Source organism: Paenibacillus ihumii, assembly GCF_001403875.1.
Taxonomy (GTDB): domain Bacteria; phylum Bacillota; class Bacilli; order Paenibacillales; family Paenibacillaceae; genus Fontibacillus; species Fontibacillus ihumii.
Genome location: NZ_LN884299.1, coordinates 1,098,802 through 1,156,472 on the forward strand (window position 1 = coordinate 1,098,802; position 57,671 = coordinate 1,156,472).

The following is a 57,671-nucleotide window of genomic DNA, read 5'->3' on the forward strand; positions in this document are numbered from 1 at the left end:
AACGCGCAAATCGAAATGGCTTTTGGCAATCAGTGTTTCAATGCCGTCACGTTCTTTTTTTTCGTCATCGACAATCAATATGTTGAACATTTTGCTACCTCCTCTTGCTGAACACGGTGATTAATTGGCTCATGAATGACGATTTAAGCTTATTGTATCGTCTTTATTTGGATTCCACCAAGCATAAAGTGCCGGATAATAAAAAATCGATATGAATATAAAATAATTAGCATTTAAGGGTTCGTCTCTGTTTCTTATAATAAAATCAAGCTAACTTGCAAGGGCTTACAATACTGCAGCGAATACGGTCGGGGGGATTTCCATGAGAAAAAGAAGGATCTTCATATTATCGGTACTGCTCGTCGCATTCATCATCGGCGGATGCTCTAATAGTTCAAACGGTTCCAACGACGACACAAAACTGGGCAATAAAACGAATAAAACTATTTCCATGATCGGCTGGTATGAAGAGAACATTATGGAGGACACGATTCAAAAAATCAATGAAAGTCTGGAGGGTGGCTATACGCTGGAGTATACCTTCGTCAACTTGAAGCAATTTAACAATGTTCTGAGTACGCAATTAGCTGCCGGTGAAGGGCCCGATATCGTCATGGACGGCGCATCCTTTCCTGCCCGCATCAAAGCGAATTATTTACTCGAAATTACGAATGAGGATTTCGTAACAAACTTCAATGAAGCCGGATTGGAACTATCGTCAGCCAATGGCAAGGTCTATGGTATTCCTTCTTATGGCTGGTACTCCGGCGTTTGGTACAACAAAGAGATTTTCGAAACCTATAATTTGACTCCTCCAGAAACGTTTGCGGAGCTGCTGGAAGTTTGCCAAACGTTAACCGATCATGGGGTTCAGCCGCTAGGCTTCGGTCTATCGGATAGCGATACGGCATGGCATTCGCTTGTGGGCTATCTGGAAAATGCTTTTTACAACGGCGGCACTCAAACTACGGAATTCGATACGAAATTTGCGGAGGGGGAAGTTACTTTATCCGGCAATCTGGATCCATACGTCAATGAATGGGCGCAGATCATTAAGAAAGGCTTTATCGATGAGAAAATGCTAGGGATTTCTGGCGAGCAAATCTTACCGGACTTCTTGGCGGGGAAGATCGCCATGTTCAACGGCGGTCCTTGGCATTATGAGCAATTAAAGGGCGGGGATATTGAATTCGGCATGTTCTCCCATTTAGGAAATGATAAAGATGAGAAGTGGCTCGTCGGTGGCCCGGCGGCGAACTTCGGGATTAACAAGAACAGCAAAGACCCAGAAGGGGCTAAAAAAGTTCTGGCATTGTTAGCTTCGGAAGAAGTGCAGAAAACTATCGTTGAAAGCAATGTGGGCGGCTTTAGCTATTTTAAAGGCATTGATACTGAAATTCCTGAGGAATACAACGACATTAAGGATGTGTTGGCTGCTGGAAGAGTAGGGGTTCTATGGGATCGCTGGGGCACGAATATGCCGGGCCAGACGATGATTGATGAAGGAATCAAGCAACTGCAGGGCATGGTCGCTGGAATGACGACTACCGAGCAGTTCTTAAAAGCAATGGATGACAAAGCGAATTCAATCAGATACCAAGATTAATGCTTTGGGGGACTATTTTATTCATAAAGAGTCCCTTTTCTAATCCAGAGAGGAACGACAAAGTGAAGAATAAAATTAGCATTAATTCACCCTATATTTTGATGATGGTGCCTTTGCTGGCAATCTACTTGGTATTTTACATCATTCCTCTACTATATACGGCCATTTACAGTTTTACGGATTGGAGCAATTATTCCAGCGTGACGAGCTTTACAGGACTGAACAATTACCAAAAAATTTTCTCAGACTACACGCTATTCATCGGAATCAAGAACTCGTTGATTTATGCGGTTGTTAATGTACTGATGCAAAATGTGATCGCCTTGCCCGTGGCGGTGATTCTCAATTCGAAGCTGAGGTTTCGCAATGGCTTTCGCGCACTGTTTTTCAGTCCGGCCGTATTGAGCACGCTAGTTGTTGGTTTCTTATGGAGTTATATTTTGACCTCCAGCGATTATGGTCTGCTGAATAAGATGATCGGTGTGTTTGGAATCGAACCCGTAAACTGGCTGGGAAATCCGAAGACTGCACTGGCTGCCATCATATTGACCCAGGTCTGGCAGTGGTTTGGCTGGGCGATGGTCATTTATTTAGCCAATCTGCAAAGCATCAGCGAAGATTTGTACGAAGCAAGCATGATTGATGGATGCTCGCGATGGAAGCAGTTTTTGTACATTACGATCCCTCAGCTTGCGCCTGCCATCAAAATCAACCTAGTTACGGGAATGATTTCGGGACTAAAAGTGTTTGACATCGTAGTGTCACTAACCAAAGGCGGGCCTGGCTACTCGACTGAAACGATCCTAACTCTGATGTTCTCCAAATTCTCCGAGGGGAATTACGGATATGCGGCTTCCTTCGGGATTGTATTTCTGATCGTCAGCATTCTGCTAGCTGGAGTGCTGTTGAGACTGTTCAAGGTGTGGGAGGATCGATTGAATTGAAATCAGACAAGACAAACAAAAAAATCATTCATCTTCTCTCGTTTACATTGATGCTCGTACTGGGACTGATCGTGGCGATCCCGCTTTATTATTTGCTGGTAACAACCTTCAAAACGCCTTTAGAGGCGGCGGTTTCTCCATTGTCCCTGCCCAAATCGCTTAGCTTTGGCGCTTATACCGCTGCCTTTCAGAAAATGGAATATCCACGCGCGTTTATGAATACCTTTATCATCACCTTTTTCTCGGTTATCGGAGTCATTTTATGCTCCTCTATGGGCGGGTACGTTCTCAATCGAAAAGGGGACAGCAAGACTGCAAAGTTTATTTTTATCATGATCCTTTCTGGTATTATGTTTCCTTACCAGATGTCGGTTCTGGGCCTTTACAAAGTGATTCAAGGCTTAAATTTGATGAACACCCTAACGGCGGTAGCCTTTATTAATATCGCGGTCAATATACCCTTCGCAACATTTATGTTCCGCTCTTTTATATCTACCATTCCCGGAGAATTGGAAGAAGCGGCGAAAATCGATGGAGCGGGGTTTTACAGAGTGTTTTGGGTCATTACTTTTCCGCTGATGAAGCCGGTCATAGCCACGGTCGCCATCCTCAACTCATTAACGATATGGAATGATTTTATGGGGCCGCTCTATTTTATCCAATCCAGACCAAAAAATGTTATTCTGCAGGAGGTCTATCGCAATGTAGGACAATTCTCCACGGACTGGACGAGCATGTTTCCGATGATGGTATTAGGGGTGCTGCCGCTGCTAGTATTCTATCTTCTGATGCAGAAGTATATTATTGGCGGAGTTATGAACGGCGCTTTGAAAGGGTAGGGCATGAAAACTATTCATAAAATTAAATTAGGAGTGTAGTCAAATGAGGCCGCACAATGTAAAAATCGAAAATCATATTCCGGGTAATTCGCCGGATTTCCGCATTGCATTTTCCGAGACGAACCATATCTCATGGCTCAGTCATCCCGATGACGGACATCAGATGAATTGGGCAGGAAGTATGCAAAAATGGGGCGAGGTTCGCCTTAACCTTGATTTAGACGTGACTATTACGAGAGAAGCTTTAGCTGATCATAAATTAAGAGAAACCTATACGTTTACGAATAATACGGATTTTGATATTTATACGCAAATCGAGGATGTAGGCATTTATGCGACGTTTCCGGATCAGTACGATTCCGCAGACGTATGTATGGCTGAAAGATGCCATGCGCATATATGGTGCGGCGGGGAGGTCAGTTATATTATGGGCCTGCGTATGGGGGGCGACACTCCTCATTTAGGCCTTATGCTAACCAAGGGCTGCATTGAACATTACAGCATTGAAAGAGACTTTAACCAGAGCAGCAACAACCGTGGCAGCATAATACTGCACCCGGCTCCGTTTATTTTACTGCCCGGGCAGTCTTATGTCGTTGAGTGGGAATTGTTCTGGCATAAGGGAAAAGAGGATTTTTATCATCAGCTCAAAACATATCCCCACTATATTCACGTAGAAGCCGAGAAGTATATTCTGTTTGCTGGGGAAGTCAATCGAGTGGAAATTTCCCACTCTTTCTCCCAGGTAAATTCCGTAGAAATTTTATGTCGGGACAGAAGCGTTCCATATACGGTGGAGAATCATTCGCTTATTATAGAGGATTCGTTCTCTACTGTAGGAGAATATAGATATTCCGTTACCGTAAATGGCATCAATACAAGCTACAACATTCTGGTGCTGCCGCCGCTGGATGAGCTGATCCGAGCCAGATGCGAATTTATCGTCAGGAACCAGCAGTGTCATCGCGGGGACAGCCGTTTGGATGGCGCTTATCTGGTTTACGATAACGAGACCAATTCGATGTATTATTCGCATTACCATGACCACAACGGCGGTAGGGAAAGATTCGGGATGGGCGTACTAATTGCCAAGTATTTGCAAAATCAGGATTCTGCGGAAATGGAACAGAGCTTAATGAAATACGTCAAGTATATTGAGAGAGAACTGTTTGATACCGATAGCGGCGAAGTATACAACGATATTGGCAGAAATAACGATATTCATCGGTTATACAATTATCCTTGGTTAGCAGTCCTTTATATGGAGCTGTACAATTTGCACAAGGATCAACGATACCTGGTCCATATGTCGAAAATTTTACATGCCTATTATAGAAATGGCGGAGATCAATTTTATCCCATTGAGCTTCCGATGTACAAAATGATTCAATTGCTCAGAGTGAATGGATTATCGACTGAAGCGGAATCCTTGTTCGCGAGCTTCCAAAGGCATGTTGATTTCATCTATCATTGCGGTACCTCTTATCCGCCAAGTGAAGTGAATTACGAGCAGAGCATCGTTGCTCCGGCAGCAAATTGCCTTATCCAGATGTACCAATTATGCAAGGAAGAAAAATACCTGATCGCCTTCCGGGAGCATTTGCGTATTCTAGAATTGTTCAATGGCCGGCAGCCTGATTACAATTTGTATGAAGTGGCAATCCGGCACTGGGACGGTTACTGGTTCGGCAAAAGAAGACTGCTCGGAGATACGTTCCCGCATTATTGGAGCGGCTTATCGGGGCGGGTGTATCAGGAGTATGCACAGGTTGCGGAGAGTAAGGACGCAGTAACTTATCGCATGATGAGTGAGCAATCACTGCGCGGCGTTCTAAGTCTGTTTCAGCCCGACGGCCGCGCTTCCTGTGCAAGGCTATTTCCGTTAAAGGTAAACGAGATTCCTGGACAATTCGATGACCCATGGGCCAATGATCAGGATTGGGCGCTGTACTTCATGCTGTCATCGGAGATGGCACGATTGTAACAGTACAAGCTTATATAGCAAGGGCAAAGAGCTGATTCGCAGGTATATGCGGTCAGCTCTTGCTTCTATTGGGAGCATGGGAATATTGCTTGCGGAACTGCTGGGGGGAGCAGCCGTTCTTGAGGGTGAAGCGGCTGGAGAAATAGGGCGCGTTCTTAAAGCCGACGTATTTGGCGATTTCCGCAATAGGCCATTCGGTTTTCAGCAGCAATAGCTTGGCCTGCTCCAGCCGGTAATGCTGCAAGTAGTCATTGGGCGTCATGCCGTAGACCTGCTTCATGCACCGGGTAATGTAGTTATAGTGATAATGCAGCGCTGCAGACAAATCCTCGCTCGTCAGCTCCGCCCTGTAGTTGTTCTTGATGAAGGCTTCTGTCTTCTCGGCTACGGCGACAACTGGCGAGACATATTGCTCAAGCTGCCGTAAATCCATCATTCGCAGCAATTCCTCGAACGTCTGCTGCTGCGTCCAGTAGGCGCTGGATTGACGTATGCCAGGCAGCTGCAGCAGCTTCTCAATGAGCTGATGGGTTCGTTCGGGGTAAGGCATGTCCCACATTTTCGGCAGTTGAATGTAATAGGGGGAGGTTAGAAATGTTCGGTAGTGTTCTTCCGACTGGGGAACGGGAGCAAGCTGCTGGTCGGCAGGGAATTCAGCCCAGGCGCATAGCGAATAGAAATGAACCCAATAAAATACCGTCTCATCCTCGCACGGCCTTACGGCATAATGATAACGATTGGGAAGCAGCAGTAAGGATTGTCCAGCGGTCAGCGCCCACTCCCGATCCTCTTCGCCAATAAACAGTGTGCCGGATTTCATCATAATGAGATCGAACTTTCCCATATTTCGCCGATTTGGATGTTCATGGCCAGGAGTATAAACGGTATAGCCGCATTCCAAATAATAAGGCGCTGGCGGGGCGGGGAAATGGACGATTTCCGTTGCTTTTATCACAAGAATCCTCCTTATCTATTGAATGTATTTGAGTATTCTGAGTGTGAAATATTATAAATAATAGGTTGGTTATATTCGTATTATTTACTAATCATATCGGATAGAATCAGAGGTGTCAGTATGATATTTCGAAAATAAGAAGGAGGATTCTTCAGCATGAGCAAATCGGTTCAATTTGAGCATGTCGAAAGAGTGCCGCTTAACCAAGTACAAATTAAGGATGACTTTTGGAGTTATTATATTGATTTGGTGCGCAGTGTTGTAGTCCCTTACCAATGGGAGGCGCTGAATGACCGCCTCGAAGCCGCCGAGCCAAGCGGAGCGATCCGCAACTTCAAGATTGCCGCTGGACTGGAGGAGGGCGAATTTTACGGCATGGTGTTCCAGGACAGCGATGTGGCCAAATGGCTGGAGGCCGTATCCTATTTACTGGAGTCGAAGCCGGATCCCGAGCTGGAGAGCACGGCTGACGAAGTGATCGAGATCATCGCCAAGGCTCAACAGGAGGACGGCTACCTCAATACTTACTATACGCTTAAAGAGCCGGGAAGAAGATGGAGCAATCTGGCGGAATGCCATGAGCTCTATTGCGCGGGCCATATGATTGAGGCGGGGGTGGCTTATTACCGGGCGACAGGAAAAAGAAGGCTGCTCGACGTCGTATCCCGCTTTGCGGATCATATCGACTCCGTATTCGGCACAGAGCCGGGCAAGCTGCGGGGCTATGACGGACATCAGGAAATCAAGCTGGCTCTCGTCAAGCTCTATCACGCGACCGGAACTGAACGTTATTTGCGCCTTGCCCAATATTTTGCAGAGCAGCGCGGGCAGAAGCCTAACTTCCATGAGATGCAGCTGAAGGAACGCGGGGGAGTAACCCATTGGACGGGAATCAATCACGCGATTGATCTGGAATATTCCCAGTCGCACGCACCCGTTAGAGAGCAGGAGAAGGCGATTGGCCACGCCGTACGCGAGGTCTATATGCTGACGGGGCTGGCCGATATCGCTGCTGAGACGAAGGATGAATCGCTTTTGGCTGCCTGCCAGCGATTATGGGAGAACATTGTTTCGCGGCAAATGTACATTACAGGTGCTATCGGCTCGATGCCGCAAGGAGAAGCCTTCTCATTTGATTATGATTTGCCTAACGATACTGCATATGCGGAGACATGCGCTTCGATCGGCCTGATTTTCTTTGCCCGCCGGATGCTGCAAATCTCGCCGAAATCCGAGTATGCGGATGTACTTGAGCGTGCCCTGTATAATACGGTCGTGGCCGGAATGTCGAGGGATGGCAAGCATTTCTTCTACGTGAATCCGCTGGAGGTCGATCCGAAGGCTTGCGGCGGAGCAAACCGCAAATTCGATCATATCAAGCCAGTGCGCCAGGAATGGTTCGGCTGCGCCTGCTGTCCGCCGAACGTAGCTCGTCTGCTCTCCTCGCTGGGGGAGTACATTTATATGGTTCATAGAGATACGATCTATGCGCATTTGTATATTGGCGGGGAGGCTAAGCTCAATGTAGCAGGCAATACAGTACAGGTGAAGCAGACCTCTAGCTACCCTTGGGATGGACGGATTAAGCTGGAGATTAATCCGGAGCAGCCCGCTGAATTTGCGGTTGCATTGCGCATTCCGGGCTGGTGCAGGAAAGCGGATTTGTCTGTCAATAACGAGACGTATCCGCTGAACGGCCAAACGATTCAGAATGGCTACGTCCGCATTGCCAGGGGCTGGCAGCAGGGCGATATTGTGGAGCTGGTATTGGATATGCCTGTGGAGCGCATGCGCAGCCATCCTTTGGTCCGCGGCAATGCGGGTAAAGTGGCGCTGCAGCGCGGGCCGCTAGTTTATTGTCTGGAGCAGGCCGATAACGGTGCTAACCTGCATCAGATTGTACTGCCGGCGAATGCCAAGCTGGAGACGAAATACGAAGCAGATCTGCTAGGCGGTGTCGTGGTCGTTGAGGCGGAAGGCTTGCGGGAGAGTGCCGCAAATTGGCCGGGCGGACTGTACAGCCCGGAGGCTGCCGCGGCGCTCCGGGAAGAGAAAGTGACATTTATACCTTATTACGCCTGGGCGAATCGCGGTGAAGGCGAAATGAGCGTATGGGTTCGGGAAAAGCGGTAACTTCAGGTCCTATCCTCCAGCATGGGAGTCCTTGCAGCAGATTAACTGCGGCAGGGACTCCCTTTTTTAAAACAAGGCGAACATCAAGATAGTGCAACAAATGAACATAATAATACAGGCAAGAAGCAGAAATTGGGTATATGCTTAATGAAAGCGCTTAACACTGACTGTTATGGTGAGATGACAGTTTATTTGTGTTGGCGAAGGCAGACTTGGGGTTGGTGGAAGTCACGCATAATGAAATCACGCATAATGAAGTCGCACATAATGAAGTCTGACAATGAGGTCAGAGAAGTTGAAGTCACGCATATTGAAGAGACATACCAAAAGTCAAACATATTGTAGTCATCATAAGGAAGTCAGACGTGTTGAAATCCAACATGCTGAGATCCAACATGCTGAGATCCAACACATTGAAGTTAGACATTGAAATCAGACATATTGTAATCAATTATAAAGAGGTCAGATATAATTAAAATTCAACATACTAAGATTCAATCCATTGAAGTCGGTTATATTGATATCCAACATAATTGTAGTCCATACATCAACATACTGAAGTCTATTTGAAATGATAAGGACCTGCATATGTCAGTAATAATTTTATTCCGGAGGGGGAGTCTGGATGATTGATGTGCTGATCGTGGATGATGAACCGAAGCTGAGAGAGGGACTGCGCACGTTCATCGAGTGGGAAGCTCTTGGCTACCGGGTGGTGGATACAGCGTCTAACGGAAATGAAGCGCTGGAGAAGTATGCCGTTTGCCGGCCAGGGCTTGTTATCGCCGACATTAGAATGCCGGGCATGGACGGGCTGCAGCTCATTCAGCGCCTTAGGGAGCAGGATCCTCAGCTCCATATATTGATCCTAAGCGGATACGCGGATTTCGAGTATGCCAAGAAAGCAATTGCCCAAAGGGCGGATGGCTATTTGCTAAAGCCCGTCGATGAAGATGAGCTGATGGAATATCTTGTCGGAATCAAGGCGGTGATCGAAGAGGAACAGGCCTCGGAGGAATGGCAGCAGGCCACGAAGGAGTGGACGAGGGAAGCCTTGATCCAGCTGCTGCTGACAGAGACGGAGCATACCTCCGAGGAGCGCCGCCGGCTGAAGGATCGGGCCGAAGAGCTGGGGCTACTATGGAACAGCTATCAGGTGCTGCTGGTTGCCTTGTATGATGAGCTGACGGAATCAGTGCTTTATCAGCTTAGAAGAACGTTAGCCGAGACCTTCGAGCATTGCGGCAGGGGCTGGGTATTCGAGCTGCATGGGCAAGCTGGTGTATTGATGAAGGAGCCGCTCCTTGCCGTGGAGAGGGAAGACATGTACCGTTCGATCCAAGCAGCAATCGGGCCGGGAGTAGAGTTTACCGCAGCGCTGGGCACTAGGGCCAGTTCACTGGATGAAGTCGCCAATTCGTACGGGGCGGCGCGCGAGCTGATTAAGCTGCGTTTTTTTCTTGATGATGGGAAGCTGCTATGCCAGGAAGATGCGCATAGTGAGTATGAAGAGGGATGCTCCGAGGTTCTCCCATCTGAAACTCTAACCGATCAAATTTATTACGCCGTCGATATCGGGAATGCCAAGGCGGTGAAATCGCTGGTCAGGCAGACGTGTCGCAGCTGGATTGCGGAAGGTTGCTCGGAAGCGGAGGTCAAGCGCCGTTTTGTGGAAATTCTGACCTCGGTCATGGGCAAAGGGCTTAAGCAGCATCCCGAGCTTCAGCAGCAAAGCAAGCCTTTCTCCGATATGCTGACAGAGATATATCACATGCGGAGCATCCGGGCGTTATACGACAAGATCGATTATTTTCTGCAGCAGCTCATGAGCAATTTGGGAGAGAAAGACAAGCACCGCGAGGTGAAAATCATGCTCGACCTAATCGAGCGGAATTTCAGCGATAACCTGAAGCTGGAGACGCTATCTGGCGTCCTGAACTATAATAGCGCATACTTAGGCAAGCTGTTCAAAAATGAGACGGGGGAATATTTTAACACCTACCTCGACAAGGTGCGGATCGAAAAAGCAAAAGCGTATCTTGAGGACGGTCTCAAGGTCTATCAGGTGGCGGAGAAGGTCGGCTACACGAACGTCGATTATTTTCACTCCAAATTTAAAAAATATGTAGGCACTTCTCCCTCAGCTTACCGCCGGCATGCGAGCAGTGAGTGATCAGACGCGAAACAGCAAGCCCTTCATTAACTTGCTTCAGCCAAGCAGCGCGCGCTCATAAATGAATGCTTCACATCCGATCTTTCCAGGCATCATCCTGGAAAGATTTTTTTGTCCGGCGTGCCCAGCTAAGCACGCATCTTCTAGCCGGTGAAAGTCCGGTCGCGGGAAGGGCCAAGCCCCCGCGTAGCTAGGATACCTACGTATGGCGAAATCTGTACGTAGAAGCGTATCGACGAAAGTACCTGTCAGAGGCAGGGCGAGCAACATACCAGGCCGTAACATGAAAGTGAATCCTGCCGCGTCGTCAAAAAGGCCTCGCAAGAGGGAAAAGAGGAAGCCGAGTCCCGCGTACATGGACGAAGGCCATGGAAGCTGCCTAGAACTTGGAGCGGCAGAGAAGAATCCTCCGGCGTAGAGGGAACGGCATGGTATGAAAGAGGATGCAGTGAACTGGGGAGGCCCTCCCCTGCACGGTTGCAGAAACCGTAAAGAGGCCTTCTATAAGCCCCAGAGGTGAAGTGAACGGTCTGCAGGAAGGGAGTCCGAGGGGCTCATAGTACCGTGGAACGCAGGACAACACAACCTGCGGGAGGGAAGGAGCCCTGCTTTGTTCAAGTTTCTTGAGGAGGTACGAGTCAGTGAATGCCAAACGGCTAACAACACCAGAGGAAAACGTTCAACAACTCCAAGGGAAACTCGGTCATGCGGCCAAGGAGAACAAGAAGCGAAGATTTCACGCGCTGTACGACAAGGTCTATCGGGTAGACATCTTATGGGAAGCGTGGCGAAGGGTACGAGCCAACGAGGGCTCGGCAGGAGTGGATGGAGAGACGTTGGCAGACATCGAGAAACAGGGAGAAATGCGTTTTGTGCTTGAATGTCAACGGCTACTGAAAGAAGGGAAGTACCATCCACAACCCGTTAGACGCCACTACATCCCGAAGAAAGATGGCAAACTGCGACCGCTGGGGATCCCGACGGTGAGAGACCGCGTCATCCAGATGGCGACCAAACTCGTCATGGAACCCATTTTCGAGGCGGATTTTCAGGACACGTCTTTCGGTTTTCGGCCTAAGCGGAGCGCGAAACAGGCGTTGGAGCGAATCCGGAAAGCATGCAACCGCAAAGGAAATTGGGTGGTCGACGTCGACATCCAAGGCTACTTCGACAACATCAATCAGGAGAAACTGATGAAGCTGATCGAAATGCGGATCAGTGACAGGCGAATCTTGAAGTTGGTGAGGAAGTGGTTAGGTGCGGGAGTGATGGAAGAAGGAAACATCCGACGCTCAGACTTGGGTACACCGCAAGGGGGAGTGATCTCACCACTGCTGGCGAACATCTACCTGAATTACTTTGATCTTCTGTGGGAACGACATGGCGGTAAGCTTGGGGAACTGACGCGTTATGCAGATGATCTGGTGATCATCTGCAAGACGAAGAAGGACGCACAGCGGGCCTATGAACTCATACGAGCGATTATGGAACGCCTGGAATTAACCCTGCACCCCACGAAAACGCGCATCGTTGGACTTTGGACTGGGGAAGAAGGCTTCGATTTTCTGGGCATGCATCATCGAAAGACGAAGGCCGAAACATCCAAAGGCCAAGTGTACTACACAACCCAGCAGTGGTTGTGCCGGAAGGCGGAAGAGCGAATACGGGAAGGGGTAAAAGAGCGATTAGCTCCGCCAGGTATGCGACGCCTGAGTTTCGAAGAGCACGTGGAGTACCTGAATCCAAAGATTCAAGGCTGGCGCAATTACTACTACACAGCTTACAGCCAGAGGAAGATGGCGAAGTTGGATTGGTATATCCGGCAGCGGTTTGCGAAGTGGTATGCTAAGAAACACAAACGCAGACGATGGTTGAGTTCGCTGCGCGAAGTGAAGTCTTTGTCTATTCAATATGGACTTAAAACGCTCTTGTAATCTGCATGCTCATGATGACGAACATCGGAAAGCCGTATGAGGGAAAACCTCACGTACGGTTTGATGAGGAGGGGCTGGGCCCCGCCCAGCCTTTCACTCTAGCATTCCTTCCCTAGCACGTAGTTAACTGTATTTACTGTAATAAAATGATATGGCCTATCGCTGAATGCAGCATGAATTGGATTTCTTGTAATTAGAATTAAGTAAAAGGCCGGTTAAGTTAAAAGGTGGTGTTTTAGATACTTTAAATACAGCTATTTTGCGGAACATCCTTTTTGAACAGTAATTAGATACATGAAATCCATTAACTCAATGGGCAGAACGGAAAGTCTGCTTAGTGGTACGAAGGACTAGACAATTCTCTGAAATAAGCAGTATGAATAACTAGACTATTCCCTGCATCCGAGCGACATAAATGAATGCTGCACATCCCATCTTTCCAGGCATCATCCTGGAAAGATTTTTTTGTCCGTATTTCTTCCCTAGCACGTAGTTAACTGTATTTACTGTAATAAAATGATATGGCCTATCACTGAATGCAGCATGAATTGGATTTCTTGTAATTAGAATTAAATAAAAGGCCGGTTAAGTTAAAAGGTGGTGTTTTAGATACTTTAAATACAGCTATTTTGCGGAACATCTTTTTTGAACAGTAATTAGATACATGAAATCCATTAACTCAATGGGCAGAACGGAAAGTCTGCTTAGTGGTACGAAGGACTAGACAATTCTCTGAAATAAGCAGTATGAATAACTAGACTATTCCCTGCATCCGAGCGACATAAATGAATGCTGCACATCCCATCTTTCCAGGCATCATCCTGGAAAGATTTTTTTGTCCGTATTTCTTCCCTAGCACGTAGTTAACTGTATTTACAGTAATAAAATGATATGGCCTATCGCTGAATGCAGCATGAATTGGATTTCTTGTAATTAGAATTAAGTAAAAGGCCGGTTAAGTTAAAAGGTGGTGTTTTAGATACTTTAAATACAGCTATTTTGCGGAACATCCTTTTTGAACAGTAATTAGATACATGAAATCCATTAACTCAATGGGCAGAACGGAAAGTCTGCTTAGTGGTACGAAGGACTAGACAATTCTCTGAAATAAGCAGTACGAAGGGCTAGACTATTCTCTGAGATATTCATCGCATAGAAGTACGAGCAACCAAGATTATTCTCTACGACTGAGGAACTTGACAATTCCCTGCATAAGCGTACGAAGCTATTCTCTGCATAAGCGTAAGAGGAAACTGGACTATTATCTGCACAAGCATACGAAGAACTAAGATTATTATATGAAAACATGACTAATCTTCCGTGTATGAAGTCTTCACTACGAGCGTTATGATGGCGGTATAGGAGACAGCAGCAAGAAGGCCAAAGCATTTAAAAGCGCTTTCAATGTTGAATTCATACAGAAATGAGGTTGTTCTACGTGGAGCATAATTATCAATTTCCCTTTCAAAATCCCGATTTGCCGCTGGAGGAGCGGGTGAATGATCTGATCTCCAGATTTACAGTCGAAGAAAAGATTCAATTGATGTGCCAATATCAGGCGGAGATCCCCCGGCTTGGCGTACAAAAATACAAGCATGGCACCGAGGGGGCGCACGGCGTGGCCTGGCTGGGCGAAGCGACCGTGTTTCCGCAGAATACGGGCTTGGCCTGTACATGGAATCCCGAGCTGATGCGTGAGATAGGCTCGGTCATCGCGGACGAAGCCAGAGTGTATTACCAGCGTGATCCGGCCATCAACGGCCTGACGATTTGGGCGCCGACGGTCGATATGGAGCGCGATCCCCGCTGGGGACGGACCGAGGAGGCGTACGGGGAAGACCCGTGCTTGACCGGACGCTTGACGACCGAGCTAATTAAAGGAATGCAGGGAGACCATCCTTTCTATTATAAGACGGTAGCTACCTTGAAGCATTTCTACGGGAACAATAATGAGATCGATCGCGGCAGCGCGTCGGTCAGCATCGATCCCCGAAATAAGCGCGAGTATTATTTGAAAGCGTTTGAAGCGCCGTTTCGCGAAGGAGGGGCCGGCTCTATGATGACCGCTTATAACGGCATCAACGGGACGCCGTGCAACTTGAATAACGAAGTCAATGAAATCGTGAAGGGCGAATGGGGCATGAACGGCTTCGTCGTCGGAGATGCCGGAGACGTGCTGGGAACAGTCATGGATCACGGCTATGTCCAGTCCTATGCCGAGGCGGTTGCCGGCTCGGTAAAAGCGGGAATCGACAGCATCACCGATGACCAGGACATTTCATTCCAGGCGCTGCGCGATGCGCTCAAGCAGGGGCTGCTAAGCGAGGCAGACCTGGATCATGCGCTCCGCAACACCTTCCGGGTTCGGTTCCGGCTAGGGGAGTTCGACCCCGCAGAGCGCAATCCTTACAGCCACGTGCCGGAGTCGAAGCTTTGCGCGCCTGAGCATGCGGCTCTGTCGCTAAGGGCTGCACGGGAGTCCGTCGTGCTGCTCAAGAACGAAGGGCTCCTGCCGCTGCCGAAGGAGCAGGGCTCCGTCGCCGTGATCGGACCGCTTGCAAACGAGGCCTATACCGACTGGTACAGCGGCACCCCGGCATACAGAATCACGCCGCTACAGGGCGTGATGGAGCAGTTAGGCACGAACAATGTCCATTTCTCCACGGGGAATAACCGGATTCGTCTCCGTTCCGCCCAGACCGGGAACTACGTTTCCGTGGCTCCTGAAGACGGGGAGCTTAGAACCGAATCCGCGTCCGCCGAGCAAGCTGAAATATTCGAATGCACGGACTGGGGCTGGGACAGCCTTACCCTTCGAGCGATGAGCAACGGCAGGTTTGTCACCGAACGCGATCACGAGCAGGGCGGGGGGCTTGCCGCCGCGGCAGAGGAGGCTCGGGGCTGGTTCGTCAAAGAGGTGTTCAGCTTCGCGGAGGGCGAGAAGGATGCGCTGCTCATGAAATCCTGGGAAGGCAAGCCCATTGTGGAGGATGGGGATCGCCGTCTGGTCGTTGCCGGGGAGGAGCAGACGTTGCGGCCCGGGTTTTATGTCGAGATCGTTCAGGACGGGGTGAAGGAGGCCGCCGATATGGCAAAGTCCGTGGATACGGCCATTGTCTTCGTTGGCAACAGCCCATTCATCAACGGCAAAGAAACGGTGGACCGTCCCGATATTACGCTCCCGCCGGCCCAGCAGGCCCTGATTCAAGCCGTGCATGCCGCCAATCCGAATACGGTCGTGGTTATTGTCGGCAGCTACCCGTTCGCGGTCAATTGGGAGAAGGAGCATATTCCATCTATCCTGTTTACATCCCATGGAGGGCAGGAGCTTGGCCATGCGGTAAGCGACGTGCTGTTCGGGAATTACAATCCGGCAGGTCGCCTCAACATGACCTGGTACAAATCGGCGGCTGAACTGCCGGACATCATGGATTATGACATCATCAAGGGGAAAAGAACTTACCAATATTTCGATGGCGAAGTGCTGTTTCCTTTTGGCCATGGATTGAGCTACACCGAGTTTGCATACAGCGAGCTGATCTTAAGCGCTGCCAAGGTATCCGGAAAGGATACGGTAACTGTATCCGTGAACGTAAGCAACACAGGGCAGCTGAAAGGTGACGAGGTCGTTCAGCTGTATGTCCGCGCGAACCAGTCCCGGGTCGTACGCCCATTGAAGACGTTAAGCGGGTTCCGGCGAATCCATCTGGCAGCAGGGGCGTCGGCTACAGTAACGTTCGAGCTGCGCAGCGCCGATCTGGCTTTCTGGGATGTGACGCGCGATCGCTATTGCGTGGAGAGCGGGTCGTACACGCTGATGATCGGGCGCTCGGCGGAGGATATCGTGCTTCAAACGACGCTTGAGGTCGAGGGGGAGCGGGTTCCGCCGCGAACGGCCGCTGCACCGGTGCGGGCCGTGAATTACGATGATTACGAGGGCGTCTATATCGATGAATGCCGCGAGGGCGGCGAGAGTGTGGCCTGTAAGCGGGAAGCCGGCTGGATCGCCTTCCATGACGTGGAGTTCGGAGCTGAGGCCACGCGGTTCGAAGCGAGAGTATCCGGCTCGACCAAGGGCGGCGCGATCGCAATTATACTGGATGGCGTGGACGGTCCTGCTGCAGCTGTATGCCGGGTGCTGCCGACGGGCGGACCGCAAGCGTGGACGACGGTATCCGTCCCGGTTGAAGAGGTATCTGGCCGCCGGCAGCTATATTTGAAGCTGCAAGGCGAAGTCCGGCTTAGCTGGTTCAGGATCGTTTAGTTAGCTTCGATGGACTCGAACCATTTTTTGCGGAATTCTGAAGGCGAGCAATTCATCGCCTTTCGGAATACCCGGATGAAGTAGCTGATATTGTCATAGCCTACTTCAAGAGCGATATCTGATATTTTGCGCCCGGGCTCCCGCAGCAGCTCGACAGCCTGGCGGATCCGGTAGGAGTTGATGTAGTCCATCGGGGTCTGCCGGGTCATGGATTTGAAGAAGCGGCACAGTTGCCCTTCGCTCATCGGAATGAGAGCGGCTAACTCGGAGAGCCGGATCTGCTGGTCATAGTTCTGCTGAATGTATTCGATAACCCGTTTCAGACGCTCGATTTTAAATGAATCATTGCCGTTGCTGGCCGAACGGTTACAAAGCTGACCGCTGCCCGCCATATCCGAGAGCATAAGATACAGATGCCCTTTGACAGCACCCTCATAACCGGGAGTTCTTGCCTGGCAACTGTTCATCATTGCCGCCAGGTGCTGCAATAAGGATTTGCCATAATCATGCTTCCCGGAAATATGACGGGGGAACGTGGCCTTTCTTTCCTGCATCGGGAGAATTAAATTCTCCTGAACAGCGTCATAATAAGCGCTGGAGAGCATATTCGTTCCAAAAACGAGGGAGAAAAACGAGCAGCCCTGATCCCCATGGGCGTGAGCGGCGTGTATGTCGCCGCCATCGATATATACGGCCTCGCCAGCACGCACGACGAAATAATCGGTATCTACCTGGAACAGCGTCTCTCCTTCCAGGCAGTAGAAGAATTCAGCTTCCTCGTGCCAGTGGCAGTCCACAACATGCTCGCCCGGGCCGAACTGGTACCAATAGGTGCCAAAGGGCAATCTTTCATCGCCATGAATCTTGCTCTCCTTCAGAGAGCGGCGCATCGCTTGATCCATTCAGCTCACCTCATCAATTTTGTGTTATAAATCCATTAAATTATGTTAGAATGGGTTGTTTTTTATCAGTATAATGCAAGTATAGAATGTTTCTCGCAAGATTACAACGATATCAGAAAGGCGGTTCTTGAACGATGAAATTTACAGACGGCAACTGGTTGATTCGTGAAGGATTTACACTGTCTACAGCGGTGCAGGCCCACGATTTTACGATTGCAGATCATAAGCTGACAGCCTATGCTTCAACAAGGCCGATTCAAGGTCGTGCCAATACGATTAACGGTCAACTGCTGACGATTCAATTCCACTCCCCGCTTCCAGGCGTCATCGGCGTGAAGCTGGTGCATTTTGCCGGTACGGTGGATCATGGTCCTCATTTCGAACTCGCAGGCGGCAGCGGCGATCACGTCCAAATTACGGAGAACGACGATTATGCCGAGCTGAAGAGCGGCAATTTAAGCGTTAGAGTAAACAAGGGGCCGCAATGGTCCGTTGATTTCTACCGCGGCTCGGAGCGCATTACGGGCAGCGCGTTCAAGTCCATGGCTCATGTCGAGGAGAACGGCGGCGCGGTATATATGCGTGAAGAACTGGATCTTACGGTAGGCGAATGGGTATACGGGCTTGGAGAGCGCTTTACCTCCTTCGTGAAGAACGGCCAGGTTGTCGATATTTGGAACAAGGATGGCGGCACAAGCTCCGAGCAAGCTTACAAGAACATTCCTTTTTATATTACAAACAAAGGATACGGGGTATTTGTCAATGATCCGGGCGCTGTTTCCTTTGAAGTAGCTTCCGAGAAGGTGAAGAAAGTACAATTCAGCGTTCCTGGGGAATCGCTTGAGTATTTCGTCATCGACGGGCCTGAACCGAAAGAGGTTCTGAACAAATATACTGCGCTGACAGGCAAGCCTTCCCTGCCGCCGGCATGGACGTTCGGTCTGTGGCTGACAACGTCGTTTACAACGAACTATGATGAAGCGACGGTCAACTCTTTTGTTGACGGCATGGCGGAGAGAGATCTGCCGCTGCATGTCTTCCACTTCGACTGCTTCTGGATGCGAGAATTCCACTGGACCGATTTCAAATGGGACGAGCGTACATTCCCGGATCCAGAAGGGATGCTGAAGCGTCTTAAGGGGAAGGGGCTTAAAATTTGCGTATGGATCAATCCATATATCGCTCAGCGCTCCGCCCTGTTTGAAGAGGGCAAGAAGCATGGCTATCTTGTAAAAAGACCTAACGGCGACGTATGGCAGTGGAATCTGTGGCAGCCGGGAATGGCGCTTGTTGACTTCACGAATCCCGATGCGTGCGAATGGTTCGCGGGCTATCTGCGTGATCTCGTAGACATGGGCGTGGACAGCTTCAAGACTGACTTCGGCGAGCGGATTCCAACAGATGTCGTCTACCATGACGGCTCCGATCCAGTGAAAATGCACAACTACTACACTCAACTGTATAATAAAGTCGTGTTTGAAGTGCTGGAGGAGAAGCTTGGCAAAAATGAAGCGGCATTGTTTGCCCGTTCGGCTACAGCGGGCGGTCAGAAGTTCCCGGTTCACTGGGGCGGGGACTGCTACGCGGACTACGAGTCGATGGCTGAGAGCTTGAGAGGCGGATTGTCCCTTGGCGTATCCGGCTTTGGCTTCTGGAGCCACGATATCGGCGGATTCGAGAATACGGCGCCTGTCGACGTGTTCAAGCGCTGGCTTGCATTCGGGCTCCTGTCCAGCCACAGCCGTCTCCATGGAAGCAGCTCTTACCGGGTTCCATGGGCATACGACGAGGAAGCGGTAGACGTAACGCGCTTCTTTACGAAGCTGAAATGCCGTCTGATGCCGTACTTGTTCGACACAGCGGTTGAAGCTACGGAACAGGGCGTGCCGACGATGCGCGCGATGTTCCTCGAATTCCCGGAAGATCCGGCAAGCGAAATGCTCGATCGTCAGTACATGCTGGGCGACTCCGTGCTGGTAGCGCCAGTATTCAGCAAGGAAGGCAATGTAAGCTACTACTTGCCGGAAGGCAAATGGACCCATCTCTTGACGGGCGAAACGATCGAAGGTGGAAAATGGCGCAAGGAGAATTACGATTTCTTCAGCCTGCCGCTCTTCGTGCGTCCGAACTCCATCCTCGTCATGGGCGCGAACGATGTCAAACCGGATTATGACTACGCTCAGGACGCAGACGTCAGATTGTACCAAATCGAAGATGGTGCACAGGTATGCCGCAAAGTTCGCAACGTGAAGGGCGACACCGAACTGGAGATCGCAGTATCGCGCGAAGGCTCCACGCTCCGCATCACGGCGGAAGGCGCTGGCAAGCCGTTTAGCATCAGTCTGCACGGCTTCGGCCAGGCAGCATCGGTGCAGGGCGGCCAACTGAACGCCGATGGCAGCATCGCAGTAGGCGCATTCAGCGGCAAAGCGGAAATTCAAGTTACACTTAAATAAGCAAGTTTGATTGAAGTGGAAATATCCCCTATCGGTTGTAGGGGATATTTTCCGCTTTTATTGGATGTTTTCGTTAGGACACTGGCAGTAGCTTATACCCGTCTTATCCATTTTTTGGCCTTCCAGAAGCTCAAGTAACCATTCATTGGGGATCAAATCAATATCGAGGAGTCATATTCGATATATCATAGGAGGAATCATGTTGATTGCACCATAAGAGGAGTCATGTTCGATACACCACATAGGAGTCGTGTTTGATTAGACCATAGGAGGAATCATGTTCGATAACCACAGGGGAGTCATGTTTGATCACACCACAGTAAGTAAAGTGTGGGAGACTAGCGAAATGTATTTTATACAGCTAGTTAAGCTCGTTTTATAAAAAATACATGTGCTAAATGCAAAACATGCAGTTAGTTTGCCTGAATGGAGCGAATTCGTCGAAATAGCTTAAATCTAAATGTAGGTTTTGCAGTTGGTTCCCTCTAACACGGTCAAAACCGATGAACTAGTTGCATGAATCGGTTCAACCCCCTAAGTTTGGACACTTTCCACATCATACTTAGGAAATCACATTATAGCGCAATTTTCTTTGGGTTAATCAAGCCCGCGGTGACTAAACGCAAGTATTCCTTGGGCGGCCAATCGTAGAGACTGCCGTGGATGCGTTCTGTGTTGTAGTATCGAATAAATCGGTCGACCACTGCAAAAGCCTCTTCGTAGGTTTCAAAACAATTCCGCTGGTAGCATTCTTGCTCTACAATGCTGTGGTACGACTCAATAAAAGCATTCTTGTTTGGCGTTTGGTTGGGGTTCCTTTCATGCTCTAACCCCGCTTGCTCGCAAAAGGCATGGAACGCTTTGCTAATGAACTGCGGCCCATTATCCGTCCGGATCACCAACTTGTGTTCTTGTTCGTGGATTCTACGTTTAAAAAGCGCCTTCTGGATCGTACGCAAAATGTCTTCTGTGCTGCAGACCTTTCCACGGTAATGGGCGACAATGCTCCGGTCAAACACGTCAATGATGCTGGCCAGGTAGAAATGTCGGCGTTTGCCGGCTACGTAACCATACTTAATATCCATTTGCCATAGCTGGTTTGGTCCGCTCACAATACGGTTATTGGCGAGCTTTTTAGGTACGGGGTTTTTCAACTCTCGCTGTGGATGGAGAATCCCCATTTCTTTGCAGAGACGGTAGGTCTTCTTTTTGTTAATAATTAGCCGGTATTTTCGCCGCAACAACGTCGTCAGCTTCCGATAGCCGAAGGCAGCGTTAAGGCCTTGAATCAAGCGTCTGAGGTATCCTTTAATGCGAGCATCTCCTACCTTTTTTCCATCCTTGTCATAGGAGAAGCCTGGAACAGGCCGACCGCTGCTGACTGGCTGCTGGCGTTCAGGATGCTTTAGGCGATAGTAGTAACTTGAACGTGGGACTCCACATAGAAGGAGCACCTTTTGAACGGGATACCCTTGCTGAATCCAATAGATAGCTACTTCCAATCGGGATACTTTTTTTTTACCAGGTCTCGTAGAATGCTGTTCTCGAGCTCTTTTTCGCCTAGTAGCTTCATGGCATCGTTGTATTTCTTCTCTAGTTCCTTGAAATTGGCTGCATCCTGCTTCATTTTTTCTGCATCGTTTTGCTTCTTTTTCATAAGGTCACCCACCTCATCTTGATACTGGCGAACCCACTGGCTTAACGTTCTAGGAGACATTCCATGCTTCCGGGCTACTATCTCCGTCCGATAACCCGAGAGCACCTCTACCACAAGCTCCTTCTTCGTTTCATTGGGGCACCTAAATCGTCTTTTCATGGATTCTAACTCCTCACTCATTTTAGTGTATCTGAGGTGGATTAGAGTGTCCAATTGGATTAGGGGGCTAAATAGGAATTACATCTAGTACCTGATCCTGACCATCTAGATCCAGCCATAAATCCGTAGTTTAATTTACTGGAGAAAAAGACTCCCAGTCCAATTAAAGGGCTGTGAGGTTCTTGTAAGGAGCTGTGAGGTTTTTGCAACATTCGCATGATGGATGGAGCAGTTACATCAGAAGGAACAATTTTGATAGTTTGATCAGCAGTTTTTGTTTCATCTTCATTTTTAACGTTCTTAATTTCATGCCTAGATGCCCCTCTTTTAGTGGTAACCCGGTTTTGTCATAATAGAGACGCGGAAGGGACAAGTCAATCGATGGAAAGTAGAGCAAACAGAATAACAGAATAAGAGTAACAGAGTAACAGAGCAACAAAGCAACAAAGCAACAAAGCAACAAAGCAACAGAGCGACAAAGCCACAGAGCAACAAAGCAACAGAGCCACAGAGCAACAAAGCAACAGAGCAACAAAGCAACAGAGCGACAAAGCCACAAAGCAACAGAGGACAAAACCATAGAGCAACAGACTACAAAATAGCAGAGTAAAAAAGTGCAAAATAACAAATTAACAAAATAACAAATTAACAAAATAACAAATTAACAAAATAGCAAAGTAGCAGAGTAGCAGGGTAAAGGTTAAACACCGGGGGGGCGTTTGATTTGCGAAGGAAAATGGTACGTTTGTTGAATGATCTTAAGCTGAAGCACAAGCTGCTGATTACTTATATCGTGGTCGTTATGCTGCCCGTCTTGATCGTGGGCGGGGCGGTAACGGGTCATTTTCGCCAGCAGGCGATGGAACGCGCGATTGAGCAAACTACGAACGACGTGAAAAAAATCAAGACCCAGCTGGAGAATATGCTTCGTGTGCCCACGGACCTGTCCAACACCTTTATGTTCGACAAAACGCTGGAAAGAATGGCGACTACCCAGTATCCCAGCGTATTTGAGCTGACCAAGGCCTATTTGAGCTACGACGATTTCAAGGAATATGTTCAGCTATACCGCGGGATTTCTGCCATTCGATTCTATTATGACAACCCGACGCTCATTAACAATCTGGAGCTGATTCCGCTGGAGGAGGCGACCCGCTCCGCGCTGTGGTATCAGAGAGCGATGGAAACGAAAAGCATAGGCTGGTTCTATGTTGCGGATGGCGATGATTTTCCAGCCCGGAAACTGAGCCTAGTCCGGCAAATTCCTTTTCCTGAGCATCGTTCCAGCGGGGTGCTGATGATCGTGCTGAACCAGGAGGAATTGAACCGGATGCTGGGCCAGGAACAGTTCGAGACGCTGATTTTCGATGAGCAGGGTTATATCGTGGCAGGCAAAAATCCAAATCTGGTAGGCAAAACGATCCATCAGCTCGATTACGGGATTGATCTGCACCAGCAGCCAAGCGGTGCGCACAAAATGGAAATGCAAGGCGAGCCCTCCTACGTGGTCGTCGAGGATTTGATTCCGGAATCGAGCATGAACGGATTGAAAATCGTTTCCGTCTTTGCGACGAAGGCTATTGTCAAGGACGCCAATCAGGTTAGCCTGCTCGGCCTGCTGTTTATATTGCTCGTGCTGTTGATCGCGCTGTTATTTGTGTATATCGTCTCGTTCCTGATGACGAACCGGCTGCTGCGTCTCAGCCGCCATTTCAATCGGCTGGCGCTTGGCGATCTTGCCGTGGTGTCCTCTGTCGACGGGAATGATGAGATCGGGCAGCTGTCGCGGCAGTTCAATTACATGGTGGAGAGCATTAACCTGCTTATGAACCAGGTCGTTGAGAAGACGGAGCAGAACAATGCGCTGGAGATCGCCCAGAGGGAGATCAAGCTGAAGATGCTGGCCAGCCAGATCAACCCGCATTTTCTGTTCAATTCCCTGGAGTCGATTCGGATGAACGCTCATATGAGGGGGGAGAAGGAGATAGCGAATGTCGTCCGGCTGCTGGGGAAATTGATGCGCAAAAATCTGGAGGTAGGCAGAGATCAAATTATGCTGAAGGAAGAGCTGGAAATGGTTCGTTCCTACCTGGAAATCCAGAAATTCCGCTATGAAGACCGGCTGGAGTACGAGTTAGTTATAGATCGCAAGCTAGAAGGCATTTTCATGCCGCCCCTGATCATTCAGCCGCTTGTGGAGAATGCCGTCGTACATGGCGTGGAGAATAAGGAAGGCGGAGTCCATGTCAAGCTGCTCATTCAGGCCGCGGACGACTATGCGGAAATATCGATTCAGGACGATGGCATGGGCATGACGCTGGAGCGGCTTGAAGAGGTCAGACGATCAATGGCTGGAGCTCATGCCGCGGTGGATAACCGCATTGGCCTAGGCAATGTTCAGCAGAGGCTGGTCATGACCTTCGGCGAGCAGCACGGCTTGAAAATATCAAGCGAATATGGCAAAGGAACAGAGATTACGTTTACGATCCCGCTTCGCCGGGAACAGGTCTAATGGTTTGGCGGATGAATGTCTAATTTCTATATGGTTTTCTCTGAAATCTGTCGGGTATTCCCCGATCTCCTTCTGGTTTATCTTAAATATATAGTCAGAAAGGGGGATTGGACAGATAAATGAAGACGCTCTCAGCGCAAGCCGATACTAGAAATGTAAGCGTAACCCCTGATCCGTCGAAGAAGCGGAAGAAAGGTTTTTGGCGAACAGTAGTACGGCAAAAATATCTTTATATGATGTCCTTGCCATTCGTAATTTGGTTGTTCGTTTTCAACTATTTGCCGATCTGGGGCTGGACGATGGCGTTTCAGAACTATAAGCCGTCCAAGCCGTTTTTCGATCAGAAATGGGTCGGTTTCAAGAACTTCGTGGACCTGTTCCAGGACGAGAGGTTCTATCTTGTACTCAGAAACACGCTGGCGATGAGCGTCATGGGATTGATCGCAGGCTTCATTATCCCCATCGCCTTTGCAATATTCCTGAATGAACTCAGGGGTAAATATTTCAAGAGAACCGTACAGACGGTATCCTATCTGCCCCACTTCGTCTCTTGGGTCGTTGTGGCGGGGATTATTACGAAGATGCTCTCCCGGGACGGCGGGATTGTGAACGAGCTGTTGCTTGCCCTTCATATTATAGATGAACCCATCCAGTTCATGGCGCAGGGCAAATGGTTTTGGGGAATTGTAACCGTTTCCGATGTATGGAAGGAGACCGGCTGGAACGCGATCATTTATTTGGCGGCCATCGCTGGAATCGACGGGGAGCTGTATGAGGCAGCCAAGGTGGATGGCGCGGGCCGCTTCCGGCAAATGTGGAACATTACGCTGCCGGGGATAAGAACGACCATTGCGGTGCTGCTGATTATGTCGATCGGCCATTTAATCGGGATCGGTTTCGAGAAGCAGTTCCAGCTCAGCAACTCGCTCGTAACGGATTACTCTGAGGTACTGGACATGTATGCGCTTAACTACGGGATCAATATTGGCCGCTTCTCATACGGCACTGCTATCAGTATGTTCACCTCCGTCGTCAGCATCATTCTGCTGCTCACGGCGAACGGCATTATGAAGAAAACAACGAAAGAAAGCATCATGTAGGGGAGGGAGCAAGATGGCGACGTCAAAAGCATTTAACGCAACCAAGGCGGATAAAATCTTTGATATTTGCAACATGGTGATCATGGCCATGATCTTGATCGTTACATTGTATCCCTTCCTGAACGTGCTCGCGATTTCGCTCAACGATTCGACGGATACGGTGCGGGGCGGCATCTATATCTGGCCTCGCGAATTTACTTGGGAAAACTACAAGACGATCTTCAGTTATACCGGCCTGATTCAAGGCTTCAAAATATCGATTCTGCGTACGCTTACTGGAACCATTTTAGGGCTTATCAGTTCTTCTATGCTGGCGTATACGCTGAGTCGCCAGGACTTCCAATCCAGAAAATTTATTTCTACATTTCTGGCGTTAACTATGTATGTTTCTGGCGGATTGGTTCCGACATATATGCTTATGCGTCATTTGGAGCTAATCGGTACGTTCTGGATTTATGTTCTTCCGGGAATTGTGAGTGCATTTAACGTCTTCGTTATCCGCTCATTTATTGATGGATTGCCGTATGCCCTGCAGGAGTCAGCGACATTGGATGGGGCAAACGACTTCACGATCTACTATAAGATAATCCTTCCGCTATGTAAGCCTGTTTTGGCTACGATAGCCTTGTTCCTGGCAGTTGGACAATGGAATTCTTGGTTTGATACCTACTTGTATAATGGCAACAAGCCTCATCTTACGACGCTGCAGTTTGAGTTGATGAAAATTCTGCAGAGCACGAACCAGGGGGCTAATATGATCAATGCCAATGATATGGCGAATCAAATGGCACAAGTATCTCCAGAGTCAATCAAGATGGCGATTACGATCGTCGTAACGCTCCCTATATTGTTCGTATATCCGTTTCTGCAGCGCTATTTCGTATCGGGAATGACGCTCGGCGCTGTTAAGGCGTAAATCGGTTACGGATTGAATAGTACAGTTTAGTATGAGTTTAAAATGGCGGAGCTGTACTAAGAATAAATAATATTTTTTCTAAATCCAGGATTGTAAGCACTTACTTTAATCGCGGTATACGCAGGGACAGCCTGTTATACAAATATAGCTGTGATTATGTATGAGGGGGAATGTAGAATGAAGAAGTGGAAAAGTCCCAAGACGATCGTTGCTCTTCTGCTGGCAAGCATGTTGCTGCTTAGCGGCTGCGGAAGCTCAGGCGGTGACACGAAAAATGCAGAGAATACTAATACGGGCAATACGAATCAAGGCGCTGAGGCGGAAGCAGATACGAGCCCGATCACCTTTACGTTTTTCGGGGCGGACGCAAGTCCGAACTGGAATAACATGCAGGATGATATCGGCAAAGTCATCACGGAGAAAACAGGTGTAACGATCGAAGCTGAGTTTGACGTCGGCAGTGGTGGCGGAGAGAATAAAATTGCGTTGATGGCTGCCAGCGGCGACGTACCTGATCTTATATTTGCCAAAGGAAGCTTATCCACTCTTGTAGACGCAGGACTTATTATTGACATGGCTCCGCTAATTGAAGAACATGCTCCAAATATCAAGAAAATTTTCAGCGAGAATATGAACCGCCTAAAATACAGCAACGAAGATCCAGCGATTTATTCTTTGACGACAAATATGGGTGTTGATCAGGAATCTTTTGATGCTATTGGAGGCTTTGAAATCCAGCAGCGCGTATTGAAAGAGCTAGGTTATCCGAAGGTTCGTACCGTCAAAGATTTCGAAAACGTATTGAAGCAATATGTAGAGAAGCATCCGACTACCGACGGACAGCCGACGATTCCACTTACACTTAACGCTGATGATTGGAGAATTATGATTTCCGTAACAAATCCGGCATTTCTGACGACAGGGGCACCGGATGACGGTGAATACTATGTGAATCCGGAAACTTATGAGGCTATTCTGCACTATAAACGTCCGGAAGAAAAGGAGTATTTCCGTTGGCTGAACCATATGTACAACGAGGGATTGCTTGATAAAGATTCTTTCGTACAAAAAGATGACCAGTATAAAGCTAAAATCGCCAGCGGCCGCGTTCTTGGTCTCATTGATCAGGAATGGGGATATCAGGATGCTGAAAATGCGTTAAAAACAGCTGGTAAAGATGAATACACTTATGCACATTTTCCTGTAACATTGACTGAGGATTATGTTGACCACTCCTTCCAACCGGCAGGCGTTGACGGCTATGGCCTCAGCATAACAACCGCTTGTAAAGATCCGGTTCGCGCTATAAAGTTTCTCGATTGGCTAGCCTCCGAGGAAGGTCAAATTCTTAGAAATTGGGGTATTGAGGGCAAACATTATAATGTTGAGAACGGTGTTCGGGTAATTCCGCAAGAAATTCAAGATAGAAAAGTTAATGATGCAACTAACTTTACGAAGGAATCCGGGATAGGCTTGTACTTGGCTATGAGTGCCCGCTATGGCGATGGAGTTAAAGATTCTACTGGAAACTACTATACGACGAATTTCCCTGAGCAAATTGTTGCCGGCTATACTGAAGCAGAGAAAGAAACTTTAAAAGCTTACGGCGCAACGACCTGGAAAGATCTGTTCCCGCAAGAGAGCGAGTTTAAAGCGAAGGAATGGGGCGCATTGTACAACATGCCCGTTCCAACGGACGGCGATTATCAAATCATCTTCCAGAAGACAAAAGATATCGTGTGGAAACGCATTCCGGAGGCTGTACTATCCAAGCCGGATCAATTCGACAAAATCTATGATGATTTCCTCGCTGAACTTGACAGAGCAGGCGCAGAAAAAATGGAAGCCGAGTATACGGAGCTTGTTAAAGCAAGAGTGGCTCTGTTTACAGGCAAGGACATTAAATAATTCAGCGCTTAGTTGAGCTGATTTGATGAAACTGGATAGCTTTAATCAGGAAAAGGCCCGTAATTACTCGGGCCTTTTCTCTAAGTTTGTACATACGGAGGGAGCAAATGGGTAGAGAGCAACATAGAGGATGTGAGGACGTCAAGCTATGGTATAGCCACCCTGCAGCCCGCTGGGAAGAGGCGCTTCCTATCGGAAATGGCAGGCTGGGCGGTATGGTATTTGGGGGACACCGCAGCGAGCTGATTGCGCTTAACGAAGATACACTATGGTCCGGTTTTCCCCGTGACACACAAAATTATGATGCGCTGCGGCATTTAAAGCGGGCGCGCGAGCTGATTTTTGCGGGCGAGTACAGGGAAGCGGAACGGCTGATCGAGGCCAAGATGCTGGGCAAGCGTACGGAATCGTACCAGCCGCTGGGCAATTTGAAATTGGAGCATTTGGGGACAGGCGAGATTACGGATTATTACCGGGAGCTGGATTTGGACACAGGCATTGCGGCCGTGACCTATCGTGCTGACGGGACCAGGTTTACGAGGCGGGCATTCGTCAGCGCGGTCGATCAGGTGCTGGTCGTTCGCCTAGAGGCCGAGGGGCAGGGGGGCATCCGTCTGTCTGTCGCTCTGGACTCTCCGCTTCAGCACAGCGTAGGGACATGCGAGCAAGGGAGCGGTCTTGTCCTGCGAGGCCGGGCTCCGAGCCATATCGCCGACAATTATCGGGGCGATCACCCGCAGTCCATCCTTTATGAAGATGGGTTGGGATTGTCGTATGAAGCGCATGTGCGCGTGCTGCACGAGGGGGGAAACGCAGGCGTGGAGGGCGGCCATCTTGAGATAGCCGGCGCTAGCTCGGTGACGCTGCTGCTGGCGGCAGCAACCGATTTTGCCGGTTACCGGGTCATGCCGGGGACGGATACAGGGATTAGCGCAGCCGAGAAATGCAGACAGCCGCTCGAAGCCGCAGCTCAACACGGCTATGACCGGCTGCTCGGCCGCCATATGGAGGATCACCGGGCATTGTTCCGCCGGGTGGAGCTGGAGCTGGATCCGCAGTTTTCCGCGGAAGGCAGCTCCCTGCCGACAGACGAACGACTCAAGGCCTATCAGGGGGGCACGCCGGATCCGATGCTGGAGGCGCTCTATTTTCAATATGGCCGCTATCTGTTGATGGCTAGCTCGCGGCCCGGCACGCAGCCGGCGCATCTGCAGGGAATATGGAATCCGCATATGCAGCCGCCCTGGAATAGCAATTACACGACGAACATCAATACCGAGATGAATTACTGGCCGGCGGAAATCTGCCATTTAAGCGAGCTGCATGAGCCGCTGTTCCGCATGATTCAGGATTTGAGCGAGACGGGGGCGCGAACGGCGCGGATCCATTACGGCTGCCGGGGCTGGACGGCGCACCATAACGTAGACCTGTGGAGATCCGCTGGGCCGTCGGACGGGGAGCCGAGCTGGGCGTTCTGGCCGATGGGCGGAGTATGGCTAAGCCGGCATTTGTGGGAGCATTATGCCTTTAATCAGGATCGGCAGTTTCTGGCGGAGACGGCTTATCCGTTAATGAAAGGCGCTGCGGAGTTCTGTCTGGATTGGCTTGTGCCTGGACCGGGCGGCGAGCTGGTTACCGCACCGTCAACCTCGCCGGAGAATAAGTTTGTGACGGAGGAAGGGGAGCCCTGCAGCGTCTCAGCGGCCTCCACGATGGATCTGTACCTTATCCGGGAATTATTCGGTCATTGCCTGCAGGCGGCTGAGCTTTTGGACATCGACGGGGAGTTTGCCCATCAGCTCGCGGAGGCCTTGGATCGCATGGCCAAGCCGGCAATAGGGCCGGACGGCCGACTGCAGGAGTGGAGCAGGGATTACCCGGAAGCCGAGCCCGGTCATCGCCATGTGTCGCATCTATACGGGCTGTATCCCGGCAATGCCATCACGCCTTCCCGCACGCCGGACTTTGCTGAGGCAGCCAGAAAGACGCTGGAGAGCCGGATCGCTCAAGGGGGGGGGCATACCGGCTGGAGCTGCGCCTGGCTGATCAACCTGTATGCGCGGCTGAAAGACGGGAATACGGCTCATCGTTTCGTGAATACTCTGCTGTCCCGCTCGACGTATCCCAATTTATTCGACGATCACCCGCCGTTTCAGATCGACGGCAATTTTGGCGGCACAGCGGGCATCGCCGAGATGCTGCTGCAGAGCCATGAAGAGACGATTGAGCTGCTTCCGGCACTGCCGGAGGCATGGAAGAACGGCCGGTTCAGCGGGCTTAAAGCCAGGGGCGGCTTCACGGTTAGCGCGGCTTGGGAGAATGGCCGTCTTCGTTCAGCTGAATTGACCCCCACCTTGACAGGATGGTGCTCCGTTCAGTATGCGGAGCCGCTAAGTGTTCAGTCGTCTGACGGAACCATCGTCAGTACAGGGGAACAGTTCTGGACGGAATCGGGCGAGACGTACTTTATTCAACTGCGGAACTAAGGCGCTAAAATTGTTGCGGCCATTTTGCCGGTTACAACCCTTTAGCTCCCAGCGCGCGGGGTTTGCCGCAAGAACAACCTGTTGACAAAGGTTGAAAGAGATATTAAGATGATGCAATCATGCATGGAATAAGGAGAATCACCGATTAGAATCAAGCACCGCCAAAATCCTTAAATGTAAGAGGAGCATATTCTCTGTGCATTTACGGATTTGGTGGTTTTTTGTTTCCTAGAACTGAAAGGGGAGACCTTATGAGCAGAAAATGGTTAACGTTAGGCTTGGCCCTGGCAGGATTATTGGCAGGATTACTAGCAGGATGCTCCTCCGCTTCCTTGCCGGCACATGAAGAGAATTTATCCAGTCAAACTATGTCTGAGGAAGCGCAAGCGGGCGGGCACGCTGAGAGACAAGACCGTTCTGGAGGGGCTGAACAAGCACAAGCAGGGCAGAGCTCTGAACAAGAAGAGCTTGAAGCTGAACCAGGCTTGGAGAGCGATCAAGCGGAGATGGGGCAGAATTCCGCGCAGGAAGGGGAAGAAGTTCAGCTGGAAGCTGAGGCGGATCAAGCAGGGGATCAGCCGATTGTCGGGATTGCGAAGAAGCGAGAGCTGCCTGAAGGGTTTGTTTATGCAGACGAGGTGCTCGAGCATGCCTTCTATGACATTCGCTATTATAGTGAATACAACTTTGTTGGAGAACAAATCGACGGCTATCATGCGCCGTTTGCTATTTTAAGCGTGCAAGCGGCAAAGGCTCTAAAAAAGGCAGAACAAGCGCTGGAGCCGCTGGGCTATTCCTTGCTCATTTATGATGCCTATCGTCCGCAAAAAGCGGTGGAGCATTTCAAGAAATGGGCGGCAGATGAGCAGGATGTCAAGATGAAGGAGGAGTTCTATCCTGACATTGACAAGAAAAATGTGTTCAAGCTGGGCTACCTGTCGCAGCGGTCAGGGCATTCACGCGGAAGTACTGTAGATTTAACCTTGGCCGATCAAGAAACAGGAGAGCCGCTTGACATGGGCGGTATACATGATTTCCTGGGCGAGATTTCAGCACATGATGCAGCAGGCTTGACAGAAGCGCAGACTAAGAACAGACTGCTGCTCAAAGAAACGATGATGGCTGCCGGTTTCAAACCGTACAACAAGGAATGGTGGCATTATACATTGGAAAATGAGCCGTATCCAAAGAAGTATTTTGATTTTGATGTGGAATAGCGATTGGCAGCTGTTTTTTTGCGTGGATCGTTTAATTTAGAGCAGGCGGGGGCTATATCAGCTGCCGCTTTTTTTGTGCTGCAAAAAGTTTTAACGGCAAAGGGATTGAACCTTGTTATTGCCATGCAGCTTAAATAACCTGCATATAAGTCTTTAAAAACTTCATTCATCATCGGATAAGGCGATGTTACTCTTAGAACGAGCAAACAACAGCTATAGACGCTGAGAGCTTTAGAAACGGGGAATTGGAAGCTATGTAAAAATATAAGGAAGGAGGCCAGTTCAAGCTTAAGCCTGTAAACGAAAAGTTGTCTCTTCAATTCCTGCAAAGGACTGGATTTTTTTGAGAGGATAGGTTGTTGGGGATTGGATTAGTTATAGTTCTATGGAGGTGCAATATGAAAAGAATGCTTATTTACAAGCCGATGTGGAAGCGTTTACTATCGGCTTCTCTTGCCGTACTAATGCTTGCTTCTTGCGCTATACTAACACCAGCATCTGTTTCGGCTTCGCCTGGCAGCGATTATCAGGTTGAAATTATAGAAAGTAAGAGCAATGGCTTTACTCATCCTGGCGTCGGTGTAACTAAATCTATCCTGGAAAACATGAGAACGCAGGTACTAGCGAAGAAGGAGCCGTGGTATTCCTATTACCAAGCTATGACCGTATCCTCCGCGGCTTCAAAGACGGTGGCTTCAAGCCATGCCAGCTCTAGCGATCCTGCGAAGCCGGCATCCTACGCGTTCAATAGCCAGGGCATCAATGCAAGATTTATTCAGGATGGATTGAAAGCGTATACACAAACGCTGATGTATGTTGTTACGGGTGAAGAAGTTTATCGTAAAAATGCAATGGACATCATTCGGATTTGGTCTCAGATGGATCCGGATCAGTATGCGTATTTTAATGATGCTCATATCCATACCGGTATTCCGCTCAATCGAATGGTTACTGCAGCAGAAATTTTAAGATCCACCAGTTACCAAGACGGATCGCTGGCCTGGACGGAAGAGGATACCGCCAATTTTACCAATCATCTAATTAACCCTGTGATTGAAACCTTTCAGCACGATAACAACCATTTTATGAACCAGCATCTTTACCCGCTTCTCGGTGCAATGGCAGGCTATATCTTTACTGATAACAGAGAAAGATACGATGAAGCTGTGGAGTGGGCGACTGTCAATAAAACAGCGCTTAATCAAGGCTTCAACGGCTCGATTCAGCGTTTATTCCGCCTGGTTGAAACCAATGAAGCGACTGGAGAGGCATTGGATTCGCCGAGAGTCCAGCACGTGGAAATGGGACGGGACCAGGCTCATGGCGCAGGTGATTTAACCAATGCAGCGATTTTGGCACGAATGTTCTATGCTCAGGGAACGAAAGTAGATCCGATAGAAGGTACAGTATCCGAGGAAGATCATGCCGTAGGCTACTATGAATTTTTGGATGATCGCGTGCTGAAGGCAGCCGATTATTTTTGGCAGTTTATGCTTGGGTATGACACGCCGTGGACACCTGTGGCGCATTCGATTTTTCCCGATGGAGAGGTTAAAGGCATCTATTATAAAATTTCCGATTTATACAAGGGCAGAACAAATACGGCTCTGTTCTGGGATATGTATTACTACTACAAGTATGTCAGAGATATGAATGTGGCGGAAGAGGCGCCGTATTTTTATGAAGCATTTGTGAAGCGAAGCCCGTCCAATTACTACTATCAGGGTAACTTTACACAGGCTTGGGAAAGCGTGGACGGCGGAGGGGACTTCTGGCTTTACATTCCGCAGGAAGCCGAAGCGGAAGGAACCCAATATCTTCCTAAGGAGCAGCACACAGCATTTGTAGAGCTTGAAGAAAGGTATACCGCTTTTGATCAGACCACACGGGCTGCGGTGGATGAAGGGATTTCGTATGTGGAATTCAATCCTGCATCCGAGGGAAGTAAAATTGCGGTTCATAATCTTGCTTTTGGAAATCGCAGCACTTCAAGCCTTGTCGGGGTGAAGTTTCGCAGCAACGGCCCGGCTGTGCTAGAGCTGAGCACCGGCTTCGATGCTGAGCCGTATCATACGTTAACCTTGCCAGATACACGAAATGAGTGGAGATATATAACTTTTGATATGGGGATCAACCATGTTTCATATGGCCAACTGCATGGAGATTTCAGCTTGGTTTATATGAATGTAAAGGGCGAAGGCACGACCGTGGGAATAGATCACTTCAATGTCAAGGCAGGGGAACAGCTGACTCCGCCCATCTTTAATACTGGGAAGTCGGATTTAACCATTGATGTATTTGTCAGTGCGCCATTGCAGCTGGATTTCTCTGCGACGGATTCCGGTTCGTCGGATGTTTTGACGTATAACATAGCTGAACTTCCGAACGGAGCTTCATTAAATGCAGATACTGGAGAATTTTTGTGGCAGCCGCTGCAATCAGGGAGCTATTCTTTTGTAGTAGAAGCATCAGACGGCGCTACCCTGGAGACCAAGAAGGTAACGATAGCGGTAGCTGTCGATCGGGCTGCTGCAGTCGAGGCGATCCGTTCTCTGTATGATCCGAATACGCTTTATGAGACAGCATCGCTTAACTATTATAATCAGGTATTATCCGAGACGGAAAAGCTGCTGGTGAATGCGACTAATGAACAATTTGTAGAGCAGCTGAAGTCCTTGAAGGCAGCGGCCGAAAATCTTCGACGGCTTACTCCGCTGCTGAAGGATGGCAGCATGGATTACAGCCATATTGTCACCTCGACCTTTGGAGACTCCATCTCCCTCCTTGTAGATGGCAATGATAATTCGTTTCCTGTATACTCGCTGGCGCCAGATCTTTATCATATTATAGATTTTGGCCCTGATTATAAGGTTACAGCAGAGGCTTTTGGATTTGAAGGCAGGATGAATTTTGACGATCGAATGGCTGGGACGACGGTTTATGCCTCTAATGATGGAGTCAACTGGACGAGAATTACACCAGGGCAAACGGAATTTACAAATGAAATGTCGATAATTGAAGTAGCAGAGGAATATCGAAATTCGCAGTTTCGTTTGTTGAAAATCCAGATGATTGATCCGCAGCCAGATGTTTTGCACGGGAAGATTTCCAATATGCTGGAATTAAGCGAGTTTAGAATTTTTGGGCAGCGCCATGAGGCTAGCAACAGGTTAAAGTCTATTTCCATTGGCTCAGACCAAAGTACGAAAGGCAGAATTGTAAAAGGCGATAGCGTCAAGCTAACGTTTGAAGCGAAAGAAGAAGTCAGTGATGTTCGAGTTGTGATTCAGGGGCAGGAAGCGGATATTCAGACATCGGATCATATCAGCTTTACCGCCTTTGCAGCCATGGGTGATGAGGCGGAAACCGGGACGATCGCATTCTCCATCGATTACTTAACCCATGATGGAACAACAGGAGATACGGCATATTTTACTACCGATGGCTCCAAGCTGTTTCTTGCTGACGAGTCGAATTTGATCCGCGATGTACTGGAAATGGCTAGTCTTATCGACTCGACTACGGGCAGATCCGCAGCGGACACTTTGAAGCAGACAGGCTACTTATTTGACAACGACATGACCACCTTCTCTGATTATCGCTTTAATGGGGGCGGAGCAGGAGGCTATATTACCTTCGATTTTAAAGAAGGGAATAGGGTTGAGCTTAGCAGCGTAGATCTGCTTGCCAGGCAGGATCAGTACTATACGAGAATACGAGGTACGGTAGTGCAAGGCTCTAACGATAATGTAACATGGACGACAATTAGCAGCGCAGCGTCCTCCATGGAAGAGTGGCAGCAATTGAAGATTACGGATCCAGGCCCTTACAGATATATTCGTCTATACAATTCGAGCGCCTGGTTCGGTAATATGGCTGAAGTTAAGTTTTATGGTTCTGTTACATCTGTGAGCAAGCTTGAATCGGTTTCGATCAGCTCGGAGCAAGCCATACGAAACAGAATTGTTTCGGGGGATACCGTTAAATTGTCGATTCAGGCGAAAGAAGCTATCAACGATGTTCGAGTCATGATTCAAGGGCAGGAAGCAGTGGTCAGCACAGAGGACAATGTAAACTTTATAGCAGCTGCAGTCATGGAGGAAGGAGTGTCAGCAGGGCTGGTCAACTTCACCATTAACTATAAGCTGCAGGATGGAAGCGACGGTTTTCCGATTACGTCCACAACGGATTTCTCTTCATTAATCCTTGTTGACGAGACGCATGTCATAGAGAATGTGACCAGCATTAGTGAATTAATCGATTCTACAGCAGGCAGAACAGCAGCGGACACACTGAAGCAAGTAAATAATTTGTTTGATAGTAATGCAAGCACGAATTCGGATTTCCGTGCAGGCAGCAGTTCAGGCAGTGGCAGCTATATCATTTTTGACTTCAAAGAAGGCCATGCTGTTCAACTATCCACGGTTGAATTGCTGGCCAGGCAGGATCAGTACTACACGAGAATTAAAGGAACGGTAGTCCAAGGCTCTAACGATAATATGACGTGGACAGATTTAACGGTTCCAGCGGCATCAACCATGGAATGGCAAACATTTTCTATCAGCGAAAGTGTACCGTACCGTTACATTCGGGTATATAACTCTGGCGCATGGTATGGCAATATGGCAGAGCTGCGTCTGCATAAGGCAGAGCCGGTAACATTGGAAAATTTGACGATAGCGCCCGAGACTGTTTCGTTAAAGGCGGGCGAAACGCAAGGGTTGAGCGTCACGGCGAAATATTCGGACGAAACACAGACAGACGTAACGGCAGCAGCAAGCTACAGCACCAGCAATGAGGCCGTAGCGACGGTCAGTGAAGCTGGTGAAGTAACAGGCTTAGCAGCAGGCACAGCGGTGGTGACCGTTATGTATGAGGGCGAGATCGCAACGGTAGATGTAACCGTAATGTCAGTACTGGAGCCTGAGCCAGAACCGGAGCCAGTAACACTGGAGAGTTTGACGATAGCGCCCGAGTCAGTATCGTTAAAGCCGGGTGATATGCAAGCGCTGAACGTCACCGCGAACTATTCGGATGATACGAAAGCAGATGTAACTTCATTCGCAAGCTACAGCACCAGCAATGAGTCCGTGGCGACGGTCAATGAAGCTGGCGTAGTGTCAGCCGCAGCCGAAGGCATATCGGTGATTACGGCGACGTATGAAGGTGAGAGCGCAATGGTAGGAGTGAAGGTAAAGCTAGTACTTGAACCAGAACCAGAGCCAGAGCCGGAGCCGGAGCCAGTAACACTGGGGAGTTTGACGATAGCGCCCGAGTCAGTATCGTTAAAGCCGGGTGATCTGCAAGCGCTGAACGTCACCGCGAACTATTCGGATGATACGCAAGCAAATGTAACTGCATTCGCAAGCTACAGTACAAGCAATGAGTCCGTGGCGACGGTCAATGAAGCCGGCGTAGTGTCAGCCGGATCTGCAGGCATATCGGTCATTACGGCGACGTATGAGAACGTGAGCGTCATGGTAGGGGTGAAGGTAACTACAGCCGGCAGCAGTGGCAATACGGGGAGTGGGAACGCAGGGAATGGGAGCACATTACGACCAGCGGAGCCGGCAGGGCCTGTTGCTCCAGCGGAACCAATACAGCCTGCTCCAGCGGAATCAGATCCAACAGAGCCTGAACCCGGCTCAACAGAGCCAGCTCAGCCAACGCCAGCAAAGCCTGTGTTCAACGATAAAGTTGACCTAGTTGTCCTTCGGGCAATAACTGAACGTGGGCAAAATGCTCCTGCTGTAAGCTTCAACGACTTGTCTCCGTCAGCATGGAGCGTTCCAGCCATTGAACGGGCAGCTCGCATGGGCTTTGTACGGGGCTTTGAGGATGGTACGTTCAGACCCCATGCTAGTATTACCAGAGCAGAGTTTGCAATGATGGTTGCTAAAGCATTTGGACTGGCCTCTGCAAGCAATGGGTTTTTCTCGGATACGCAGGAGCATTGGGCCGCGGAAGAGATTGCCGCATTGAAGGAGAAAGGGATTCTTGCCGGATATAGCGACGGTACCTTCCGTCCTAATCAGCAAATTACTCGCGCGGAAATGATAGCTATTCTTGCACGATTGACGAACTATGTGCCGGCAGAGTTATCTCCATTCTCTGATACTGAATCTAGCTGGGCTGCGGAGGCAATTCATGCGTTCGCTGCAGCTGGAATCGTGACGGGCAAGGGAGGCGGCAAATTCTCTCCTGCTGATCCGGCTTCGCGCGCAGAGGCTGTTGCGGTCATGGTGCGTCTTATCGATAAGTTGATAAGTTGATAAGTTGACCTAACCTTATTTTCATCTTCATTGAAAGCCCTCAGATGATCCTAAATGGTAATTGCAAAACTGCCCAGAAGATGGAGGCGCCCGTCTTCTGGGGTTTTTGTTTTTTAACCTCCAGCTTGGCTGGTAAAAAGCTCATAGTTATTATGAATACACTTTGCGAAAATGCTGCGGGGTCATGCCGGTATTTCTGCGGAACGTCGCGACGAAATGGCTTGGGTCGCGAAACCCGGCATGCTCCGCTATCACAGCCACCGTTAATTCGGAGCGGCCGGCCAGCAGTTCCTTCGCCTTATGTATGCGCATTTGCACGAAGTAGGCGTACGGGGACAGGCCGAAGGCCCGCTGAAACAGCTTGCTCAGCTGCCGCCCTGACATTTGGGCGATCTCGGCGAGATCATCAAGACCGACATCGCTGTCGCTGAAATTCTGCTCCATCCATTTCAATACGGGAATGAGCCTTTCGATGTTCCGGGCCGCGGATAACGGGCTGACTTGACCGTATTTGCTAAGAAGTCCGAGGAAGCGGTAGGCATCTGTGGAAGTCTCAAGCCCGAACACGTCGGTATCTGTATCCAGCCTGGCTAGCATACTGCCAAGCAGAGGAACGAAGGATGAATCGCTATCCAGGCGATAGAGCGATGAAGTCTGCACGCCAAATGAGGTTATGATTTGTGCCGCAGCCTCGCCGCCAAAGGTCAAATAATACGTACGCCACACTCCGGCGGAGGAACCCTTGTAGCTGTGGGGCAGCCCTGGGGGGAGAAGCACCCCCGTTCCTTCTGGGAGCCTGACCGCTTCATTGGCATAGTTCAGGATGCCCTCGCCCTCCTCGGTCTGAATCCAATGATATTTGGGATAACCGTCCGGCCGGGAGATCGGCTCCTGTTCGGGGTTATAGCCGATGCTTTCTACGGCGAGAGGCAGTCCTGCATTTCCAGTCGGTGAGAATACGAAGCGTCGCATCGCTTTTGCAGTCATGAGATCACCTGCTTAGTTCCATATTATTATATTCTTAATCGATATTATTATATATATAGCAGTAAGTGAAGCGATTACAATGATAATATAATTATATTTCAGTAAAGGATGTGTGCCGCATTGATTAATGATAAGCTGCCGAAAATCTGGTACGGCGGGGACTACAACCCGGAGCAGTGGGGGCCGGAGATATGGAGCGAGGATGACCGCATGTTTAAGCTGGCTGGCATTGATGTAGCGACGATTAACGTTTTTGCCTGGGCGCTGCTCCAACCGGATGAAGAAACCTATGATTTTTCAGCATTGGATGCCACAATAGATCGTTTGTACAACAATGGAGTGTATGTATGCCTGGGGACGAGCACGGCAGCCCATCCGGCCTGGATGGCCAAGAAATATCCTGACGTGACGCGTGTGGACGTACAGGGCAGAAAGCGAAAGTTCGGCGGGCGGCACAATTCATGTCCGAACAGCCCGACTTACCGCAAATATTCCGCCCGTATTGCTGGAAAGCTTGCCGAGCGGTATAAGGATCATCCCGCACTGCTGATCTGGCACGTTTCGAACGAATACGGCGGCTACTGCTATTGCGACAACTGTGCCAAAGCTTTCCGCGTATGGCTTAAGAAGCGTTACGGCACAATCGAGAACGTGAACAAGGCTTGGAATACGAGATTCTGGGGACACACGTTCTATGAGTGGGACGAAATCGTACAGCCGAGCGAACTGAGCGAAGAGTGGAACGGCAATCGCACGAACTTTCAGGGCATCTCCCTTGACTACCGCAGATTCATGTCGGACAGTCTGCTGGAATGCTATAAGCTGGAGCATGATGAAATCAGGAAGCATACGCCGAATATTCCGATCACGACTAACCTGATGGGGACATACCCTGAGCTGGATTATTTCAAGTGGGGCAAGGAGATGGATGTCGTATCCTGGGACAACTATCCTTCTCTGGATACGCCGATCAGCTTTACGGCCATGAGCCATGATTTAATGCGCGGGCTTAGAAGCGGCCAGCCGTTCATGCTCATGGAGCAGACGCCGAGCCAGCAGAACTGGCAGGCTTATAACTCTCTGAAACGGCCGGGCGTTATGCGTCTATGGAGCTATCAGGCTGTTGCCAGAGGCGCGGATACGGTCATGTTCTTCCAATTGCGGCGCTCAATCGGGGCTTGCGAGAAATACCATGGCGCCGTCATCGAACATGTCGGGCATGAGCATACGCGTGTATTCCGGGAGTGTGCTGAGCTTGGACGCGAGCTGCAGCAGCTATCCGATAAATTGATCGATGCGAGAACACAGGCCAGGATCGCTATCGTCTATGACTGGGAGAACCGTTGGGCCATTGAGCTGTCGAGCGGGCCGACGGTCGCCTTGAACTATGTGAATGAAGTGCATAAATTTTACGATGCCCTCTTCCAGATGAACATCGAGGCAGACATGGTGAGTGTGGAGGAGGACTTCAGCAAATACGACATCGTCATCGCTCCGGTGATGTACATGGTAAAGCCGGGCTTTGCTAAGAAATCGGAGGAATTCACAGCTGGCGGCGGCACGTTTGTGACAACCTTCTTCAGCGGAATCGTCAATGAGAATGACATTGTCACACTGGGAGGATATCCGGGAGAACTCCGCTCCCTGCTCGGCATCTGGGCTGAGGAGATCGATGCGTTGTTCCCGGATCACAAGAACAGAATCGTCATGAAGCAGCCATGGGGAGAGCTGCAGGGTGAATATGACTGCGGCTTGCTCTGCGATTTGATCCATTCGGAAGGAGCGGAAGTTCTGGCTGAGTATGGCGATGATTTCTACCAGGGCATGCCGGTTATCACAAGAAATCGGTTTGGCTCCGGTCAAGCCTATTATGTAGCCAGCAGTCCCGACGCTTCCTTCCTAAAAGGCTTCTTATCCAATCTGTGTGCAGAGAAGGGGATCCAGCCTCTTGTATCTGCCGGAGAGGGCGTGGAATCGGCGCGTCGCGTCAAGAACGGCAATGCTTATCTGTTCCTGCTTAACCATAATGCAGCTCCGGCCCAGGTTGAAATTGGCGAGACAGAGCAGATGGATCTCCTTACAAATGAGACGGTCAAAGGCTTGATCACGGTGCCGGCACGCGGTGTTATGATTTTGGAGAGCCCGCTGAAATAAAGCAATAAAAAGTATCAAATGAATTAGTATGAACCGCCGATCATCATCGTGCGGTTCATTTGCATTGTGAAGTGTTTTATGGAGATTTGGCCGGGGCTATTCTGATAAGCGCTGACAGCTAGTTGTCTGGACTGGCTTCTACAGAGCAATCAGCCTTCAACTTCAGTTCTCAAAAAAAGCGCCTGCAGGGAGCAGGCGCCTTGAGTGTTGGCGGTCAGCTTGAGACGGCTTATGTTAGCTTGAAGTCAACTTAGGGTCAGCTTGCTCTCAGCTATTCTCAAGAATCGTATTCAACGTGCTGCGATCCAGCCCTTCGACAAGCTTGATCAGCAGCTCTTTGGCCGCCGCGTAATCGTCCGTATGGATTATCGAAGAGGAAGTGTGGATATAGCGGGAGCATATGCCGATAACAGCCGACGGGACGCCGATTCCGTTTAAATGCACTTGCCCTGCGTCGGTGCCTCCCGGAGAGACAAAGTATTGATATTTGATGCGATGTGTATCGGCTGTATCCTGCACGTATTCCAGCAGGCCGCGATGCGTCAGCATAGTCGGGTCGTAAATCCGCAGCAGCGTCCCTTCACCAAGCCTGCCGAAGGCCCGCTTGTCCCCGGTCATATCGTTGGCAGCGCTGGCATCCAGGGCAAAGAAGATGTCCGGTCCAATCAGATTGGCCGCCGTTCTGGCGCCGCGCAGGCCAAGCTCCTCCTGTACATTAGCTCCGCAGTACAGCGTGTTCGGGAGCTTCTTGCCGTGTACGGCCTGCATCAGCTCGATCGCAAGTCCGACGCCGTAACGATTGTCCCAGGCCTTCGCCATGATCTTCTTCGGGTTGGCCAGCGGGGTGAATTCACAAATCGGCACGATCTGCTGCCCGGGCCGAATGCCGAAGGATTCCGCCTCAGCGCGGTCATCCGCCCCGATGTCCAGATACATCGATTTAAGATCCACCGGCTTGCTGCGGGCGGCCTCGTCCAGCAAATGCGGCGGCGTAGAGCCGACCACGCCGACGATCGTCCGGTCAGGCGTAATTATTTGCAGGCGCTGGGCCAGCACTGCCTGGCTCCACCAGCCGCCAAGCGGCTGAAACGTGATCATGCCCGCCTCCGTAATGCCGGTGACCATGAAGCCTACTTCGTCCATATGCCCGGCCACCATGACTTTAGGTCCCAGCTCATCCCCGCGGATGACGCCAAACAAGCTGCCCAGGCGATCCTGCACAAATTCGTCCGTATATGCCGATAGCTTCTCTTTCAATAATGCCCGAAGATTTCTTTCAAATCCTGGAGCTGCTGGAAACTCGGTTAATTGTTTAAATAGTGCTTGTGTTTCTTCATTCATAGTCTCTCTCTCCTTCCGTCTATTTTTAGTATGAACCAGCTTTTCCGGATTGTCCATGCACCTCGAACAAGGGCGATGCATATAATTGCAGAAGAGCATGCTGGGAGTCATAGGGAGGCAAAGGGATGGAACGGTACTCGAAGGACTGGCTGCTGATTTGCTTATTGTTCATTTTACTCGTTATTGTGCTTCAATATTTGTAAACAAGGTTGCATGCAGGAAAAAAGAGGGCGGGAAGCGCACTCTCCTTAACTACAAGGCGCAGCGTGAAGCGCTGTTCAAGTCACCTTACAGGAGATTGCAGCCATTACAGAGGGATGTTAGATGTTAAGGAACAGATTCTCGAAAGGCCGCGTTCATCGGAGCGCGGCTTTTTGGTTTGTACAAAAAGCTGTCCATGATCGCCATTATGGATGATTTACCAAACATAACAAACGTTGAAGCCGCAAATAATACGTGGCAAAGAATGAATTTCATGCGAGGCTAGCTGTTATCCATAAGAGCAATAAGAAGAAGTAACAGGAAACCAGAGGCATCACTTAGGAAAGGAGGAATGGCGATTGCCGGCCAAGAGCAAATCAGGACCCAGATTCAGGCTTAATTCGCTATCGATGAATGAGCAGGAATATAAGGAGCTTGCCAAAGAGCACAGACCGAAGACGCAGGTTTTTAGAAACTGTATCAAAGCCTTTCTTGTCGGCGGTACGATCTGCCTGATCGGCCAATGCATCCAGCAGCTGTTCATGACATTTGCCAATATGACGTCACAGGAAGCCAGCAGCCCGACCGTTGCCGTATTGATCATCATTTCCGTCGTGCTGACCTCGCTGGGTGTATACGATAAAATCGCGCAATGGGCCGGAGCAGGCTCAGCGGTGCCGGTAACAGGGTTTGCGAACTCCATGTGTTCCTCGGCGATTGAATCGAAGGCGGAAGGGCTTGTACTGGGCGTCGGTGCCAGTATGTTCAAGCTGGCTGGTTCCGTAATCGTGTTCGGTGTGGTGGCTGCGTTCTTAGTAGGTGTAGTTCACATTATTTTTGGTTTGGGAGGAGTGCATTAACGATGTTAATCGGCTCGCAAACCTGGAGGTTCGCCTCCAAGCCTGCCATTATTGGCGCTGCGGCGGTGGTCGGCCCCGAAGAGGGGGCTGGGCCGCTGTCCGCGGATTTCGATTTCACCTATGACAACCTTGAAATCGATGAGAAGACATGGGAGAAGGCCGAACGCAAGCTGTTGGAGCACGCTTCTGCTCTTGCGCTCGTTCATGCCGGGATTTCCAAGGACGAGCTGCAAATATTCATTGGCGGAGATTTGATGAACCAGATCATCAGCGCCACATTTGCGGCAAGGAGAATCGCTGTTCCGTACCTTGGCGTGTTCGGGGCGTGCTCCACCTCGATGGAGAGCCTCGCCCTGGCCGCCCTGATTGTAGATTCGGGCGCAGCCCGGTATGCGATGGCCGGCACGGCCAGTCATAATTGTACGGCGGAGAAGCAGTTCCGCTATCCGACCGAATATGGGTCACAGAAGCCGCCGACGGCCCAGTATACGATTACAGGCGCAGGCTGTGCCGTCGTATCCTCGCAAGGCACCGGGCCGAAGATTACCTATGCTACGATCGGCCAAATCCAGGATCTTGGCGTGAAGGATCCCTTCAACATGGGAGAAGCGATGGCTCCCGCAGCCGCCGATACGATTGTGGCCCATTTTCGCGATACCGGCCGGTCCCCTGATGACTATGATCTCATTATTACGGGAGATCTCGCTTCTGTGGGACATGCTATTGTGAAGGATATGCTGAACAAGGATGGGCTGGCCATGGCCGGGACGGAGTTCAAGGACTGCGGCCTGATGATCTATGACCGGGAGAAGCAGCCTTATGTGCTGGCGGGAGGCAGCGGCTGCGGTTGTTCAGCGGTCGTCACTTACGGTCATATTCTGAAGAAATTAAAACAACGAGAGCTTACCCGGGTACTGGTCATTGCGACCGGAGCACTGCTGTCGCCTCTGTCCTATCAGCAGGGTGAGAGCATCCCTTGCATCGCTCATGCGGTAGCTCTGGAAATGGAGGATGTTGGGCAATGATTTTTCTGTGGGCGTTTATCGTCGGAGGATTGTTCTGCGTTGTCGGGCAATTGATGTTCGACGTTCTCAAGCTGACTCCGGCCCATACGATGAGTACGCTGGTTGTGGTGGGCGCTGTAATGGATGCGTTCGGGTGGTATGATCCGCTTGTGAAATTCGCCGGCGCCGGAGCCTCTGTACCGATAACAAGCTTCGGCAACTCGCTGGTGCACGGGGCATTGACTGAGCTGCAGAAGGATGGCTGGATCGGGGTTATTACCGGCATATTCGAAGTGACCAGCGCCGGGATCTCGGCTGCGATCATTTTCTCGTTCCTGGCTGCCCTTGTCGTCCGTCCGAGAGGTTAATTTGTTAAAGGGAATCCCCGCTAAAGCGCCATAATGCTTTAGCGGGGATTTTTTTCCTTAAGTGTACTTCCCCTCCCTACTTCATGTACAATAAGTATAGGTTGTGACGAATTATGTCTTAGGAGGAAATCATTGATGCCCGTAAGAGAGCAATCGATACAAACGATGTCAGCCGTTCGAGCGAACCTGGAATCCTGCATATTGGGAAAAGAATTTGAAATCACTCTTCTTCTCACTGCTCTTCTTGCCGGAGGCCACGTATTGATCGAGGATGTGCCCGGCACGGGAAAGACCCAGCTCATCAAAGCGATGGCTAGATCCATGAGCGGAGACTATCGACGCATCCAATGCAATCCCGACATTTTACCGAGCGATATTACGGGAGTATCCGTATTTCACCCGCATGAAGAACGTTTCGTATTCCGGCCGGGACCGGTTATGACGAATATTCTGCTGGCTGATGAGATTAACCGGGCAACGACGAAGACGCAGTCTGCCCTGCTAGAGGTGATGGAGGAACGCAGAGTAACGGCGGACGGCCATACATATGATCTGCCCCATCCCTTTATGCTCTGTGCCACGCAGAACCCGATCGACTTCGAGGGAACCTATATGCTGCCCGAGGCTCAGCTGGATCGTTTTATGATGAAAATCTCGATGGGCTATCCCGATGAGGCGACGGAGAAGGCGATGCTGCGATTCCATACCAAGGGCCAGCCCGTAGAACAGTTGGTGGCAGTGACCAGCATGGATGAAATCGCCGCGGTTCAAGAGGAGATCCGCGATGTTTATTTGAGCGATGCCTTGAGCGATTATTTGCTTGGCATCGTCCGCCGCACCCGGGAGCATGATGCCGTCATTCTTGGCGCCAGCCCGCGGGCATCGCTCGCTTTCGTAATGGCTGTTAAAGCGTATGCCTTCCTCCAGGAACGGGATTACGTTATTCCCGACGATATTAAGACGCTGGCGCCCTACGTGCTTGGACACCGGATTCTGCTTCGTCCCGAAGCCCGGCTTGGCAGCATGAGCTCCCAGCAGGTGATTCAGCAAATCATTAACCAGGCGCATGTGCCTGTATCTTCGGTAGGTTGATAAGATGCGGGCTCTGCTTAGCACATGGAAAACAGGCGTACGTTTGTTGAAATATTGGAAGGTGGTCTTCCTATGGCTGGCGTGTCTTCTTTATCTATTATTCCAGGGCGGCAAAACTTCATTGATGTTATTCGCAATGGTTAACCTTCTTGCAGGGTATTGGCTTTTCGTTAGCCTGTGGGGAGTTCGCCGCATTCAGGGAAGCCGGACTTTGCTGTCTGCAGATGGAGAGCAATTCCTGCTTCAGGCTGGGGATCGGGCTCAGATTAGGCTGAAGCTGCAGCTCCCTCGTCTGATGCCGCTGCCGTATATTATCGCTCGGGAGGTTATGAGGCGTCATAACGGCGATTCCTGGGTGTTCGAGGACAGCGTTGTTCCCCAGATTCGCGGCCAAGCGGAGCTCGTGTATAACACCCCTCCGCTGGAACGGGGACAATATGAATTTGCCGGAACGGAATGCAGATCTGAGGATATTTTCGGACTCATGGAGCATAAGGGAGAATTTCAGGCCCCGGGGCAGTTCCGCGTGCTTCCAAGAACGGTATTTATCCCGCATTGGCAGCTTTATAGCCGAAATTCGAGGCTGCCGGGACCGGAAACGGCGTTCTCCAACTCCCGGCGGGAGAGCACGCAAATCAACGGGGTCCGCGATTACGTCTACGGCGACCGGATTTCAAGAATACACTGGAATGCTACGGCGAAGACCGGCACCTGGAAATCGAAGGAATTCGAGCATGAATCCCTTCCGAAGACCGTACTGGTTCTGGATGCGAGCACGAGCAGCTACGGATCTTCGCAGCAATTTGAATTGGCGGTGTCCGTCTGCGCCTCATTGCTCGAATATGGGCTGCGGGAAAGGATCAGCATGGGGCTTTGCACGCTTGGCAAGGAACTGCGCAGATTCGCGCCAGCTGAAGGATACATCGAGCGGCAGCAAATGATCCAGCACCTGGTGGATATCGATGCGGACGGCAGCGGCAGCCATCAAAGGCGGCTGGATGAGATCCGCGATTTTTTCCCGGAAAGCTCCTTCTTCATTTGGATTAGTCCTGCCGGAGATCAGACGGCGGCCGCTGTGCTTGGCTGGGCGAGAATGCAGCGGATGACGCCTTATCATATTCAGGTCACAACGCCCGGTCAAGGAGCAGGAATGCGGAAATCCCGGCAAACGGCCATGGATCCTGGGGGGATACGTGGAGTGTGTGTCTCCTCCCTGCAGGAGCTTCCTGTCGCGATGGGAGGGGGGACGGCATGAATAGAACCGCCCAGCCGCTTGAGCCCAGATGGTACAGGTTCTTCGTTCTTCTATGGATGATAATTATCGCTTTCCAATGGGTAGATTATACGAAGTATATGTGGTACCGGGAGACGACGGTTCTCGTTACTGCTACGCTGATTGCCGTTGCTTTATGTGAAGCTCTGCTGCATTCCCGCGCTTGGTTAAATTGGGCGATGAAGTCCCTTGCCGTCATAGTCATTCTTCAAATTGTACTCGGCACTTATATTTATTATCCCAGCGGACCGCTCTTTCCAGATCAGGCTGGCCAATTTCTGGGGAACGTGTCTCCTTATGTCTGGTTCTCCCTGGCCGCCTGGGGACTGTTTGATTTACTGATCCGCCTCTTGACGGACAGATTCAAAATATTGATCTTCCTGAGCTGCAATCTGCTTGCCCTGACGATACTGGATTCATTCACTTCCTATTATTTATGGGGCAACGTGGCTTGGCTTGTATTCGCCGGATTGGGTTGGCTCGTATGCTTGCATTTCCGCCAATTTCAGCTTAAATACCCGGAAGGGTGGGTAAAGCTGCGCAAAGAGCCGCTAAAGATTACACTGAATATTTTCGTTATTTTTGCCTCAGTGCTGCTGATAGGCATCAGCATGCCTTCGGTCTCTCCGACTTTAACCGATCCGTATTCCGCCTGGAAGAAAAGAGGGCCCGAAATTGCGCCTGCGCCGGGAGCTGCTCCATCCAGTGATACGAGCGTTGCAACGACGCCGAATTCCACTGAAGAAGTCATGTCCGGCTATAGCCGGGACGATACCAAATTGGGAGGCGGATTCGAATTCAGCTACAGTCCGGTCATGAATGTGAGCTCTGATGTTCGCTCGTATTGGCGAGGAGAGACGCGCCGGATATATACCGGTACTGGCTGGGCTGATTTAAGCAAGGAAGGGCGAGATACGGAATTCTACGGAGGAGGACCTGATAGCGAGCCGCTGGTGAACCGCGACGCGGGCAAGATGAAGACTCGCAGAGTGGAGCAAATCGTGACGATGCAGACGGATCTTTCCTATCCGGTCTTGTTCGGCGGTTACTCGATCAGTAGTGTGGAGCTGCTGGAGGAGGAAGCAGCCCGGCCGCGGATGAACTGGGCGAGCAGGGAAGCAGAGCTTCATTGGAACGGGTACCGGGGGGCCGATCCGGGCGACGATTATCCAAGACGCTATAAGGTTGTCGCCGAGATCCCGCTCATTCCGGTGGACGAGCTCAGGCAGATGAGCTATGATGCGCTGTACTCATCCCGCAGCGTGGACAGCGAATATTTGCAAATTCCGTCCGGTTTTCCGCAAAGGGTGCGCGATCTGGCGAAAGAGGTTACGGCGGAGGGCAGTACGCCTTATGAGAAAATGGAGCTGCTGCAGGCTTATTTGCGGCAGAACTACGAATATACGAACAAGCCCGATTTGTCCCGCAAGCAAAGCGAGGATTTCGTCGACAGCTTTTTGTTTGAAATCAAGCAGGGCTATTGCGATTATTATTCGACCTCGATGGTCATGATGGCGCGTTCTCTGCAAATTCCCGCGAGATGGGTCAAGGGTTATGCGCCAGGCAGCATGCCCAGCGAGACAATGCTTCAGCAATATCCGGGAATGGAGAGCGGCTACAGCGTGAGCAATTCGGATGCGCATTCCTGGGTCGAGCTGTATTTTGGCGAGGAATACGGCTGGATTCCGTTTGAACCGACTCCAGGCTTTGATACGACGCTGCTGACCCCTGAGGAGGAAGGCGAAGAGACATGGACTGAGGAGCTGGAGGCGGATAGCCCGGGCAGCGCGGAGCCGACCAGTATGCTGGGCGATGTAGACCCAAGGACGCTGCGCTGGGTTTTTGGCTTATCGGTGACTGCTCTCGTTTTGTCACTGCTGTATTTGATCCGGCATGAGCTTCGTCTGGCGCTGGTGAGAATCCGGCTGGGACGCAGCCTGACCTTGGCTGAGCAGATATCCTTCGAGGTTCTCGGTATCGTTCGCCGATTGCGGCGGCACGGACTGTACAGGGAAGAGCACGAGACGCTGCGGGAAGCCTTCGAGCGCTGGGAGCTGAGCCAGCCGCAGTGGTCGGAGCTGCTGCGCCCTCTGCTGATAAGCTTCGAGAAAGCCAACTATAGCCCGGACACCGTATTGCCGGCGCATCTTGAGGAAGTAAGGGATCTGTCGCGCAAGCTGAGCAAGGCGATCCGGGGGAGAAAGAAATCCCGGTAAAATTCCGGGTAGAGATTGAAGCAGACATGAAATATATGGAGCTATTCATGATCGGATTAGCAGGGAATTGCATGTTCTTCCGAAAAGTCCCCGATGCTTGCAACGGGGACGTTTTCTTTTTTAAAATATAAGGAAGTCGCGGGAAGATTGTGGTATAGTTTGTCGTATGAAACCGAGGTGAACGTATTTGTTTGAGAGATTTTTGCCGAAGCTGAGAGTAAACAGCGTATTTGATATTGACTTGGAAAGTCTTTACGCGCAAGGGTACCGGGGGATTATTACGGACTTGGACAATACCCTTGTCGGGGCAAAGGCTCCATTAGCGACGCCCGAGCTCGTCGAGTGGTTCGAAAAAGTAAAGAAATTCGGGTTTAAACTCGTCATTGTGTCAAACAATAATCTGGACAGGGTGTCGAAGTTCGCTACCCCTTTAAATATCGAGTTTGTGCATGCGGCAAGGAAGCCGCTCGGCCCTGCCTTCCGCAGAGCGCTTAGCATGATGGGACTAGCCCCGAAGGAAGTCATCGTAGTCGGCGACCAGCTGATGACCGATGTATACGGGGGCAATCGCCTGGGACTGTTCACGGTATTGGTGCTGCCGATCGCGTCAAGCGATGAGGGCCTTGGTACGAGATTTAACCGCCGGCTGGAACGAATCGTCAAGCATCGGCTTCATAAGAGCGGACTATGGCTGGAGGAGGAGAACAAATGAGAGAGGAACAGGGCGTAATGAACGCCGAGCGCTGCAGCGGCTGCGGCATCAAGCTGCAGAGCGAGCATAAGGATCAGCCCGGATACGTGCCAGCGCAGGCCATTCAGAAGGAAATGGTCATTTGCCAGCGCTGCTTCCGGATTAAGAATTATAATGAATCCTCTTCCATTACGGTGGAGCAGGATGAATTCCTACGGCTGTTGAGCCAGATCGGCAGCAAACAGGCGCTTGTTATTCACATTGTAGACATTTTCGATTTCCAAGGGAGTGTTATTTCGGGCTTGCAGCGGTTCATCGGCAACAATCCCGTATTGCTGGCGGTGAATAAAATCGATTTGCTGCCGAAGGTAACCAACTGGAATAAAGTCCGCAACTGGGTGCAGAAGGAAGCGAAGGAAGCCGGACTAAAGGTGGAGGATATCGTCCTCTGCAGCGCCAAGCAGAACAGCGGATTCGATCGCCTGCTGGAAGCTGTTGCCGAGCTTCGCGGCGATCGCGATGTATACGTCGTCGGAGCCACTAATGTCGGCAAATCGACGCTGATCAACCGGCTTATCCGCGATTACAGCGATTTGGATCAGGAGCTGACCGTATCGCGCTACCCGGGAACTACGCTGGATATGGTACATATTCCATTGGATGACGGCCGCGCGATCATAGACACGCCGGGAATCGTGTATCCTTCTCGATTCAGCGAGCTGGTAAGCCCGGAGGATCTGGGCTCCATCCTGCCCGACAAACCGATCAAACCGGCCGTGTATCAGCTGAACGAAGGGCAGACACTGTTCTTTGGAGCTTTTGGACGTTTTGATTTCATTCAAGGAGAGCGCCAATCATTCACCTGCTTCGTAAGCGGCCGGACGCCGATCCACCGAACGAAGCTGGAGAAAGCGGATGAGCTGTTCAAGGTGCATGGCGGAGAGCTTCTCTCTCCGCCCTCGCGCGACAATCTGCAGAAGCTGCCAGAATTCACGCGGCATGAATTCCGAATCCCAAGGGGAAGCCGTCTGGACGTATTCATTTCAGGCCTCGGCTGGATCAAGATCAACGGCGAGAATGGCTGCGTCGTTGCTGCCCATGTCCCGAAAGGGATCAAGGTTATGGTTCGTCCATCGCTAATTTAATTTGACTTGTCTGAAATGACTTACTAGACTGGAATCCATTGAATTAGTTAAATTGCTGTTGGTTAAATTTGCTGAATTAGATTTAGTAATCGGGAAAAGCGTGCTTTCAGGTTTGAAAGAGGGAGGCTGGAGAGCAGAATGGGTAATGAATTAAAGGGGAACGGCGGACTGCCGCTGCTGTTCGGCGTTATGGGCGATCCGATCTCCCAAACGAAGTCGCCGGCGATGCATAGTGCGGCCCTGGAAGCTGCCGGCCTCGCAGGCACATACGTTCCGCTGCATGTCAAGCCGGAGCGGCTGGGGGATGCCATTAAGGGCATCACAGCTCTAGGCTATCGCGGCGTTAACGTAACCGTGCCGCATAAGGTGGATGTCATGAAATACGTAGACGTGATTGATGAAGCCGCGAAGCAAATCGGCGCTGTCAATACGATCGTCAACGAGGACGGCGTTCTTACCGGCTACAACACGGATGGAATAGGCTATATTCGCTCTCTCAAGGAAGAGGCCGTTGCCGACTTGTCCGGCAAGCATGTGCTGGTGATCGGCTGCGGCGGTGCGGCGCGTGGCATCGTATATGCGCTGCTGCAGGAGAAGCCGGGAAGCGTCGTCGTCGCTAACCGGACGATCGGTAAAGCGCAGGAACTGGCTGACGAGTGGTCCCATCTAGGGGATATCAGCGCGTGTAAAATGGAGGAGCTTGCCAATCTGCTGCAAGAGAGCCATATCGACATTGTCATTAATACGACATCGGTCGGGATGTATCCTAGGACTGGCGAGCTGCCGATTCCCGCAGAGCTTCTTGCGCCTCACATGGTCGTTAGCGATCTGATTTATAATCCGCTGAAGACCGAGCTGCTGCTTAGAGCAGAGTCAATCGGCTGCCGCATTCACAACGGCCTAGGCATGTTCGTGTACCAGGGCGCTTACGCCTTCGAGTATTGGACGGGGCGCCCTGCGCCGGTTGAAGCGATGCGTGCCGCCGTTTTAAGCAGCTTGCAGGCATAATCTTCGCTCATATATCTCATCTTTAACATAAGCAGGACATTTGAATATTAAGGGGTTTTGTATTACATGCTTACGGGAAAACAAAAACGTTATTTGCGCAGCCTGGCGCACCATCTTCAGCCGATTTTCCAGGTCGGAAAGGGCGGAACGAATGAGCAGGTGATTCGGCATATTTCGGAAGCGCTGGAGCGCCGCGAATTGATCAAGGTGTCGATTCTGAACAACAATCTGGACGATCCGCAGGAGATCGCAGCTGAGCTGGCTGCGGGGGCAGACGCCGAGCTGGTACAGCTGATCGGCAGAACGATCGTACTGTACAAGGAATCGCGGGAATATAAGCAAATTGAGCTGCCTTAAGCCGGGCCGGGAGGGATTGGTATGAAAAAAGTCGGCATCATGGGAGGAGCGTTTGACCCGATCCATCTCGGCCATCTGCTGGCCGCAGAAAGGGCCCGCGAGCAGTTCAAGCTCGAGGAAATATGGTTCATGCCTTCGCATACGCCTCCCCATAAGCATCGATCCGGGGTCAGCGGCGAGCAGCGCCTAGCTATGGTGGTGGAAGCGATCGGCAGCAATCCGGCCTTTAAGCCGCTGGATATCGAGCTCCGCCGCGGGGGCGTATCGTATACGGTTGACACGATCAAAGAGCTGCGGAAGCAGTATCCCGATTTGGAGCTCTATTTCATCATCGGTGCGGACATGGTCAACTATCTTCCCAAGTGGGAAGGCATTGACGAGCTGACGGAGATGCTGACATTTATCGGGCTTCAGCGCCCGGGCAGCTTCCTCGAGCTGGATGCTCTGCCTCCGTTCATTCAGGATGCCGTCCATTTGGCGGAGATGCCTTTGGTCGATATATCGTCCAGCATGATCCGGAGCCGGTTAGCCGCCGGTCAATCCATAAGGTACATGGTACCGGATTCTGTGTATGATTATATGACAAGGAGCGGTTTATATGGACTACACCCGTGAGGAATTAATGGCCATCGTGTCCGGTCAAATGCCTGAGCGGCGCTGGGCACATACGCTGGGCGTAATGGAATCGGCGGTCATGCTGGCCCGCCGCTATGGCGAAGACCCGCAGCGGGCCGACTTGGCAGCACTGCTTCACGATGTGGCCAAATATTGGCCGATGGAGCAGCAGGAGGCGGTCATCCGTGACCATCAGCTGAATATGGAGCTGCTGGATTACGATAAGCAGCTGCTTCATGCCGAGGTCGGCGCCTTTGTAGCGCAGCAGGATTACGGCGTGGAGGATGCCGGGGTAATCGATGCGATCCGCTATCATACGTCAGGGCGCGTCGGAATGACCAAGCTGGACAAAATCATCTGCCTTGCCGATTATATCGAGCCGGGCCGGGATTTTCCGGGCGTGGACCGCATTCGCGAGCTGGCTGAACACAGCTTGGAGGCAGCGCTCGTAGCAGGGCTTGATTCGACGATTTCATTCCTGATCGAGAAACGGAAGCGTATTTTTCCGACGACGGTATTAGCGCGCAATGATTTGATTTTGCAAATAAGAAGCCAATAAAATATACATTAATCATTCAGGAGGTTCGTATGAATGCCGATTTCACCTAAACAATTGTTAGATTTGGCCGTTAAGGCCGTGGACGAGAAAAAAGCCATGGACATCGTTGCGCTGGATCTGCAGGGGATATCGCTTATTGCCGATTATTTTGTCATTTGCCACGGAAATTCAGATGTACAGGTACAATCCATCGCGACGGAGGTTCGCAATCGGGCTCAGCAGGCGGGCGTGGAGATTCGGGGAATTGAGGGGATGGATACTGCACGCTGGGTGCTGATGGATTTGGGAGATGTGATCGTACATGTCTTCCACCGGGATGAACGCGAATATTATAATATCGAGCGGCTTTGGTCCGATGCCAAAGTCGTGGAGACGGTATGAGCCTGATCGCCGGCACCATCGTAACGCTTCCCATCGATCGCGAGGTATCCCCTTACGGTTATTTTTTGACGAACGGCATGCAGGATGTCCTGCTGCACTATTCCGAGCTCACACGTGAAGTGAAGCCGGGAGAGTCGGTGGAGGTATTTCTGTTCTACGATACGGAGGACCGCCTTGCAGCAACGATGAAGAAGCCTTATTTGACGCTTGGCGAGCTTGCCCTTTTGGAGGTAGCGGATGTGCATCCCCGTCTTGGCTGCTTCTTGGAAATGGGACTGGGACGACAATTGCTGCTGCCGATTCGGGAGCTGCCGGAGCTGCGGGAGCTTCATCCCCAGGTTGGCGACAGCGTCTACGTCATTATGGAGCATGATAAGCAGGGCCGCTTGAAGGCTAAGCTTGCGGGCGAGCAGGAGCTCGCTTCGAAGACTTTTCATGCACCTACGTCATGGAAGAACGAGTGGGCTGATGCTATCGTGTACAAGCCTCTGCAAATGGGCACCTTCGTCATTGTCGAGGGGGGCGTGCTGGGCTTCGGAGCGATCGGCATGATTCACTCCTCGGAACGGAGCCGGCTGCTGCGGCTGGGCGAGCGCGTCAAGGTGCGGATCACCCATGTTCGCGAAGATGGACGGGTGAACCTGTCCATGGCACCGCGCAAGGAAATTGGGCGCAAGGAGGACTCGGAACGCATTCTCGAGTTCCTGCAGGAGCGACCCGACGGAGGCATGCCTTATTCCGATTCGACGCCGCCCGATCTGATCAAGCAGCGCTTCGGCATCAGCAAATCAGCGTTTAAGCGGGCGCTCGGCAAGCTGATGAAGGAAGGCAAGGTTATCCAGAAGGAGAACTGGACCTATCTGGTACAGCCGGAACCAGGTCAAGTCAATGGGCCGGGGACGCAGGGGCCTGATTCGAGGAAGAGCTAATTTCCTAAGACTATCTAGGGAACGGGAATCAGTAATGCAAAGCACAGCATGTGAGAGTGCATGCCGTGTGCGAGTGCAAGGAATGAATAGACCGATGCACGGAATGACAGACCGATAAGATGCTCCATCGCGCTGGTGTGAAAGTACATGGAGCAGCGATGGAGTGGATTGCAGAAAGTCAGGTGACAGCATGGCAGCTTATCGTAAATTTGCCTATGTGTATGACGAATTGATGGAAGATATGCCTTACCCCGAGTGGCTTCGTTTTGCGCGAACCGCTTGGGAGCGGCTGGGCATGCCGCGGACAGTCGTCGAGCTCGGCTGCGGCACGGGAAGCATCACGATTCCTCTGGTGAATTCGGGCTTTGAAGTAACGGCTATTGACCTGTCCGCGGACATGCTTGCCGTAGCCCGGCGCAAAATGGAAGGAAGCCCGCAGGGCGTACGGCTGTTCCGCGAAGGCAGCGTTCGCTGGGTGCAGCAGGATATGAGAGATTGGGAGGTACCGGAGCCTGTAGATTCGGTGATTTCCTTCTGCGATTGTCTGAACTACTTGCTGGAGGAAGAGGATATCATCCGAACGTTCCAACGCACGTATAACGCGCTCAAGCCGGGCGGCACCTTCCTGTTCGATGTTCATCACCCGAATACGCTCAAGCGGTATGACGAGGAGCAGCCGTTTGTTTGTGACGAGCGGTCGGTATCCTATATTTGGACCTGTGAGCGCGATGCGGCAAGGGATGAGATTTATCACTATCTCTCCATCTTCGCCCGGGAGGAGAGCATCGGGTCCGATATATACCGCCGGTTCGAAGAGACGCATGTTCAGCGGGCCTATGATCCGGCATGGATGAAGAGCGAGCTGCTGCGCTGCGGCTTCCGGGAGGTTGCGGTTTACGCCGACTTCGAATGGGTCGAGGCGGCCGACGATGCAGCCCGCTTGTTCTATGTCGCCGTGAAGTGATGGAATAAGCAAGCTTTACTGGCTTTACTACATTACTTACTTTACTAGTTTTACTTACTTTAATAGCCTTACTGGCTTTACTAGCTTTACAGTAAGTGTATGCGGGTCACCCTTTAGGGTGGCCTTTTTTTATTGTCTGTTATTTTTAATTTACAGTACCATAGAAAATTTCAAGCTGACCCATCCGTGGTTGCAGTGAATGAATCAATGAAACAATCAATCAATCAATCAATCTCTTGTTACTTCGAGACAAGTTGCTTTGTGATTGATGTAGGTTAGCCTACTTCGAGATGGTGCCTTGAGATTGATATTGGTTGAGTAACTTCGAGATATGTTGGTCTACGAAACCATGATTTACTTGAATGCATGATTCGAATGCATGATTTCACGTATGCATGTATGATTTACACGTATGTATGAATGTATAATTTACAGGAATGTATGACTTCACACAAATGCATGTTTGCTAACGGACACAGAATCTCTTATTTGCCTAAAAAAGGGGATTTTATGTAGACTAACGGACACAGGGGACGCTATTACTCCATTTTCACCATATATAGAGCTGATATTACTTCAATAGGGTCTTCTGTGTCCGTAACGCGAGCAAATTGGCTTTATTTGCCCTGTTAGCGGAACGTATCGGTTCAACCCCCTAAGTTTGGACACTTTCCACATCATACTTAGGAAATCACATTATAGCGCAATTTTCTTTGGGTTAATCAAGCCCGCGGTGACTAAACGCAAGTATTCCTTGGGCGGCCAATCGTAGAGACTGCCGTGGATGCGTTCTGTGTTGTAGTATCGAATAAATCGGTCGACCACTGCAAAAGCCTCTTCGTAGGTTTCAAAACAATTCCGCTGGTAGCATTCTTGCTCTACAATGCTGTGGTACGACTCAATAAAAGCATTCTTGTTTGGCGTTTGGTTGGGGATCCTTTCATGCTCTAACCCCGCTTGCTCGCAAAAGGCATGGAACGCTTTGCTAATGAACTGCGGCCCATTATCCGTCCGGATCACCAACTTGTGTTCTTGTTCGTGGATTCTACGTTTAAAAAGCGCCTTCTGGATCGTACGCAAAATGTCTTCTGTGCTGCAGACCTTTCCAC

General features: G+C 50.5%; 42 protein-coding genes (2 of these 42 only partly in view). 33 read left to right on the plus strand and 9 right to left on the minus strand.

The features are described 5' to 3' along the window. Positions 1-90: the 5' portion of a response regulator transcription factor gene (locus BN2762_RS12515; protein WP_055107305.1), read on the minus strand. It extends 1,440 nt beyond the left edge of the window; only the first 90 of its 1,530 coding nucleotides appear in the window; its start codon is at positions 88-90; the stop codon falls past the left edge of the window. A 232-nt stretch (positions 91-322) separates the two neighbouring features. Here BN2762_RS12515 and BN2762_RS12520 point away from each other — a divergent pair, with 232 nt between their 5' ends. From BN2762_RS12520 to BN2762_RS12535, 4 genes are all read left to right on the plus strand, one after another. Beyond that, positions 323-1,606, plus strand: coding sequence for an ABC transporter substrate-binding protein (locus BN2762_RS12520; protein WP_055107306.1), 1,284 nt, complete (start codon positions 323-325; stop codon positions 1,604-1,606). Positions 1,607-1,668: 62 nt separating this feature from the next. Beyond that, positions 1,669-2,550 (plus strand): carbohydrate ABC transporter permease, encoded by an 882-nt coding sequence (locus BN2762_RS12525; protein WP_230202507.1) that lies wholly within the window; start codon positions 1,669-1,671, stop codon positions 2,548-2,550. After that, complete coding sequence (locus BN2762_RS12530; protein ID WP_230202508.1) at positions 2,547-3,389, plus strand: carbohydrate ABC transporter permease; 843 nt, start codon at positions 2,547-2,549, stop codon at positions 3,387-3,389. The genes BN2762_RS12525 and BN2762_RS12530 overlap by 4 nt, the downstream gene beginning before the upstream one ends. 43 nt (positions 3,390-3,432) lie before the next feature. Beyond that, the gene (locus tag BN2762_RS12535; RefSeq protein WP_055107307.1) at positions 3,433-5,373 is read left to right on the plus strand and encodes a hypothetical protein; all 1,941 of its coding nucleotides are present in this window, start codon (positions 3,433-3,435) and stop codon (positions 5,371-5,373) included. Positions 5,374-5,425: 52 nt separating this feature from the next. Here BN2762_RS12535 and BN2762_RS12540 read toward each other — a convergent pair whose 3' ends face one another. Continuing rightward, positions 5,426-6,328: a helix-turn-helix domain-containing protein gene (locus BN2762_RS12540; protein WP_055107308.1), complete on the minus strand. Its 903-nt coding sequence runs from the start codon at positions 6,326-6,328 to the stop codon at positions 5,426-5,428. A 156-nt stretch (positions 6,329-6,484) separates the two neighbouring features. Here BN2762_RS12540 and BN2762_RS12545 point away from each other — a divergent pair, with 156 nt between their 5' ends. From BN2762_RS12545 to BN2762_RS12565, 4 genes are all read left to right on the plus strand, one after another. Continuing rightward, complete coding sequence (locus tag BN2762_RS12545) at positions 6,485-8,461, plus strand: glycoside hydrolase family 127 protein (protein WP_055107309.1); 1,977 nt, start codon at positions 6,485-6,487, stop codon at positions 8,459-8,461. A gap of 625 nt (positions 8,462-9,086) precedes the next feature. Continuing rightward, positions 9,087-10,634, plus strand: a complete 1,548-nt coding sequence (locus BN2762_RS12550) for a response regulator transcription factor (protein WP_055107310.1) — start codon at positions 9,087-9,089, stop codon at positions 10,632-10,634. A gap of 641 nt (positions 10,635-11,275) precedes the next feature. Then, a complete protein-coding gene (ltrA, locus tag BN2762_RS12560) occupies positions 11,276-12,568 on the plus strand; it encodes a group II intron reverse transcriptase/maturase (protein ID WP_055107312.1) in 1,293 nt (430 codons plus the stop codon). 1,423 nt (positions 12,569-13,991) lie between these two features. Beyond that, complete coding sequence (locus BN2762_RS12565) at positions 13,992-16,832, plus strand: glycoside hydrolase family 3 protein (protein WP_055107313.1); 2,841 nt, start codon at positions 13,992-13,994, stop codon at positions 16,830-16,832. On the opposite strand, the gene BN2762_RS12570 is transcribed toward BN2762_RS12565, so the two are convergent. Beyond that, positions 16,829-17,734 (minus strand): AraC family transcriptional regulator, encoded by a 906-nt coding sequence (locus tag BN2762_RS12570; RefSeq protein ID WP_055107314.1) that lies wholly within the window; start codon positions 17,732-17,734, stop codon positions 16,829-16,831. The two genes, BN2762_RS12565 and BN2762_RS12570, sit on opposite strands and share 4 nt — an antisense overlap. A gap of 134 nt (positions 17,735-17,868) precedes the next feature. Here BN2762_RS12570 and yicI point away from each other — a divergent pair, with 134 nt between their 5' ends. Further along, positions 17,869-20,190, plus strand: coding sequence for an alpha-xylosidase (yicI, locus tag BN2762_RS12575; protein ID WP_055107315.1), 2,322 nt, complete (start codon positions 17,869-17,871; stop codon positions 20,188-20,190). 575 nt (positions 20,191-20,765) lie between these two features. Here yicI and BN2762_RS12580 read toward each other — a convergent pair. Both BN2762_RS12580 and BN2762_RS12585 read right to left on the minus strand, forming a co-directional pair. Next, the gene (locus tag BN2762_RS12580; RefSeq protein ID WP_148499936.1) at positions 20,766-21,776 is read right to left on the minus strand and encodes an IS3 family transposase; all 1,011 of its coding nucleotides are present in this window, start codon (positions 21,774-21,776) and stop codon (positions 20,766-20,768) included. Beyond that, a complete protein-coding gene (locus tag BN2762_RS12585) occupies positions 21,683-22,027 on the minus strand; it encodes a transposase (RefSeq protein ID WP_230202464.1) in 345 nt (114 codons plus the stop codon). Before BN2762_RS12585 ends, BN2762_RS12580 begins: the two co-directional genes overlap by 94 nt. A gap of 703 nt (positions 22,028-22,730) precedes the next feature. Here BN2762_RS12585 and BN2762_RS12590 point away from each other — a divergent pair. The 8 genes from BN2762_RS12590 to BN2762_RS26100 all read left to right on the plus strand — a co-directional run bounded on the left by BN2762_RS12590 (position 22,731) and on the right by BN2762_RS26100 (position 38,417). Beyond that, positions 22,731-24,518, plus strand: a complete 1,788-nt coding sequence (locus tag BN2762_RS12590; RefSeq protein WP_055107317.1) for a sensor histidine kinase — start codon at positions 22,731-22,733, stop codon at positions 24,516-24,518. 119 nt (positions 24,519-24,637) lie between these two features. After that, entirely contained in the window at positions 24,638-25,618 is a 981-nt protein-coding gene (locus tag BN2762_RS12595) for an ABC transporter permease (protein ID WP_055107318.1), read from the plus strand. Between the two features lie 13 nt (positions 25,619-25,631). Beyond that, positions 25,632-26,534 (plus strand): carbohydrate ABC transporter permease, encoded by a 903-nt coding sequence (locus tag BN2762_RS12600; RefSeq protein WP_055107319.1) that lies wholly within the window; start codon positions 25,632-25,634, stop codon positions 26,532-26,534. Between the two features lie 177 nt (positions 26,535-26,711). Next, positions 26,712-28,442, plus strand: a complete 1,731-nt coding sequence (locus tag BN2762_RS12605) for an ABC transporter substrate-binding protein (RefSeq protein WP_055107320.1) — start codon at positions 26,712-26,714, stop codon at positions 28,440-28,442. A 107-nt stretch (positions 28,443-28,549) separates the two neighbouring features. Beyond that, entirely contained in the window at positions 28,550-30,928 is a 2,379-nt protein-coding gene (locus BN2762_RS12610) for a glycoside hydrolase family 95 protein (protein WP_055107321.1), read from the plus strand. Between the two features lie 251 nt (positions 30,929-31,179). Continuing rightward, positions 31,180-32,145, plus strand: coding sequence for a M15 family metallopeptidase (locus BN2762_RS12615; RefSeq protein ID WP_222861077.1), 966 nt, complete (start codon positions 31,180-31,182; stop codon positions 32,143-32,145). 3 nt (positions 32,146-32,148) lie between these two features. Further along, entirely contained in the window at positions 32,149-32,283 is a 135-nt protein-coding gene (locus BN2762_RS28070; RefSeq protein WP_262362812.1) for a hypothetical protein, read from the plus strand. Between the two features lie 260 nt (positions 32,284-32,543). After that, positions 32,544-38,417 (plus strand): S-layer homology domain-containing protein, encoded by a 5,874-nt coding sequence (locus BN2762_RS26100; protein ID WP_074048625.1) that lies wholly within the window; start codon positions 32,544-32,546, stop codon positions 38,415-38,417. 150 nt (positions 38,418-38,567) lie between these two features. Here the strand turns inward: BN2762_RS26100 and BN2762_RS12625 are convergent, their stop codons facing one another. Next, positions 38,568-39,404 carry an AraC family transcriptional regulator gene (locus BN2762_RS12625; protein WP_055107322.1) on the minus strand — a complete coding sequence of 279 codons (837 nt, stop codon included), beginning with the start codon at positions 39,402-39,404 and terminating at the stop codon, positions 38,568-38,570. A 120-nt stretch (positions 39,405-39,524) separates the two neighbouring features. Here BN2762_RS12625 and BN2762_RS12630 point away from each other — a divergent pair, with 120 nt between their 5' ends. Then, positions 39,525-41,558 carry a beta-galactosidase gene (locus tag BN2762_RS12630; protein WP_055107323.1) on the plus strand — a complete coding sequence of 678 codons (2,034 nt, stop codon included), beginning with the start codon at positions 39,525-39,527 and terminating at the stop codon, positions 41,556-41,558. Positions 41,559-41,825: 267 nt separating this feature from the next. On the opposite strand, the gene BN2762_RS12635 is transcribed toward BN2762_RS12630, so the two are convergent. Further along, complete coding sequence (locus BN2762_RS12635) at positions 41,826-42,899, minus strand: M42 family metallopeptidase (RefSeq protein ID WP_055107324.1); 1,074 nt, start codon at positions 42,897-42,899, stop codon at positions 41,826-41,828. 25 nt (positions 42,900-42,924) lie between these two features. Next, positions 42,925-43,071 carry a hypothetical protein gene (locus tag BN2762_RS27740; RefSeq protein WP_222861078.1) on the minus strand — a complete coding sequence of 49 codons (147 nt, stop codon included), beginning with the start codon at positions 43,069-43,071 and terminating at the stop codon, positions 42,925-42,927. Positions 43,072-43,459: 388 nt separating this feature from the next. On the opposite strand from BN2762_RS27740, the gene spoVAC reads away from it, so the two are divergent. From spoVAC to BN2762_RS12710, 15 genes are all read left to right on the plus strand, one after another. Beyond that, positions 43,460-43,960 (plus strand): stage V sporulation protein AC, encoded by a 501-nt coding sequence (gene spoVAC, locus BN2762_RS12640; protein ID WP_230202510.1) that lies wholly within the window; start codon positions 43,460-43,462, stop codon positions 43,958-43,960. A 2-nt stretch (positions 43,961-43,962) separates the two neighbouring features. Beyond that, positions 43,963-44,985, plus strand: coding sequence for a stage V sporulation protein AD (gene spoVAD / locus BN2762_RS12645; protein WP_055107325.1), 1,023 nt, complete (start codon positions 43,963-43,965; stop codon positions 44,983-44,985). Further along, positions 44,982-45,332 (plus strand): stage V sporulation protein AE, encoded by a 351-nt coding sequence (gene spoVAE, locus BN2762_RS12650; RefSeq protein WP_055107326.1) that lies wholly within the window; start codon positions 44,982-44,984, stop codon positions 45,330-45,332. The genes spoVAD and spoVAE overlap by 4 nt, the downstream gene beginning before the upstream one ends. Positions 45,333-45,467: 135 nt before the next feature. Then, complete coding sequence (locus tag BN2762_RS12655) at positions 45,468-46,424, plus strand: AAA family ATPase (protein ID WP_055107327.1); 957 nt, start codon at positions 45,468-45,470, stop codon at positions 46,422-46,424. Between the two features lie 4 nt (positions 46,425-46,428). Then, entirely contained in the window at positions 46,429-47,679 is a 1,251-nt protein-coding gene (locus tag BN2762_RS12660; protein ID WP_055107328.1) for a DUF58 domain-containing protein, read from the plus strand. Then, positions 47,676-49,913, plus strand: coding sequence for a DUF4129 domain-containing transglutaminase family protein (locus tag BN2762_RS12665; protein WP_055107329.1), 2,238 nt, complete (start codon positions 47,676-47,678; stop codon positions 49,911-49,913). The genes BN2762_RS12660 and BN2762_RS12665 overlap by 4 nt, the downstream gene beginning before the upstream one ends. Before the next feature lie 187 nt (positions 49,914-50,100). Then, positions 50,101-50,625, plus strand: a complete 525-nt coding sequence (locus tag BN2762_RS12670) for a YqeG family HAD IIIA-type phosphatase (RefSeq protein ID WP_055107330.1) — start codon at positions 50,101-50,103, stop codon at positions 50,623-50,625. After that, positions 50,622-51,749, plus strand: a complete 1,128-nt coding sequence (gene yqeH, locus BN2762_RS12675; protein ID WP_055107331.1) for a ribosome biogenesis GTPase YqeH — start codon at positions 50,622-50,624, stop codon at positions 51,747-51,749. The genes BN2762_RS12670 and yqeH overlap by 4 nt, the downstream gene beginning before the upstream one ends. 138 nt (positions 51,750-51,887) lie before the next feature. Continuing rightward, the gene (gene aroE, locus BN2762_RS12680; protein WP_055107332.1) at positions 51,888-52,757 is read left to right on the plus strand and encodes a shikimate dehydrogenase; all 870 of its coding nucleotides are present in this window, start codon (positions 51,888-51,890) and stop codon (positions 52,755-52,757) included. Between the two features lie 66 nt (positions 52,758-52,823). Then, entirely contained in the window at positions 52,824-53,114 is a 291-nt protein-coding gene (gene yhbY / locus BN2762_RS12685) for a ribosome assembly RNA-binding protein YhbY (RefSeq protein WP_055107333.1), read from the plus strand. Between the two features lie 21 nt (positions 53,115-53,135). Continuing rightward, on the plus strand, positions 53,136-53,729 hold the full coding sequence (locus BN2762_RS12690; protein WP_055107334.1) for a nicotinate-nucleotide adenylyltransferase: 594 nt from the start codon (positions 53,136-53,138) through the stop codon (positions 53,727-53,729). Beyond that, on the plus strand, positions 53,713-54,288 hold the full coding sequence (gene yqeK, locus BN2762_RS12695) for a bis(5'-nucleosyl)-tetraphosphatase (symmetrical) YqeK (RefSeq protein ID WP_055107335.1): 576 nt from the start codon (positions 53,713-53,715) through the stop codon (positions 54,286-54,288). The genes BN2762_RS12690 and yqeK overlap by 17 nt, the downstream gene beginning before the upstream one ends. Before the next feature lie 33 nt (positions 54,289-54,321). Continuing rightward, complete coding sequence (gene rsfS / locus BN2762_RS12700) at positions 54,322-54,669, plus strand: ribosome silencing factor (RefSeq protein ID WP_055107336.1); 348 nt, start codon at positions 54,322-54,324, stop codon at positions 54,667-54,669. Then, positions 54,666-55,598 carry a CvfB family protein gene (locus tag BN2762_RS12705; RefSeq protein WP_055107337.1) on the plus strand — a complete coding sequence of 311 codons (933 nt, stop codon included), beginning with the start codon at positions 54,666-54,668 and terminating at the stop codon, positions 55,596-55,598. The genes rsfS and BN2762_RS12705 overlap by 4 nt, the downstream gene beginning before the upstream one ends. A 190-nt stretch (positions 55,599-55,788) precedes the next feature. Beyond that, on the plus strand, positions 55,789-56,562 hold the full coding sequence (locus BN2762_RS12710; protein ID WP_055107338.1) for a class I SAM-dependent DNA methyltransferase: 774 nt from the start codon (positions 55,789-55,791) through the stop codon (positions 56,560-56,562). Positions 56,563-57,258: 696 nt separating this feature from the next. On the opposite strand, the gene BN2762_RS12715 is transcribed toward BN2762_RS12710, so the two are convergent. Next, a protein-coding gene (locus BN2762_RS12715) for an IS3 family transposase (protein ID WP_148499853.1) crosses the window boundary here: on the minus strand, positions 57,259-57,671 show its 3' portion. It continues 598 nt past the right edge of the window; the window shows 413 of its 1,011 coding nt (coding positions 599-1,011); its start codon lies beyond the right edge, outside the window; it ends in the stop codon at positions 57,259-57,261.

What these genes read in the sequence shown, in the direction of transcription:
- BN2762_RS12520 (WP_055107306.1), top strand. Translation starts at nt 323, where the DNA reads ATGAGAAAAAGAAGGATCTTCATATTATCGGTACTGCTCGTCGCATTC.
- BN2762_RS12535 (WP_055107307.1), top strand. Translation starts at nt 3,433, where the DNA reads ATGAGGCCGCACAATGTAAAAATCGAAAATCATATTCCGGGTAATTCG.
- BN2762_RS12545 (WP_055107309.1), top strand. Translation starts at nt 6,485, where the DNA reads ATGAGCAAATCGGTTCAATTTGAGCATGTCGAAAGAGTGCCGCTTAAC.
- BN2762_RS12550 (WP_055107310.1), top strand. Translation starts at nt 9,087, where the DNA reads ATGATTGATGTGCTGATCGTGGATGATGAACCGAAGCTGAGAGAGGGA.
- BN2762_RS12565 (WP_055107313.1), top strand. Translation starts at nt 13,992, where the DNA reads ATGAGGTTGTTCTACGTGGAGCATAATTATCAATTTCCCTTTCAAAAT.
- BN2762_RS12570 (WP_055107314.1), bottom strand. Translation starts at nt 17,734, where the DNA reads ATGGATCAAGCGATGCGCCGCTCTCTGAAGGAGAGCAAGATTCATGGC.
- yicI (WP_055107315.1), top strand. Translation starts at nt 17,869, where the DNA reads ATGAAATTTACAGACGGCAACTGGTTGATTCGTGAAGGATTTACACTG.
- BN2762_RS12585 (WP_230202464.1), bottom strand. Translation starts at nt 22,027, where the DNA reads ATGAGTGAGGAGTTAGAATCCATGAAAAGACGATTTAGGTGCCCCAAT.
- BN2762_RS12595 (WP_055107318.1), top strand. Translation starts at nt 24,638, where the DNA reads ATGAAGACGCTCTCAGCGCAAGCCGATACTAGAAATGTAAGCGTAACC.
- BN2762_RS12600 (WP_055107319.1), top strand. Translation starts at nt 25,632, where the DNA reads ATGGCGACGTCAAAAGCATTTAACGCAACCAAGGCGGATAAAATCTTT.
- BN2762_RS12605 (WP_055107320.1), top strand. Translation starts at nt 26,712, where the DNA reads ATGAAGAAGTGGAAAAGTCCCAAGACGATCGTTGCTCTTCTGCTGGCA.
- BN2762_RS12610 (WP_055107321.1), top strand. Translation starts at nt 28,550, where the DNA reads ATGGGTAGAGAGCAACATAGAGGATGTGAGGACGTCAAGCTATGGTAT.
- BN2762_RS12615 (WP_222861077.1), top strand. Translation starts at nt 31,180, where the DNA reads ATGAGCAGAAAATGGTTAACGTTAGGCTTGGCCCTGGCAGGATTATTG.
- BN2762_RS26100 (WP_074048625.1), top strand. Translation starts at nt 32,544, where the DNA reads ATGAAAAGAATGCTTATTTACAAGCCGATGTGGAAGCGTTTACTATCG.
- BN2762_RS12625 (WP_055107322.1), bottom strand. Translation starts at nt 39,404, where the DNA reads ATGACTGCAAAAGCGATGCGACGCTTCGTATTCTCACCGACTGGAAAT.
- BN2762_RS12635 (WP_055107324.1), bottom strand. Translation starts at nt 42,899, where the DNA reads ATGAATGAAGAAACACAAGCACTATTTAAACAATTAACCGAGTTTCCA.
- BN2762_RS27740 (WP_222861078.1), bottom strand. Translation starts at nt 43,071, where the DNA reads ATGAACAATAAGCAAATCAGCAGCCAGTCCTTCGAGTACCGTTCCATC.
- spoVAD (WP_055107325.1), top strand. Translation starts at nt 43,963, where the DNA reads ATGTTAATCGGCTCGCAAACCTGGAGGTTCGCCTCCAAGCCTGCCATT.
- spoVAE (WP_055107326.1), top strand. Translation starts at nt 44,982, where the DNA reads ATGATTTTTCTGTGGGCGTTTATCGTCGGAGGATTGTTCTGCGTTGTC.
- BN2762_RS12655 (WP_055107327.1), top strand. Translation starts at nt 45,468, where the DNA reads ATGCCCGTAAGAGAGCAATCGATACAAACGATGTCAGCCGTTCGAGCG.
- BN2762_RS12660 (WP_055107328.1), top strand. Translation starts at nt 46,429, where the DNA reads ATGCGGGCTCTGCTTAGCACATGGAAAACAGGCGTACGTTTGTTGAAA.
- BN2762_RS12665 (WP_055107329.1), top strand. Translation starts at nt 47,676, where the DNA reads ATGAATAGAACCGCCCAGCCGCTTGAGCCCAGATGGTACAGGTTCTTC.
- yqeH (WP_055107331.1), top strand. Translation starts at nt 50,622, where the DNA reads ATGAGAGAGGAACAGGGCGTAATGAACGCCGAGCGCTGCAGCGGCTGC.
- aroE (WP_055107332.1), top strand. Translation starts at nt 51,888, where the DNA reads ATGGGTAATGAATTAAAGGGGAACGGCGGACTGCCGCTGCTGTTCGGC.
- yhbY (WP_055107333.1), top strand. Translation starts at nt 52,824, where the DNA reads ATGCTTACGGGAAAACAAAAACGTTATTTGCGCAGCCTGGCGCACCAT.
- BN2762_RS12690 (WP_055107334.1), top strand. Translation starts at nt 53,136, where the DNA reads ATGAAAAAAGTCGGCATCATGGGAGGAGCGTTTGACCCGATCCATCTC.
- yqeK (WP_055107335.1), top strand. Translation starts at nt 53,713, where the DNA reads ATGGACTACACCCGTGAGGAATTAATGGCCATCGTGTCCGGTCAAATG.
- rsfS (WP_055107336.1), top strand. Translation starts at nt 54,322, where the DNA reads ATGCCGATTTCACCTAAACAATTGTTAGATTTGGCCGTTAAGGCCGTG.
- BN2762_RS12705 (WP_055107337.1), top strand. Translation starts at nt 54,666, where the DNA reads ATGAGCCTGATCGCCGGCACCATCGTAACGCTTCCCATCGATCGCGAG.
- BN2762_RS12710 (WP_055107338.1), top strand. Translation starts at nt 55,789, where the DNA reads ATGGCAGCTTATCGTAAATTTGCCTATGTGTATGACGAATTGATGGAA.